This window comes from Coriobacteriia bacterium, assembly GCA_031292615.1.
Lineage (GTDB): Bacteria > Actinomycetota > Coriobacteriia > Anaerosomatales > JAAXUF01 > JARLGT01.
In genome coordinates, this window is the sequence record JARLGT010000021.1 from 1 (window position 1) to 57671 (window position 57671).

The window sequence follows — 57671 nt, forward strand, 5'->3', positions numbered from 1 at the left end:
ACGCCGAGGCGTTTGAACTCGTCGCGCTGCACGTCAACGAAGCCCATGGCCCAGTCTCGGCACAACTCGCGAAGCTTGGCCTGAGAGATCTTGGCCATCTTCTCGGGGCCGAGCTTCTTCTCCACCATGTGCTCGATCGGTTGGCCGTGACAGTCCCAACCGGGGACGTAGGGCGCGTAGTAGCCACGCATGGACTTGTACTTGACGATCAGGTCCTTCAGCACCTTGTTGTAGGCGGTGCCCATGTGGATGTGCCCGTTGGCGTATGGGGGCCCGTCGTGTAGCACGAAGGGCTCGGCGCCGGCGCGGTTGGCCAGCGACTCGGCATACACGTCGATCTCGTCCCAGTAGGCCAGCCACTCCGGCTCGCGCGTTGCGAGGTTTGCTCGCATCGGGAACTCGGTCTGCGGTAGGTTCATGGTCTGCTTGAAGTCCTGCGCCACGACGCATCCTTCCCTTCTCTGCCCGCTTTGCGCGGGCACACAAAAAGCGCGCTCGTCCACGGTCTGCCGGGACGAAACGCGCTTCTACATCCAAGCTCGTTCCGCGGTACCACCCAGCTTGCGTCTTCGCTCTCTGCGAAGATGCGCCACTCGGTTCACTCTGTAACGGGAGCTCCCGTCGGAGCCTACTGCGCGCTTTCGCTTGGTTCGGTCCGAGGCTGATGGGGTGATCTTCCGCGTTCGTGCCACCTGCGGGCTCTCACTATCCCCGCTCGCTGATCTAGCGCTAATCGACGCGTACTCGTCCCCGTCTTCGCCACTCGTAATCGCGCCATGCTTACACACGGCGAACTCGAATTATCGCGCAGGCCTACGAGCGCGGTCAAACGGACTCGGGCCTACGTCTCATCCTTGCGCATCGGAGCCAAGAAGCTGATGGCGCTGGTGGAGATCGCCACGAAGTCGCGCTTCTCACCAGGGCGGTGCGTCTGGCCACGATCGTTGACGGCAACGTCCGAGAGGCACAGGAACCGCCGATCGTACTCGTTGAGGTAGTCAGAAAGACGGTGATCCGGCCCGAGAACCGGCCGATAGAGGTAGCCCCGAAACGTGCGCTCGGAGGTCTCCACGATGACTCGTACTCGCTCGTACTCCTGATCGTCGCTCACAGCGCCCCATCTCGGTCGAATGGCGTCATCTAGAACAGCGACTCGTCTGATCGCCCGAACACGGCGGCTACGTCGTGATCGCTTGCGTTGGCGATATCGAGCACTTTGTGTCGGGCCGCCTCGCCGCGCACGACGGAGACAGAAGTCTTGGGCACCGCCATCGCCGAGGCAATCACCTTGACGACCGCGGCGTTGGCCTTGCCGCCTTCAGGAGCGCTCGTCACGCGAACCGACAGCTCGCTTCCGCGCCAGCCGACGACCTCATCGCGGCCCGCGCGGGGCGTGACATGGACGGCCAACCTCGCCATGCCGAGCTAGTCGATCTCCTCGATATCGGTGTCGCGCTCCCGCTCGCCGAGGATGTCGAAGCCCGGGAGTTCGAACTCGCCCGGCTCGACCAGCTCGACCGGGCCATCCGGTAGCTCCGGAGACTCCATCTCGCCGAGCGAGACGCTTGAGACAAAGCCCGACGCCGGCGGCTCGACCAGCGGCAGTACCGTGGTCTCATCGGCGTCGGCGTCGAAGATGCCTCCAGTCGGCTGAGGAGCCGCAGGCTCGGAGGTCGTCACGGGCGGTGCCCACTGGGTCGCGGTCTCGGGCGCAGCGGGCGCAGGCTCTGCGGCAGGCGCAGGTGAGGCATAGTTGGGCGCGGGAGCGTAAGAAGGCGCCGCGTATGCGGGCCCCGGGCGGACGTCGACCGCGCCGACGAGTCCGTCGGAGTCGTCGAGCAGGACGTTGATGTCCTCCGGCAGGCCGATCTCAGTGATGTTGCTGAGGTGGCCCTCGAGCATCGTCTTGTAGCGAGCGCGGAACTCCTCCTCGGCGTGCTTGATACGCACGAGTTCGTTGGCGACCGTCTGCTTCTTCTGAAGCGCGTTGTGCACGATCTCCTTAGACTTCTGCTCGGCATCGCGAAGCATGGCGTCAGCCTCGACGCCGGCCTTGGCCACGATCTCCTCGGCGGAACGCTGGGCGCTGACCAGCGTATTGTTCAGCGTGGCCTCCATCGACTGGTAGCCACGCACGCGCTCGTTGGCCTGCTCGAGCTTCTCGGAGATATCGATGTTCTCCTTGAAGAGTCGATCGAACTCATCTGCCACCTGGTCCAAGAAGCCGTCCACTTCTTCCTCGCTGTAGCCGCGAAGTGAATGGCGGAACTCCTTGTGGTGGATGTCGAGGGCCGTGAGCTTCATCGGTCGATCCTTCCAAATCGGGTCATGCGGGGTCGTGCTAGCGCACTACCGTGATTACTAAATATCTCAGTACTGGCACGATAACAAACTGAACGACGAGAATCGCTGCCCACGGCGAGAAGTCGATGCCACCCATCGGTGGGATGAATCGGCGAAACAGCGCGATGTAGGGTTCGCATAGGCTTCCAATGACGCGATAGACGTCGTAGAACGCCCCGTTCATCGGGAACCATGACATCAGCACGTATACCACGAGCAACACCACGTAGAACTGTCCGACGACCCCGATGACGTTCAGCAGTTGAATCGTCAGGCTACTCACGAGCCAAGCTCCTTGGAGCGATGCACTGCTGCGGCCACTGCTTCGGCAAACGCCGAACGAACCGCTCGCGCCTCAAGCGCCTCAACGGCGGCGATGGTCGTGCCACCCGGGCTCGTGACGCCGTCCACGAGCGCCTCGGGGTGCATCCCGGTGGTGTCGAGCAGCTTTGCCGTACCCAGCATGGTCTGGATCGCGAGCGCCTGAGCTACGTCGCGCGCGAGTCCCTGGCGTACTCCCCCGCGCGCGAGGGCATCGACGACAAGCGCGAAGTACGCCGGCCCCGAGCCCGAGATGGCCGCGGCGGCATCCTGATAGCGCTCCTCGAGCACGATCGACCTGCCGAGCGACGCGAAGAGCGCGCGCACGATTTCAGTCTGCGCGGCGGTTGCTTCCGTGCCACCGCTGACGACCGACATTCCCTCGCCCACGAGCGCAGGCGTGTTGGGCATGACGCGCACGACGGGGGTCCCACTCGGCAGCGCGGCCTCGAGGCGGGCACACGTGATGCCCACGGCGATGGACACAATGAGCGAGCCGGCGAGCTTGCTCGACAGCGCGGCCGCGACGGCGTCGATGACCTGCGGCTTGACGGCAAGAATGACTGTGTCGGAAGGGAGTGCTTCGGCACCGTCGGCCACGCAGTGAACGCCGAAAGCAGCGCTCAGCGCGTCTCGGCGTTCGAGAGATGGCTCGGCAACCGTGATTGAAGCGGCGGGAACGGCGCCGGATCGCACGAGCCCGCCGACGATCGCCTCGCCCATACGGCCGCCACCGATGACGGCGAGTGTGCCGTCGTAGTGTAGCGAGTCCTCAGTCATGTCAGTCCTCTTAAGAGACGGGCGGGCTAGTCGACCGAGAACAGGCCGGTATCGCGAAGGCGACGGCGATCGGCGTCTGTGACGTCGACGTTGTGCGGCGTGAGCATGAACACGCGGTCCGAGACCTTCTGCAGACCACCATCGAGCCCGTACGTCAGGCCGGATGCAAAGTCGAGAAGGCGCTTAGCGAGTTCAGGCGTGGTCGACGCCATGTTCATGATGACCGGAGTCCCCTGCTTGAACTTGTCGGCGATGCTCTGCGCCTCTGTGAAGCTCTTGGGCTCGACGATGTGCATCTTCATGTTCGCCGAGACAGGCGTCACGGATGAAGGACCCGACGGCACGCTGCGAAGCGACGAGCCGCTCGAGTAGCCGCCGCGGTCGGTACTTGGCACGCGCACGCCGGCACGGTCGAGGTCCGGTCCGCGATCGAGGCGCTTGACCGCACCGGGACCCGCGCCGGAGCCGTACGGGGACTGGTAAGGCGGTGTCGTGTCGCGTCGAGAGGAAGCCGGAGCGGCAAAGGCCTCTTCGTCATCGTCGTCGGGCTCGTGATAGCCGCCGGACTCCTCTTCGTAGTACTCGTCGTCCCAGTCGTCCTCGAGGCCAAGTCTGACCTTCAGGTCACGCCAAAGACTCACAGTCGTCTCCTTGTTTTCGGGCTATCGGCCGAAGATGGCGCCACCAACGCGAACGATGGTTGCCCCCTCTTCGACGGCCACACGAAAGTCATTACTCATGCCCATCGAAAGCTCGTCTAACTCTACACCATTCAGCGGCATCTCCCGCAGCGAGTCGCGCAGCTCTCGTAGCTCGCGGAACACCCAGCGTGCATCCTCCGGTCGGCCAAACGGCGCCATCGTCATCAGGCCCTTCACGGCAACTCCCGGCAGATGCGAGGCCTCGATCAGGGTCTCTCGAACGTCGGCGGGCGCCAGACCATGCTTCGACTCCTCGCCCGAGATGTTCACCTCGAGCAGGACTGGCTGCACGACCCCGATCGCCTCGGCCCGCTTCGAGATCTCGGCGAGCAGCTTGCCCGAGTCGACCGAGTGGATGAGGCAGGCCTTCCCGACGACGTCTTTGGCTTTGTTCGTCTGCAACGTGCCGATGAAGTGCCAGTTGGCCGTCGGAAACAAGCCGCACTTGCCCAAGAACTCCTGGACCCGGTTCTCGCCGAACTCCGATATTCCGGCCTCGCAGGCCTGCCGGATGACATCGACTCCGTGCGTCTTGGTGACGGCGACGATCAGGATCTCGTCGGGGTTTCTCCCAACGCAGTCGGCGGCGTCGGCGACCTGACGACGGACCGCCTCGTATTTAGAGGCGACCGTGTTCACCGGTCTACTCCGCGGCCGGGGTCTGAACCGGCTCGCTGTGCAACTCGCGCTCGCCGGTGATCAGATACGCAATCCGCTCGCCGATATCCACGGCGTTGTCGGCGATTCGCTCGAGATAGCGGCTGGCGAGCACCATCTGCGATGCCCACTCGATGTCCTCTTCATCCTTGAGGCGTGCAAGCTCGCGGAAGAACTGCTTGTAGAGGTGGTCGATCGGCTCGTCGAGCTCGGGGAGCTTGCGGGCGAGTTCGAGGTCGCGCTTGTCCAGCGCCTCTCGTGTCGCATCGAGCACTCGATAGACGAGGTTGCCCTGGGCCTGAATCAGGTCGTAGAGCGTCTGAGGGCCGCGGCGTCCCGCGGTACGGCGCGCAGCCTTCGCGATGTTGGTCGCAAGATCGGCCATACGCTCGAGCCGAATCGCCATGTACGCCAGCGACTGCAGCAGGCGCAGGTCACGCGCGACGGGTGACTGGGTTGCGATCGTCTCGATGACGCGCTCTTCGACTTGGGCGCACCGGTCGTCGAGGGCCGCGTCGCCGTCGATCACGATGGTCGCCCGGTCCTCGTCGCCGGTGATCAGGGCACTGACGCCCTCACGCGTCGACTCTGTGACGGTGTCGAGAATGCCTACTACCTCGGCATGAATGGCTCTGAGCTCCTGGCGGAATTGTTCGCGCATTGTCAGCTCCTCGCTGGCGTTTTCCTATCCGTTCAGTATAAGCCGAGACACCCGCCCGAACCGGGCGAGTTTGTAACACGTGAACAGAACAGCTTGGTTCTCGTGCGGGTTCTAGCCGAATCGGCCGGTGATGTAGTCCTCGGTGCGCTTGTCGCTCGGGCTCGTGAACAGCTCGTTCGTGCGTCCAAACTCGACCATGACCGCGGGCTCACCCGCCACTTCCTGCAGGAAGAACGCGGTGTAGTCGCTCACGCGAGCTGCCTGCTGCATGTTGTGCGTGACGATGACGATCGTCACCGTGTCCTTGAGCTCGGCCATCAGGTCCTCGATCTTTTGGACGCTGGTGGGGTCGATCGCCGAGCACGGCTCGTCCATCAGTAGCACCTCGGGCTCGACCGCAAGCACACGCGCTATACACAGCCGCTGCTGCTGACCACCCGAAAGCGCCAACCCGTTCTTGCCCAGGATGTCCTTGACCTCTTTCCAGAGGTTGGCTCGCTTCAGCGAGTCCTCGACGATCGCGTCCAGCTCGGACTTCTTGCGCATCCCTTGCAGGCGCGGCCCGTAGGCCACGTTGTCGTAAATCGACTGCGGGAATGGGTTGGGCTGCTGAAAGATCATCCCGACTCGGCGGCGAAGATCGACCGGATCGACGCCGGGGCCGTATATGTCGGCGCCATCAAGCGCCATGAGCCCTTCAACACGCGTGCCGGGAATCAGGTCGTTCATGCGGTTGATACAGCGCAGAAACGTCGACTTGCCGCAGCCTGACGGTCCGATAAACGCGGTAGTAGCGTGACTCGCGATGTCGACAGTGATGCTCGTCAGCGCGTTGAAGTCGCCGTACCAGAAGTTCAGTTCCTTCACCCGGACTTTGGCCGGCGTCGCTGCAATCTGTGGGGCGCCCGTCCTGAGTTGCACTGCCATGTACGTCACACCTTCCGAGAACCGCGCAGGATGAGCCGCGCGCCCAGGTTGAATCCGAGGATCATCACGATGAGAAGAAGGGCCGTGCCGAATGCGGTGGGCAGGTTGATGCCGTCCACGGCGAGCAGGTACAGGTGGACGGTCATCGGCCGCCCCGAGTCGAGCGGTGAGATCGGGAGGTTGACTGCCTGGCCCATCGTGTAGAGCACAACGGCCGTCTCTCCCACGGCCCGGCCCATCGCCAACACGATGCCGGTGATGATGCGCGGCGCGGCCGCCGGCAAGACGATCTTGCTCACCGTCTGCCACTTCGTGGCGCCTAAGCCGTACGAGCCCCAGCGCATGTACTTCGGCACCGACCGAATCGCCTCTTCGGTAGCGCGCATGATGATTGGGAGCATGAGCAGAGACAGCGCCAGCGCCGCCGAGATCATCGACAACCCCAAGTGCATCGTCTCCACGAACAAAGCGAAGCCAAAGAGACCCATGACGATCGAGGGCACGCTCGCGAGAGAGTCGGCTGCAAACCGGATGGTGTCTACGACACGGCCCTGCTTGGCGTACTCGGCCAGGTAGACAGCTGCGAGTACCGCGATGGGCGTGCTGATGACCATCGCCAGCGCTGTGACATAGACCGTCGACACGATGGTCGGCCAGATACCGCCCTCCGAGTTGACGCCGTGAGGCCAGGTGAAGATGAACGCCGGCGAGATCACGCTGATGCCGTTGACAAAGACGTAGAGCAGCAACGCGCCGAGCGTCGCGACGGTGATTCCGGCGGCGGCCCAAAGCATTCCGATGGCCAGCGAGTTCGTGATCCGCTTGTTCATCGGCTAGCCCCTCATCCTGGAGAGCAGTCGCACGGAGGCGACCAGAAGCATCGAGAACAAGAAGAGCATCGCAGCAATGGCGAACAACGCGGTGCGGTGCAGCCCGACGGCGTAGGGCATGTCCATTACGATCTGCGTCGTCATCGTCGAGAGCGGCGCGAAGATGCCGCGAGGAAACACCGGTGCGTTGCCAACGACCATCAGAACAGCCATGGTCTCGCCGATCGCACGACCCATGCCGAGGATGATCGCGTCCACGATTCCGATCTTGGCCGCTGGAACGACCACCTTGTAGATCGTCTGCCACTGCGTCGCGCCCATCGCGTACGAGGCCTCGCGTATCCCCTCAGGCACCGATCGCAGTGCGTCTTCGGACAGCGCCGCAATCGTTGGCACGATCATGATGGCCAAGACTATCCAGGCGGTGAAGGCGCCAAAGCCCAGGGTGCCCGTGAACTTGGCGACGACGGCACGCAACAACACGATGCCGAAGAACCCGTAGACCACCGAGGGGATGCCTGCGAGCAACTCGACCGCTGGGCGAACGAACGAGCGCACGCGGTCGGACGCCACGTCCGAAAGGAATACCGCCGTCCCGACCGCCAGTGGCGTGCCCAGCGCGAGCGCACCGAGCGTCACCAGGAAGGAGCCGGCGATCAGCGGCAGGATGCCGTAGCTGTTGGAAGCCGAGGACCAGACGGTGCCGCCGATGAACTTGAAGATGCCGTAGTCCGTGACGATCGGCCACGCTTTGACGCCGACGAAGATGAAGATGAGCCCGACGGCCAGCACGAAGAAGAATGCGCAGATGAAGAACAGCGCTGCGAGCAGCCACTCGCGAACGTACGTCGCGCGCGAGACAAGTTGGAGAGCGCCGTGCGTGCGCGGCGTGGTGACCTTGTCGGTCATCGCGCACCGCCCTCGGCGATAGGGATGAAGCCAGCGTCGACCACGACGCCCTTCTGGATCTTGCCGGAGAGCACGAAGTCCACGAACTCCTTTGTCAGGCCGGTCGGCTTGCCTTTCGTGAAGAAGTGCAGCACCCGCCCGACGGGATACGTCTTGTCGGCAACGCTCTTTTCGCTTGGGACGATGCCGTCTACGGCAAGCGCCTTGACGCTGACGCTAGAGAAGCGCGGCTTGACGAAGCCCAGCGAGATGTAGCCGATCGCTCCCGGCGCCCGTGCAACGACGTCGCGCACTTGGCCCGTACCGGGCAGAACCGTGGCGGCTGGGTCGAACTTGGCGTCCTTCATGACGAGCTTTTGGAACGCGTCTCTGGTGCCCGATCCATCGTCACGGTTCACGAGATCGATGGTGAGGTTGCCGCCGCCCACCTGAGACCAGTTCTTGATCTTGCCCGAGAAGATGTCGCGCAGCTGCTGGAGTGAGAGCCCGCTGACGGGATTGTCGGGGTTCACGATGACCGCGATGCCGTCGTAGGCGATTGGAAAGTCCACGAGTCCGTTGCTCTTCTCTTCCGGCGCCAGTTCACGCGAGGAGGTCCCGATCTCGGCGGTTCCTGCCGAGACAGCCTCGATACCCGCCGAGGAACCCAGGCCCGAGACCAGCACCGTCACATCCGGATGGATTGCCTTGAAAGCGTCGGCCGACTCCTCCGCAATCGGGAGAATCGTGGTCGACCCGCTGACGTTGAGCTTCTTGGACTGTGCCGAGGATCTGGAGCAGCCGCCGAGCCCCAGCGCGAGGAGCGCCACCAAGAGAAGCGACGCGACCAGTCTCAGAGAATGCAAACGAGGGCCGCGTGACGCCCCGTCAGGCCGCCTTCGGCACGGTGAGAGAAGAAACGATCGGTGGTCTCGGCGGTACACATCCCGAGACGTGCGATGTTGCACCTTGTGACTCCTGCGCGTTCAAGGCTCGCGGACACGACGGCATCGAGGTCAAGTCCCCCCGATTCGGCCCGCGCAAATGTACCAAAGGTGTTAACGAATTGCGACATCAACTGGCCGTCAATCTCGTAGTGGCAGTCACGGATGTGTGCGCCCACATAGGCGTGAATCTCAGCAACGTCACAGGAGGCGACCTGGGCGATTCGCGCCACGGCCTTCCCCGGCAGCGAGGCAAGCGCGCCACGCCATCCCGCGTGGACAAACGCAACGACCGGCCCGGGAGCAACAACCACGATGGGGACGCAGTCGGCGTAGGACTGCAGCAACGGGATGCGCGGCAGCGACGTGATCAGGCAGTCGACCCCGTTGACAGCGGGCTTGCCGCTGGACACAAACGCGCCCGCCCCGACCTCGTCGTGTCCAACGATCGCGATACCATCGGCCTGAGCCGAGCGACCCATCGTCAGGCTCCCGCGCAGCTCAGCGATGTCCAACGCCCGAAGGAACAGCGAGCGGTTCTCATCGACGGCGGCCGGATCGTCGCCCACATGGCCGGCGAAGTTAAGCGATGCGAAAGGCGGCTTGCTCACACCCCCGCTCCGTTCGCTGAAGGCGACCAAGACGCCCGCCTGCCGAAGCACGGTGTCGGTCCAGAACGCGACAGATCCCCGCTCAACGCGAACCAGATTCGGGATGTGGTCCTCGCTCAACTCAACTCCTCGCGGCGGAATCTCCTGAGGTTTCACCTCAAGTTGACGGTTCGTCTTGATGACGATTGGCTGAGAATACAGGAGGACCCGGTGGCGACGAGGTCCCGCCGTCGTCGCCACCGGGTCCAAACCGGAGAACACGAATCGTGCCGTTCATCCCGCGTCTAAAACGTCCGCTTCTTCAGGAACGCTGGGATATCGAGCTCGTCTTCGCCGATGGGCTCGAAGGTGGGCATGAACTGCGTCCCGCCGCCCTCCTCTTCCTCGGCCGCCGCAAACGACATGGTCTCTTGCTTGCGGCGCGTTCCATCAAAGCCAGTCGCGATCACTGTGACTCGAATCTGGTCCATCATCGAGTCGTCGATGACGGCGCCGAAGATGATGTTGGCCTCCGGGGCCGCGGCCGTCGCGACGACCTCGGCCGCCTCGTTGACCTCGAAGAGACCCAAGTCGCTTCCGCCGCAGATGGACAGCAGGACGCCGTTGGCCCCCTGAATCGAGGACTCAAGCAGCGGACTCGAGATAGCAGCCTTGGCTGCGTCGTGGGCGCGGTTGTCGCCAGTGGCGAGACCGATCCCCATGAGCGCCGAGCCGGCATCTTGCATGATCGTGCGGACGTCTGCGAAGTCCAAGTTGATCAGTCCTGGCACGGTGATGAGGTCGGTGATGCCCTGCGTGCCCTGACGCAGGATGTCGTCGGCGATCCGGAAGGCGTCCAGAATCGACGTCTTCTTGTCGGCAACCTGCAAGAGGCGGTCGTTCGGAATGATGATGAGCGTGTCGACCACGTCGCTCAGACGCTTGATGCCGTCCTCAGCCTGCAGAGCGCGCTTGCGGCCCTCGAACGCGAACGGACGCGTGACAACACCCACCGTCAGCGCGCCGATCTCCTCCTTGGCGATTTGGGCGATCACGGGGGCAGCGCCCGTTCCCGTACCGCCACCCTCGCCCGCGGTTACGAAGACCATGTCGGCGCCCTGAAGTGCCTCTTTGATCTCGCCGCGGTTCTCCTCGGCGGCCTGGAAGCCGACGTCAGGGTCTGCGCCCGCGCCAAGCCCCTTAGTGAGATTCACGCCGACATGAACCTTGTAGTCCGCATCGGACATGAGAAGCGCCTGCGCGTCGGTGTTCACAGCGATGAACTCCACGCCCTTGACGCCAGCCTCGACCATACGGTTGATGGCGTTGGTACCGCCGCCGCCGACTCCGACGACTTTGATCACTGCCAAGTAGTTGGCACCTGTATCGAGCATTTCTTAGACCCTCCCCGAGAAGCCGGCCAGAGCTACGACTCTAAACCTCAAGTTGACCGTTACCGTGCGGGCGGAACACTCAATCTTCGCATAAACGTTACACAGTGTGCAAGGGGTTTTGTAGACACGCCTCTCGGGGCGTGCGCCTGCCGCGACGTATCGAGTGCATTTCCCCAGCTAGTTGCCGGAGTTTAGCCCTCGCCAAGTGGGCCTGTCTGTGACTCGAACGTTGACGTAGACGACGTTCTTCTCCTTGCCGAGAATCGTTCGGGCAATGAGATCCTTCTTGGTAATCTCGTCTGCAGAACCGACGAAGACTTGAATCTGATTCTTGAGAACGAGCACCGTAGCCTGCACGCTGGGCGCTGAAACGAATGCCAGTTGGGCTTTCAGTTGGGGGCTCAGCCCGCCGATTACGGCCAGCGCGTTGTTCAGCTCGCCCGAAGCGTTTTTTGCCCCTGCAACCGGCACCAACCCAGGAACGTCTTTGATCGGGACTAGCGCGCCAGTTGGCTCCTTGCTCCGCCGGGCCACCCAGTGCCCATCCCCCGACACAAACCACTGACCTCGAGCGCCCGCATCCGCCAGCGCAATCGGCACGCGCTCGACCACGTCGACTACGAGGGTATGCGGAAATGACCGACTCACCTTCGCCGATGAGACCCACGGTGACGCCTCGACCCGCTGCTCGATCTCCGATGGAGCCAGATGCAAGAGCGTGGCATCCTTGGGGACTGCGGCTAGCGCGAGCACGTCCGCGCTCGTGAGATGGCTTACGCCGGTGACCTTGATCGTATCGACCGTAAACAGGGGCGCTCGCCACAGGGCGCTCAGCGCCCACGCGACCGCCACCACGGCGAGCACGGCTGCCGCGACGAGCAACACGCGACGGCGGCCGATCTCTTTGCGTCGGCGGTCACGATCGTCGCGCTTCTGACCCGCGACCTTGCGTCCAGCCGAACTTGGCTTGGGTACGCGACTACCAGCGCGCTCCGATGCTGAGCGCTGCTCTTGTCGAGGGGTCCGCTTGCGCTCGGACTCAACCTCGGGGTTGCCCTGCTTGTAACGTACTCGGACGGTCTCCTCGGCGCCTACAACGACGCGCTTACGATTCGAGGAACTGCCCGAGGAACCGGATCTCCGGCCTGAGCTCGATGCCATTCGCTTCCTTCACGGTCTCACGGATCAACCTGACTAGCGCCACCACATCGGCGGCAGTGGCGCCGCCTGAGTTGACGATGAAGTTCGCATGCACGTCGGAAACCATCGCGCCGCCCACTTTGGTGCCCTTCAAGCCGGCCTTCTCGATGAGCCGACCCGCCGAGTCACCCTCGGGGTTGACGAAGACACTGCCCGCAGAGGGCATGTTGAGCGGCTGGGAGCGCTTGCGCCGACGCAGGCTCGCCTCCATGGATCGGCGGATGCCCACTGCGTCGCTCTCAGTCACGCGCAGCACCGCCTCGACGATGATACCGCGTGCTGGCAGGTCGCTCCGCCGATACGCCCACGCAATCTCGGGGCCTCGAATGCCGACCAGCCCTGCACCGGGGCTGAACACGGTGACCGACTCGACAATCGAGCCGATCCACTCATCTCGGCTGCCCGCGTTCATGGCAAGCGCGCCGCCGAGAGTTCCCGGCACGCCGACGGCGAACTCCAGACCCGACAGGCCGAGCTTGAACGCATCTTGAACGACTGCAGCCAGAATGACGCCAGCGCCAGCGCGCAGGTGGTCGTCGTCGACCGAGTGGCGCTTGAAGTCGCGACCGAGGGTGATGATGGCGCCGCCGTAACCCTCATCGGAAGCCAGCACGTTGCTGCCCTTGCCGAGCACGGTCCACTCGATGTTGTTGGCGCCAAGAATGGTCGTGGCGGCCGCGAGGTCGGCCACCGTCGCACACTCGACGAAGAGTGCGGCAGGTCCACCGATTCGATACGTGGTGTGTCGTGCGAGTGGCTCGGCTCGGCGAACGGAACCGGTCAGCTCGGCGGCAAGGCGCTCAAAGGCGACGTCTAGTGACACGTGGGAGCTTCCTCCTCGCCGGACAAGACGCGCACAATCTCCGCGCCGAGCCCCGACACGTCACCTCCCGCACCCATCGTGATCAAGAGATCGCCCGGGCGCACACTGCGGGTGACGTATGGGACGACATCCGCGCGATGCGGAAGGAAGGCAATCTGAGCCCGCGGCCGCGCGTTGAGAACGGCCTTGAGTAGCAGCCGGCCGTTAACACCTGGAATCGGCGCCTCGAACGGGCTGTCGAGTTCGAGTAGCACCACCAGATCAGCGATGCTCAGTGCCTCGCCGAACTCCTTGCTGAAGAGCTCGGTGCGATAGTAGCGATGCGCTTGGAAGACCACCACAACGCGCTCGAAGTCGAGCTCTTGGGCGGCGAGCAGGGTCGCCTTCACTTCGGTTGGATGGTGTGCGTAGTCATCGACAACCGTCACACCAGCGGCCTCGCCCAAGCGCGTGAAACGACGGCGCACCCCCGGGAACTCCGCGAGCGCCGCTGCGGCCTTCTCGAGGTCGAGCCCGAGAGCCCATGCGGTCGCTAGACACGAAGTCGCGTTTGACGCCATGTGGATCCCCGGAATCGTGCTGACCGACGTTGCGGTCTGCCCGTCGCTCGTCGTGACCTCGAACCGAGTCCCGAGGCCTTCTCGGCCAAGGACGGTTGCGCGAACGTCACAGCCCTCGGAGAATCCGTAGGTCACGACTCGGCGACCCGTGGAGTGCGCCATCTCAACGAGCGTGGGCTGATCGCCGCAAACAACCAGGGCACCCTCGGGGGAGACGCTCGCCATAAACTCTCGGAACGTCTCCTCCATGCGCTCGACCGTGCCGTAGTAGTCGAGGTGGTCGGCCTCCATGTTGGTGACGATGGCGACGTAGGGATCGAGGAAGAGGAACGAGCCGTCTGACTCGTCGGCCTCCACGACGTAGTACTCGCCGGTTCCGCTATGAGCGTTCGAATCGAAGCCATCGACAACACCGCCGATGAGGAACGTCGGGTCCAGGCCCATCTTCGCAAGCATCGTTGCCGCCATGGAGCTCGTCGAGGTCTTACCGTGCGTGCCGGCCACCGCGATGGTCTTGCGGTCTCCTGCCAGGTGTCCGAGCATGCGCGCCCGCGGCCACACCTCGATGCCGCGCGCTCGCGCAGCGGTCAACTCCGGGTTCTTCTCGGGAATGTCCGTAGAGATGACGACGACCTCAGGATCGCCGAGGTTCTCGACGGCATGCCCGATTGTGACGTGGATTCCCGCAGCCTCGAGCGCGCGGGTGTAGCGCGACTCCTTGAGATCGCTGCCGGTCACCTTCATGCCGCGGTCGGCCAGGACCAGCGCAATCGCACTCATGCCCGCGCCGCCGGCACCGATGAAGTGAGCGTACGTCTTCTCGGACAAGAGAGTCTCCCTAAGAGTCGATGGCGCGCGCGACAGGGGGCTTTCCGGCGGCCTGGCGGGCCAAGCTGGCGACCCGGTCAGCAGCGTCCGGCCGTCCCAGCGAGCGAGATGCGGCCGCCATACTAGCACGGCGTCCGGCGTCCGACAGAAGGCCGCAGACGATGTCACCGAAGCGTTCATCGTCCAGCTCGCTGTCGGGCACTAGTTCGGCCGCGCCGCGCGCAACCATCGCGGCGGCGTTCTTGGTTTGATGGTCCTCAGTGGCGAACGGGAACGGCACCAGCACTGCAGGAAGCCCGAGCGCTGTGATCTCGGCAATCGAGGTCGCGCCGGCCCGAGCGACTACTAGATCGCTCGCCATTAGCGCCGAGCCCATGTCGTTGAGGTAGTCCAGCACCTGCCAACGCCCGTTGCAGTCGCCGCCGGCGGCCTTGAGCGCGGCGCGTACGCTCTGCACCTCGGCTGCGCCGGCCACGTGCACAACGCGCAGCTCGGGGATGGCCATCAATCTGTCGCGCAGCCCAACGACTGCCGAGTTCAGATGCCGAGCACCGCGGCTGCCGCCGAACACCAGCATCACGAGGGCGTCAGCCGGGAGGTCGAGTGCGTCTCGGCCCCTCTCGCGGCTGGCGTTCAGCACCGCAGGACGCACAGGGTTGCCAGTCACCACCGCGCGCTCGGAGTGCGCAAGGCCCGCGGCCGACTCCTCGTAGGTGACTCCTACGGCCCGTGCCCAGCGCGACAGGATCTTGTTCGCGAGTCCGGGAACCGAGTTCTGCTCGTGCAGCACGAGCGGGATGCCCCTCATCACGGCCGCGAGCCCTACGGGAATCGACACGTAGCCGCCGAAGCCAATCACGACGTCGGGCCTGCTGCGCCCGAACCAACGCCACGCCGTAATAGTTGAGAGCCCGATGCGCGGTATCGATGTGAGCAGCGTGAGTGGGCGCCCACGGTCGTAGCCTGACGCCTTGAGCGGGAGGAACTCCACTCCCGCCTCAGGAACAAGCCGGGCTTCAAGGCCGTTAGGCGTGCCGACGAACAGAACCTCGTCAGGCGCGTCGGCGAACCGGTCGGCGACTGTCAGTGCGGGGTACACGTGCCCCGCGGTCCCGCCGCCGCTCATCAGAACTCGCACGAACCGGCTCCTTCTTCTTGGACGGCGTTCGAATGGCCTTCGGCGCGCACGCTCCGTACTCAGACACTGAGAGGATGAGCCCCACGCTGATCATGGTGACCACGATGGACGACCCGCCGTAGCTCATGAATGGAAGTGGCTTGCCGGTCACCGGGAACAATCCCGTGACCGCCGCCATGTTCAATATGGCCTGAAACCCGAGCATGCCCGTCAGGGCCGCCGCGAGCAATCGACCGTATTGGTCCCGCGAACCCATCGCGATGCGGATGCCCGAGAACACCACGACGACAAAGGCGCCGATGACGGACAGCGTTCCCACGAGCCCAATCTCCTCGCCGACCATCGCGAAGATGAAGTCGGTGTGAGCCTCGGGAAGGTAGAACCACTTCTGCCGAGACAACCCAAGACCGAGGCCCTTGATGCCGCCGGTGCCGAACGCTAGTAGCGCCTGAACGGCCTGATAGCCCTTGCCTTGGGCTTCAGACCACGGGTCGAGCGACGCCGTTACTCTAGCCATTCGGTAGGGCTCGATTGCGATGGCGAACACAGCGAAGACTACGAGAACTGCCAGGGCAACATAGACCCAGCGCAACTCGATGCCGCCGAGGAACAGCACGATGGCCACTCCGGCAGCCATCAGCATGGTGGTGCCGAGATCAGGCTGGAAGACGATCAGAACCGCCGGAATCCCGACGAAGATGCCCAGCCGGCGCAGGTACGTGGGCGTGTCGGTGCGATGTCGCTGCCATTCGACCGCAAGCATCGCCGCAACGAGCACGCATGCGATCTTGGCAAACTCGGAGGGCTGCAGGTTGAAAAAGCCCAGCGGAATCCAGCGACGCGCACCTCCGCGGACGACGCCCAAGGCCCACGTCGTGACCAGCAGGAAGATCGCCACTCCCCAGACTTGGTAGCCCAGAGGGCCGCGGAACCTGCGGTAGTCGAAGCGGGAAACGCCCCAGGCCAGCACGATACCGAAGAGCACGAACACCGCTTGGCGCTCGGCGAAGAAGTATGGCGAGCCCTGCTTGACGAGTGCAGAGATCGACGACGCAGAGTAGACCATGACCAGTCCGAAGACCGTCAGGAACAGCGCTGCGCCAAGGAGCAGATATCGCGCAGCAGGTCCTCCCGCATACTCCTTCTGAGGAGCCACTACCTGGCCTCCCCTGCCAGCTCGGCGACGTAGCGCTTGAACTCGTCTCCTCGATGCTCGAAGCACGTGAACTCATCGAAGGAAGCACACGCCGGGGAAAGCACAACCACATCGCCTGCTACAGCAAGCGATGCCGCCGCCTCGACGGCATCGCGAAGCGTGACTGCGTCCACCGTGCGAAGGTCGACGCCCGCGAAAGCCGCGGCAAACTCATGACGTGACTCGCCGAAGAGAACGGCCGCCTTCGCGCTCTTGGCGACCTGCTCGGCGAGGGAGCGAAAGTCGTTGTCCTTGTTGCGTCCGCCGAGAAGCACGATCAAATCGCGTCCCTCGAACGCGCGCAGCGCTTGGAAGACCGCGTCGGGATTGGTGGCCTTGCTGTCGTTGTACCAGTCGACGCCGCCCACGGCGCCAGCCGGCTCGAGGCGATGCTCGATGGGCGCAAACGTCTTGAGGCCCTCTCGCAGATCGACCGGATCGACTCCGAGCGCATGTGCCGCCACGGCCGCCGCAAGGGCGTTGCTCACATTATGCTGGCCGCGAATCAGAAGCTCGTCCGGGCGAACGAGTCTGACCGGGCCGCCCTGTGTCTCCAGCGTCAGGTAGCCGTCGACGACCGTGGCACCGCCAGGGTGGCCCACCGTGCGGCTCACACGCGCGACGGGTACGCCGCGCGCCTCGAGCGCCTCGGCGTAGGGAGCCGAACCTGGATCGTCTACGTCGATAACGGCGAGATCACCGTCGTCCATGTTCTCGAAGACGCGCGTCTTGTCCGCCGCATAGGCTTCCAGCGAGCCGTGATAGTTGATGTGGTCGGGTGTGATGTTGAGCAGCACTGCCACCTGGGGGTGGAACTGCTCGATGAGCGACATCTGGAACGACGAGACCTCGGCGACCATGATCTCGAGGTCCTCACGCTGCATCGCCTCGGTAGCAACGAAGCCGATGTTGCCGACCGCCTCTGCGGCGATGCCACCCGCACGCAGCAGATGCGCTACCAGCGAGGTGGTCGTGGTCTTGCCGTTGGTGCCCGTGATGGCCACCCACGGCTTGCCTGTGCACTCGTAGGCGAACTCGATCTCGGACATGATTCTGTCACTGTTCTCGGCGGCCGAGACGCGCAGCGGCGAGTAAGGCGGAATACCCGGGCTCGTGACGCACAGCTCGTAGTGGCCGTCGACTGACTCAGCGCCCAGCAGCACGCGCACGCCGAGGTGCTCCAACTGCGTTGCTGTGGCACGCATCACCTCGTTGTCGCCGGACTCGGCGAGCGTCACCGAGGCCACGTCGCCGGTGCCGATGCGCTCAGCCAGATACCTGGCCACCGCGATGCCGCTCTTCCCGATGCCCAGGACCAGGGAGTCTGCGACTCCGTTGTTGCTTTCGTTCACTTTGCCCTCGCTACGACGCTGCCGACGAAGAACATCGCGAAGCCAAGCCCCGCGAGAATGCCCGTGACGATCCAGAACCGCACCATGACCTTGGTCTCCGACCACCCGAGCATCTCGAAGTGGTGATGGAGCGGCGCCATGCGGAAGATGCGCTTGCCGGTCAGTTTGAACGAACCGACCTGCAAGATGACCGAGAGTGTCTCGGCGACATAGATGCCACCGATGATGACGAGGTACAGCTCGGCCTTCGTGATGATAGCCAGCGCCGCAATGACTGCGCCCAGCCCCAGCGAACCGGTGTCGCCCATGAAGATGTCGGCTGGATAGCTGTTGTACCAGAGGAAGCCGATGCAAGCGCCAGCGACGGCCGCGCCGAGTAGTGCCGTGGGTAGCGCGTTTTGGCGAAACGCGATGGCGGCGTAGGCGAGCGTGACGATCGTGACGGTGCCGGCGGCCAGTCCGTCGAGTCCATCGGTGAGGTTCACCGCGTTGCTCATGCCGGTGACCATGATGTAGACGAGGAGCAGGTAGAACCACGGTATGACGATGGTCATGCCGCCGATGGGAATCGTCGTGGCGAGCTCGCCAAGGTCTATCCGGTAGGTCGTGAGCGGAATCTGCACCCAGGTCGAGAGCTGTGCCCAGTTCACGACGAACAGCCCGAACGCGACCGAGATCACTCCCTGCCAGAAGAGTTTGGCGCGGGGGCGCAGCCCGAGCGAGCGCTCGTGACTGACCTTCGACCAGTCGTCAATGAAGCCCAGCGTCCCGCAGCCCAGCATCGTTGCAAGTGCCAGAATCGACAGCGGGGTTGCCTTCGCCAAGAGCAGGTAAGCAGCGGTGACGACCAGCAGGATGAGCACGCCACCCATTGTCGGCGTACCTTGCTTGACCAGATGCCCTTGCGGACCATCGGCGCGAACCTGCTGCCCGATGTTGCGCACGCGCAGCAGTCGGATCCAGAAGGGGAACAACGCCGCAGTTCCCAACATCGCGACTACTACTGCGAGAAAGACCGTGTATGTCGGATACCTCGAGATGTCGATCATCGCAGTGCCACCATCCTATCCACTACGACCTCGAGACCCATAACCCGTGAAGCCTTGACCAACACGATGTCGCCGGTTTCGGCCAGCGAACCGAGCGCCTCGGCAGCAGACTCGGCGTCCTCGGTCACGCGTACGTGCTGCGTGCTCATGCCGTGGGCCAAGGCGCCTTCGGCGATCCGATGTGCACGAACACCAACCGTCACCAGCTCGTCGATTCCGAGCCGCGCCACAGCCTCGCCGATGCGGAAGTGAGCCAGCTCGGTAAGCGACCCAAGCTCTGCCATGTCGCCGAGGACCGCGATCCGCCGGCCGCCCGCGACCATCGCCGCGAGCGTATCGACCGCAGCACGCATCGACGCGGGATTCGCATTGTACGCGTCGTTGACAAGAGTCAGACCGCTGGCCGTGTTGATGACCTGCATTCGCATGGCCGACATGTCGGCTGTTGCGAGTTTCTCGGCTATTAGCTCGGGGGCGATCCCGAGCTGGAGCGCAACCGCCGCGGCGGCCAGCGCGTTGTAGACGTTGTGACGGCCGGGGACGGGCAGGCTTACCTGCGCTGCACCCGCCGGGCTAAGCAGGGTGAAGGCGGCCCGGCTCTCGGCATCCAGCTCGATGTCGGTGGCGCGCACTACGCACGCCTCGCTCAGGCCGTAGAGCGTAACAGTCGCGGCCGTGGTGCCTGCGATGCGCGCGGAGTACTCGTCGTCGCCGTTGAGGAACGCCACGCCGGTTGCTGGCAGGCAGCGAACCAACTCGCCCTTGGCCTCGGCGACAGCGTCTTGGCTGCCAAGCAGCTCGATGTGGCTCGTCCCCACATTGGTAAGCAGGCCCAACGTCGGGCGCGCGATCTGGCACAGAGAGGCGATCTGCCCCATTCCGCGCATGCCCATCTCGACCACGAGCACCTCGGTATCGGCGTTGGCCGCCAGTACCGTTAGCGGAACTCCGAGTTCGTTGTTGCGGTTGCCCTGCGTCCCGACCGTGCGCTTGCCGGCGGAAAGCACGGCCATCACGAAGTCCTTGGTGCTCGTCTTGCCCGTGGAACCGGTGATTCCGAGCACCTCGCAGTGCAGGCGCGACCGGTGATAGCTCGCAAGTGCCTGAATCGCGAGCAGCGTATCGTCGACGCGCAGGACCGCGACATCGCGGCGCTTCGCAACGTCGACCAGCTCAACAACCTGTTCGGCGGTTCTTGACACGATGATGAGCTTGGCACCTGCGTCGATGGCCGACAGCACGAAGTCGTGGCCGTCGGTCCGCTCGCCCGGGAGTGCGACGAAGATGCAGCCTGGACGTATGCATCGCGAGTCGATACAGACGTCGCTGACCACCTTTGACAGGGAGCCTGAGAGCAACTCGCCGCCGGTCGCCGAGACAACGATGTCGACAGAGGCCGTCAGCATCCGCCGAGCTCCTCGCGAGCGACTTCGCGGTCGTCGAAGTGAACAGTGCGGTCCGCGAAGATCTGGTAGTCCTCGTGGCCCTTCCCGGCGATCAGGACGCAGTCTCCGGGTTTGGCTAGCTCGATGGCGCGGGCAATCGCGGTTCGCCGGTCAACCTCCACCTCGTAGACAGCTGCACTCTGCTTCACGCCATCTTCCACCTGCAAGATGATGCCGACAGGATCCTCCGAACGCGGGTTGTCGCTCGTCACAATGACGATGTCGGCGTTGTCCCCTGCCGCGCGTCCCATGATGGGACGCTTCTCCGGATCGCGATCGCCTCCGCAGCCGAACACGACGATCACCCGGCCCGGAGTTACCGCGGCAACCGCGCGCGTCGCCTTCTCCAGCGAGTCTGGCGTGTGTGCGTAGTCGACCACGACCGCGAACTCCTGACCGCAGTCGATCCGCTCGAGCCGACCGGGCACCTGCGGAGCATGCTCCAGGCCATCGACAAGAGAGTCCAGGTCGATGCCAACGGCAAGCGCACAACCGGCAGCGACCAAGGCGTTGCTGACGTTGAAGGCGCCCGCAAGCGGGAGATGCACGACCCGTGCGCCCTGAGGCGTTACGAGCGTGAAGACCGAGCCGGTCGAGCCGAGCTCAACGTTGTCCGCGCGCACCGCAGCTGCCTGCGAGCGGCCCACGCTCAGCACGCCCTCGATCTCGCGCGCCATGTCCTCGCCGAGCGGATCGTCTACGTTGACGACACGTGCGGCCACCTCAAAGTCGGTGAACAGCCTGCGCTTCACCGAGAAGTACTCTTCCAGCGTGTGATGGTAGTCGAGATGATCCTGCGTGAGATTGGTAAACGCCGCGACGGCGAATCGCACACCGTCGATGCGGTGCAGGTCGATGGCGTGACTTGAGACCTCCATCGCCACTGCCGAGACGCCCTCGTCGCGCATCTGCGCGAGCAACGCTTGTAGGTCGCTGGACTCTGGCGTGGTGCGCGATGCGGGCATGCGCTCGTCACCCAGACGCGTCTCCACGGTGCCGATCACACCTGTCTTGTGTCCGGCTCGGCGAAGGATCGCGTCGATCAGGTACGTGGTGGTGGTCTTGCCGTTGGTGCCGGTCAGCCCGATAACCTGCATCGATGCGCTCGGGTCGCCGTAGAACCTCGCGCCGCCCAGCGCGAGTGCTACTCGAGCGTTCGCGACCAGGAACTGCGCGACATCGATGCCCGGCAGCTCCCGCTCGACCACAAGCGCGACTGCGCCACGGGCCACAGCGTCCGCAGCGAAGTCGTGCCCGTCGTGGGCGAATCCTGGTATGCAGAAGAAGGCATCGCCGGGGGTCGCCAGGTTGGAGCGGTACGTGACTCCGGAAACGACAACGTCGGCCGGGCCCAGTGGCCTCGCGCCGACGCCTTCAAGCAGGCGTGTCATTGCTATCTCAGTCACGCTCTGTCCACCACATCAGCCGCCGATTCTACCATGGTTGTCACTGATTCTTGCCCGCATCGTCTGCGGAGCTGGCGCCGCCGCCGGTCGAGGAGTCGTCGGACTTTGGCTTGCTGGATCCGCTCTTCGCGGCCGCCGCCTTCTTGGTCGTCGTCGCCAACTTCGCCGGGACGCTCGGTGCGTCCACCCCCAGAATCGGCGTGCCACTGGTAACCACGCTCTGCGCGCTTGTCGGCGGGATCTTGAGGTGGTCGCAGCAGAACGCCGCCAGCGAAGAGAACGACGGCGCCGCAACCGTTCCACCAAAGATCGCGTTGCTCGGCTCGTCGAGTTTGACCTCAATGAGAAGCTGCGGGTTGTCGGCGGGCAGGTAGCCGATGAACGACGAGATGTACTTGTCCTTGGCGTAGCCAAGGCCATTGGGCAGCGCCACCTGCGCCGTGCCGGTCTTACCGGCGACAACGTAGCCGGGAACTGCAGCAGCCTTGCCGGTTCCTTCGGTGACGACATGCTTGAGTATGTTGGTCGTCGTCACCGCCGTCTGATGCGAGCACGCCACTCGAGTCGGCCAGACCGGCTTCAGCGCAGGATCCTGCGGCACGTCGAGTAGGAAGTGCGGAGTGATCAGCGTTCCGCCGTTCGCGATCGCCGAGACCGCCCGAGCAAGCTGCAGTGGTGTCACGGACAGACCTTGGCCAAATGAGATGCTGGCGACCGACCCGTTCTGCCACCTCGCGGGCGCGGGCAACCAGCCCTTGGCCTCGCCGGGGAAGTCGACGCCCGTCGCCTCAGTCAGACCGAATCGCTGAAACGAGTCGTACAGGCCCTGCTTGCCCAGCTTCATGCCCATCTTCGCCGCACCGATGTTGGATGAGTTGGTCACGATCTGCGTGAGCGACCAGTCCACCGTGCCGCGGCCCTCGGCGTCGTGGATGGTGAAGCCGGCAACCTTGAGACTGGTCGGCAGGTGGAACATCGAGTTCGGCGTGAAGATCCCGGCGCCAATGACCGATGCGGCCGTAATGGACTTGATCGTCGAGCCAGGCTCGTACGCGTCCTGGATCGGCCGACTCCGAAAGCCCTTGGGGTCGGCCTTCTGGTAGTTGTTGGGGTCGAATCCAGGCGTCGAAGTCATGGCGTAGATCTCGCCGTCCTGGGGGTTCATGATCGTGACCGAGCCGCCCGACGCGCCCCATTTCTTGATGGCGGCCGCAAGCTCGACCTGGGCGTGGTCCTGGATGTCCTTGTCGATCGTCAGTACGATATCGTGCCCATCGACCGGGTCGACGTTCTTCTGAACGCCTCCTGGAATCGGCCTGCCATAAGGATCCCGTTCGCCCAGAAGGACGCCCGGCTTTCCGGCGAGCACCGAGTCGTAACGCTTTTCGATGCCAGCCAGACCCGTACCATCGATGCCCATGAAGCCGAGGGTCTGCGCGGCGAGATCACCCGAGGGGTAGACACGCTTGGAGTCCTCCAACAGGCCAATGCCTTCGAGTTTGAGCGCCTCGAGTTTGTCCGCCTTGTCCATGTCGATCTGTCGGGCGATGTAGACAAAGCCCGTGTTCTTGGACAGCTTGTCCTCGTAGTACGCCGGGGTGCCACCCAGCACCGAGGCCAGTGAATGGGCCGTAGCCGACTTGTCCTTGACGGTGTTGGGAGCGGCGTAGACCGTGCGAGCGGCGACGCTTCGTGCGAGCGCCTCACCTTCGCGGTCGTAGATCGTCCCGCGAAGTGCCGGCAACTGGATGTCGCGCATCCGCTGCGCCGTCGCCTTCGCGGCGTAGGTCGGCGCGGCGATGACCTGCACGAAGATGAGCCGAGCCACCAGGACCAAGAACAGTGAACTGAGGACGACGAGAAGGAATGCGAAGCGACCGCTTCCTGACGACCGCATGCGGCGCTGCGCCACGCTACCTCCTATCCGTTCCTCACTTCGATGACGTTAGCCCGGCATCGCCGACGAGAAGCATGCGAGCCTCCACCGCGACCATGCCGACGAGATTGTGAAGTACAGCCTGCTGAGCAGGCGATGCGCTCGGCGCTGGAGCCTCGGCGATCTGGGCCGTACCTGCGGGACCGGGCTCCAGCCTCATGTAGGTGACCGATGTGGCCGGCGCCATGCCCATGGTACCGACAGCTTCGGCCTGGATGCGCGAGGGTGTTGCCAAAGCGCTTTCTTGGATCTCGAGCATGTCGCCTTCGTAGCGGGCGGTCTTGATCGCGGTCTGTAGCTTGCCGCAGTCAATCGAGGCCTGCGCCGCCTGGACCGACAGCCAAACTCGGCCGGCGCCAAGGACGGCCGCGACTGCAACGATGACGGCAAAGAACACGAAAGCTTGGCGCGCCGCGGCATGCGAGGTCGCCGCATGGCGCTTGGGCTTGGCCTTCTGGCTACGAGCGGGTGCATCTTGGACGACACGGAGGTGAGGCCGACGGGCAGCCGGGCCCGGCTCTTGCTTGAGCGCTGGCAGTCCCATCCTCGCCCACCTCCCCCTTCGTACGGCCCCTTGGGGCTCCTACAGTTTCTCGGCGACTCGCAGCTTGGCGCTGCGCGCGCGTGGATTCTCTTCTATCTCCTGAGGCGTGGGCAGGATGGCCCGGCGCGTCAGGTTGCGGAGTACCGGCTCGTGCCCGCACGTGCAGACCGGAAGGCCTGGCGGACAGGTGCACCCCTGCGAGAACTCGACAAACGTCTGCTTGGTAATGCGATCCTCAAGCGAGTGATAGCTGATGACCGCGATGCGTCCGCTCGGAGCAAGCCACCGAATGGCGGCATCCAGACCGGTCTTCAGAACGTCGAGTTCGTCGTTTATCTCGATGCGAAGCGCTTGGAACGTACGCTTGGCTGGGTGTCCGCCTTCTCGGCGGGCTGCAGCGGGAACGGCTGCCTTGATGACTTCGACGAGTTGCCTCGTGGTCTCAATCGGCTGGCGTGCTCGCTTCTCGCCGATGAAGGTGGCGATTCGTGCCGCCCACTTCTCTTCGCCAAAGTCACGGATGATCCGGGTGAGGTCGGCTACGTCATAGGTTGCGATGACCTCTGCTGCGGTTAGGGTCTGATGACCCGGATCCATCCGCATGTCCAGTGGAGCATCTTCGCGGTAGGAGAAACCGCGCTCCGGGAAGTCGAGTTGCGGTGAGCTGACGCCCAGGTCGAAGAGGAATCCATCGACGTAGGGCACGCCTGCTTCCATAAGCAGGCTGTCCAGTTCCCCGAAGTTCCCTTTGAGCAACTTGATGCTCTCTGGAGGTATTTGCTGGCCGAGGCGGAGTGTGATTTCTGCTGCGGTGAGTGCTGCGTCATCTTGGTCGATCCCGACGAGTAGTCCGCCGGGTACCACGAGTTGTAGAAGCCGTTTCGCGTGTCCTGCCCCGCCTAAGGTACAGTCGACGATTATCGAACCGGGGTGCGGCGATAGTTGCTGCGTGACCTCGGCCAGCAAAACTGGGGTGTGCCGGTATTCCATTTTCAAGCCCTAGAGCAGGCCGGCTGCGGCCAGCTCTTTCGCGAGGTCCTCGATCGACCCCTCTTCGTCACCGCTGTTGTACGCAGCCCAACGCTCCCCGTCCCAAAGCTCGAGACGGTTACCGTTGCCCGTGACGGCGACATCCTTCTTCAGTCCTGCGTACTCGCGCAGGACGGGCGGAAGCGAGATTCTCCCTGCCGAGTCGAGCTCGGCTTCGACCGCACCGGAGGTGAAGAACCGGCGGATGCGGCGACTTCTGGGATCGAAGTCTTCGCTGGCGAGCAGGCTCTCGACGAAGCGGTTGTACTCGTCGGCTGAGTAGACGTAGAGGCATCCCTCAAAACCTTTGGCGATGACCAACTTGCCAGTCATCTCGGCGCGGAACTTCGCGGGCAGGGAGATACGCCCCTTGGCGTCCAGCGTGTGCTGGTAGTCGCCGAGAAACATCCCTGACCCCCTCATCCCTCTCGCACCTCGGGACACCCCTCGTGAGGTCCCCGCTCTCGCAAGACGAACTCTATGACACTTCATCCCACATTGCAACACTCTCATGGGATTCCATACCACCGAAGCCCACCCGATGCCACGGTCGCCCACGGGCACATGCGACCCTTGTGCTGCCAAGCGGTCGGAAGGTTTCCGGCGGGCGCGCGAACCAACGCATCCGCACTCGCGTCTTACTGCTCGAACGGCGTTCGTGGCGCCTCACCTTGACAGCGGAATCAGATGGGAGCGGCGCAGACAGAGGAGTCGTTTGCCGTGACGCGAATTCAACAGGTAGAATCGAAGCGATTCTTCTGGCGACACGGAGGTTACGGGTCACATGACATCCAACTGGGCTGCAGCCGTTGTAAACGTCCTAATCCTTGCGTTCTTCGTTGTTTGCGCCATCGGCGTAGGCCTCGGAGCCTACGCAGCCTCCGTCCTGAAGAAGGCGGAGGACGCCAAGCGGGAGGCGTAAGCGAGCAAGTCGCTTGATCCACCCACACGCTCTGCTGTGACCGGACGCCCCATTGCCGCTGTAGTGGGGCGTCCGTCGTTTTCTCGAAACGTCCGCCGATTCGCGGAGGAGCGCGACCATGAGAACACGACTCTCTTTGCTGAGCGTTTGCGCACTACTAGCCCTCGCGCTCCTGACGTCCACCGGTTGCTCCGGCGGTACGAGCAGTAGCTCAGAACAGACGTCCTCGTCTGGAGCGGCACTGAGCGCCGTCGCTCCTAGCGGCCAACCGGCAGCAGATACCGCCGGCCCGACGGGCGGAGCCAATGCGGGCAAGGGCACCTCGGCGTCGCCGGATCGCCTTGTCATCACTACCGCCGCCATGAACGTCGGCGTTGACGACCTCTCGGCAGCGGTCGCCTCGATTCGAGCCCTCACTCAGCAAGCCGGTGGCTCGATCTCCCAGCTGACCATCAGTGACAACTCAGAGTCGCCGGCGCCCGAGGCGTCCGCGGCGAACTCGTCGGGAACGCGCCTGACCGGACCGGCCAACGCGTCGCTCACTCTCAGGATTCCGGCCGCTAGTCTCCCCGCCGTGGAGACGAAGGTCGCTGCGCTCGGCAAGCTGGTCTCGCAGACCTCCAGCGAGTCCGACGTCACGCAGCAGCACATCGACATGACGGCTCGGCTTGCGAACCTCCGTGCCGAGGAGACTCGGCTGCGGGCGCTACTCACGCGAGCGGGCACGGTGAGCGACCTGCTCTCGGTCGAGCGAGAGCTCTCGCGCGTTCGGGGTGACATCGAATCAATGCAGGCGCAGCTCGCCTATCTGGAGGGCCAAGCTGCGATGGCCACTCTGACTGTTACACTCGACCAGCCCGGTCCGGTAGTCAGACCTTCTGCGGGCGGCTGGGGACTCGTGGACGCAGTCACCACGGGCGTGCAGGGCGCCGCTGTGCTCGTGCGCGAAATCATCACGGCAATCATCGCCCTCTCCCCACTCATCGTCATCGGCGCTATCGTGTGGTGGCTGCTTGCACGCCGGGCGCGGAAGCATCGCACTCAGCGAGAAGCGCTCGCACAGCCCGCAGCCGCAGCGGGTACTCCGCTCGCCACCGATGTCCCACCGCGAAACCTAGAATCGCCCGACGTTCGCTCTGCCGACAACGCTCCCCCGACGTAGAGGACCGCCCGTGCTCCCTCGACCACGCTTCCGACTTCCACTGTGGGCCGCCGCGGCGATCGTAGCGGGTGCCTATCTGGTTCGCGCTGTGATGCGCGGGATGGACTTCCGTCTCGACTGGCCGGCCGATGCGGTCGCCCTCGGGATGTTCGCGCTCGTGGTCGTCATGGTCGCCTACGTGCGCAACGTGCTCGGGGGCGACACCGCCGAGAAGGGCGATGCCGCGACTTCGCCGCACCCCGAGCACAGCGAAGGCCCGCCGGCGCCCTGAGACGACCTGCGAGCCTTCGAGAGCCGCACGCTGACACCGAGCTAGCCCTTCGACTTGTACGGCTTGCCGTCGGCTGCGGGCGCAACCGCCTTGCCCACGACACCGGCAAGCACAACGACCGTCAAGACGTAGGGCAGCATCAAGAAGAACTGCGGCGGGATCTTGATCACGTTGCTGAAGATCTGCAGCTTGATCTGGAGCGCATCGGCAAAGCCGAAGAGCAGCGACGCGAGAAATCCGAAGCCGGGAATCCAACGTCCGAAGATCATCGCCGCAAGCGCAATGAAGCCTCGGCCGTTTGTCATGTTCTCGGTAAAGCCACCCACCTGCTCCAGGGCGAGGTTCGCTCCGGCCAATCCCGCCATCGCACCCGAGATCAGCACGGCGATCCAGCGGCCGCGTAGCACGTTGATGCCCACGGTGTCGGCCGCGCGCGGGTGCTCGCCCAGCGCGCGAAGCCGCAGCCCCCAGCGCGTGCGGAACATCGCCCACGTCATGAAGACAGCGAAGAACATGCTGAAGTAGACGATGGGCGTGTAGCTGAACACGATCGTGTTGATCCACGTCCACGTCGTGCCCAGAACTCCCGGGCCACCCATAGGGAAGTTGAAGACCGGCGGAATCGTCGGCACCGGGTCGGTCGTCCCTGGGTGGCCGAAGATCGCCTCCATCAGGAAGCCGGTCACGCCCAGCGCCAGCAGATTGATCGCCGTACCTGAGACGATCTGATCGGCCCGCAGGTTGATCGACGCCCAAGCATGAAGCGCCGAGAACGCCATCGCGGCAAAGACTCCGCCAAAGACGCCAAGCCAGGTGTTGTGCGTGAAGATCGCGACAACTGTACCGAAGAAGGCTGAGACCAACATCAGCCCCTCGAGCGCGATGTTGACCACTCCTGAGCGCTCGCACACTGCGGCGCCCATCGCCGCTAGCGCGATTGGGGTAGAGAGCCTCACCGCAGCTGCAAAGAGATCGGGTGTGAGGATCTGCCACAACATGCTCACGCTCCCACCCCCTTCCGCGCGCTGAACTTCTCGATCGACCATGTCACGATCGTCTCGGCGGCAATGGTGAAGATGATCACTGCCTGAATGATGTTGATGACCTTCTGCGAGACGCCCGCCTCGAGCTGCATGGTTCCGGCACCGGCGTCGAGCGCCCCAAAGAGCAGCGCCGCCGCGATCACGCCGAGCGGGTTGTTCTTGGCTAGTAGCGCGACGGCGATGCCTGTGAAGCCGAAGTTGTTCGAGAAGTTGTCGAAAAGACGTCCGTAGACTCCCATCACCTCGACGGCTCCGGCGACTCCCGCCAGCGCACCCGAGATGCACAGCGACTTGATGATCGTCGAGCCCACGGAGATGCCTCCGGCTTGCGACGCGAACGGGTTGTAGCCAACTGCGCGGGCTTCGTAGCCCAGCGTGGTGTACTTCAGAACGGCCCAGATCACGACTGCGAATAGCACCGCGACCACGATTCCCAGATGTGCACGGCCCGTCCCCAAGAACGGGATGATCGCCGAGAGCCTCGGCATCGAACTGCTGGGCGGCAGCTGCGCACTCTGCGGGATGCCGCTATTGTCGGCCAGCGGGCCTGTGACCAGCCACGAGACCACGTACTTGCCGATGTAGGTGAACATCATGGTGGTGATGACTTCGTTGGCGCCGATGCGGACCTTCATGAGCGCCGGGATAAATGCCCAAGCGGCACCTGCCGCGGCGGCGGCGATGATGATCAACGGGATCGCGATAAACGTGGAGAGCCCGCCGAATGTGATGCCAAAGTAGGCGGCGGCCAGCCCGCCCATGTACAGCTGGCCCTCAGCGCCAATGTTGAAGACGCCCGAGCGAAAGCCGTACGCCAGCGCCAGACCGGTAAAGATCAGCGGTGTGGTGCGCAGCAGCGTCTCGCCGATCGCTCGCGGCGTGCCAAAGGCTCCATAGAGCAGCGCCTGGAAGGCGGCAATCGGGTTTCCCCCTGTGGCCACGATGAACACAGAGCTGACCAGCACCGCAATCACGATCGAGATGAACGGCGTGATGGCCTTGATGACGCGCTGCATGCGCTCGCGCTGCATCGCGAAGTCCTTGTCGGCCGAGTCACCGGCCGGCGGTGGCACATCTCGCCCCTGACCCGGGGCTCGCAGCGCCGGCACGTTGTTGAGCGGGTTGGGCGACAGAGGCGTGTCGAAGCCGTCAGACATCCTGCTCACCCCCAACGTGGGCAGGCGTCGGCTCTTGAGCCGTCCCGATCGAACCGGCACGCTCTCCCTTGCCGCCGCCAGTCATGAAGTAGCCAAGCCGCTCCTCGGTGACGGTTCCGGACTCGAACTCGGCGACGATCTGGCCCTCGTACATGACCAAGATGCGGTCGGATAGCGACATGACCTCTTCGAGTTCCATGCTCACGAGCAGGATCGCCTTGCCCCGCTCCCGCTCGCCAAGGATCTGCCGATGGACGAACTCGATCGCGCCGACGTCCAAGCCGCGCGTTGGCTGCGCTGCGACCAGCACCTCCGGGTCGCGGCCGATCTCGCGCGCAACTACGAGCTTTTGCTGGTTGCCTCCCGAGAGGTTCTCGGCTGCGACACGTGGGCTGGGCGTGCGGATGTCGTAGTCCCCTATTCGCCGCTCGGCCAGATCTGCCATGGCTTGACGGTTCAAGATCCCGAAATGCGACACCGGCTGCCGGCTTTGGTCACCGAGGACAAGGTTCTCGGTGATGTCGAACTGCAGGATCAGCCCGCGCCGCTGACGATCTTCTGGGATGAAGGAGACGCCGGCGGCGATGCTGGCAGCGGGGTCGGAGTGTGTTATGTCTTTGCTCTTCAGCCGAATCGACCCGGAGTTGGCTCGCCTCAGGCCCACGATGCTCTCAACGAGCTCACGCTGCCCGTTACCGTCGACGCCGGCGATGCCGACGATCTCGCCCGCACGTACGTCGATCGAGACTCCGCGCACCGCCTCAAGCTTGCGGTCGTCAAAGACGTGCAAATCCGAGATCTGCAGGATCTTGTCGCCGGGGTTGGCTGGTGACTTGTCGATACGCAGCACGACGTCGCGTCCCACCATCATCTTGGCAAGCCCAGCCTCATCCGTGTCGGCCGGGCGCGTCTCACCTACGAGGCGACCCTGTCGCATGACCACGATGCGATCCGCAAATGCCATGACCTCGTCCAGCTTGTGCGTGATGATGACGACTGCAAGTCCCTCGTCAACCAGCTGGCGCACGATCGAGAAGAGCTCGACTACCTCCTGCGGCGTGAGGACGGCCGTGGGCTCGTCGAGAATCAGGAGACGGGCTTTGCGGTACAGCGCCTTTAAGATCTCGACGCGCTGCTGCATTCCTACCGAGAGGTCCATGACTCTGGCGTCGGGATCGACCGCCAGCCCGTAGCGTTCGGAGATCTCTACGACCTTGCTGCGAGCCAGTTTGCGATCGACGATCCCGTACCGCGTGGGCTCAAGCCCAAGCACGATGTTCTCGGTCACCGTCAGCGGCTCGACCAGCATGAAGTGCTGGTGGACCATGCCGATCCCGAGGTCGATCGCTTGCTTGGGGCCCTTGATGCGAACCGCCTCGCCGGCCACGGCAATCGAGCCTTCCTCGGCATCGAGCAAGCCGTAGACGACGTTCATGAGCGTCGTCTTGCCGGCTCCGTTCTCGCCGAGCAACGCAACAACCTGCCCGCAGTAGACCGACAGCGAAACATCGTCGTCGGCCAGAACTCCCGGGAAGCGCTTCGTGATGTGCTCGAGCTGCAGGATTGGCGTGGTGGTCGAGGCGGCTGCGCCGACGCTCGCCGGCGCCCGGTCGTCTGACATCTGGTCTCCTCACGCGTCGGGGGCGGCCGGCTCTGCCGACCGCCCCCGTTGTGTCACCTAGTCATGCGGCAGCGCAAAGTGAACTACTGCGCAGGAGCCGTTGTGGGAACGGTGATCGTGCCAGCTGCGATGTCGGTCTTTGCCTTCTCGACAGCGGCCTTCACATCAGCGGGGATCTTGGCGTCCCAATCGTGGTAGGGGGCAAGGCCAACGCCGTCTTCCTTCAAGCCGTACAGGACGTCAGCGCCGCCCTGAAGCGTGCCCTCGGAAGCCTTCCGAACGGTGTCGAACACCGCGACGTCGACCTTCTTGACCGCAGAGGTCAGAATCGTGTCGCCGATGCCCGGAATCGTCAGGAACTGGTCGGCATCAACGCCAATGAAGATGGCCTTGTTGTCCTGACAGGCCTTTGCGGTGCCCAGGCCAGTCTGACCAGCGGCAGCAAAAACAATGTCCGCGCCCTGGTCGATGAGCGCCTTGCCGTCCTCGATACCCTTCTGCTGATCTGTGAACGAGCCGGCGTAGACGCTCTTGACTACGACAGCCGGGTTGGCAGCCTTGGCACCAGCGATGAATCCGGCCTGGTAGCGCTGCACGGGCGGAATATCCATGCCGCCGACGAAGCCCAAGATCGGCTTGTCGTTGATGCGAGAATCAACGTTGGGCATGGTGGTCAGCTTCGCGGCGAGGTAGCCGGCGAGGTACGCGCCTTCCTGCTCCTTGAAGTTGATACCGACGACGTTCTTGATCGGCGGGCTGAACGACTCATCGATGCCGCCGAAGGTAACGTCCGGATAAGCGGTCGAAAGCTTGGAGACGGTGTCTGTCATCAGGAAGCCGACGGCGAAGATCGGGCTGTATCCGGCGTTTGCGAGGTTGGTGATGTTACTCTCGTAGTCGGTCGGTGCCTTGGACTCGAGAACCTTGATGTCGACGCCCAACTTGGCCTTTGCCTCCTGCAGACCCGCGTAACTCAGGTCGTTGAAGGACTTGTCGCCCAAGCCACCGATGTCGGTGACCATTGCGGTCTTGAGAGTTGCCTTTGCTGGTGTGCTCGTGCTACCCGACGATGCGGGCGTGCTACTCGAACAACCGGCCACGACCGCGACCATGAGCATCGCAACGAGCGCTGCCCCGCCGTACTTGAGCCACTTGGATCTCACGTAAGCTCCTCCTCCTCCAGACAGTGTGATTCCTCCCGCCATTCATTCTAGACCTTTGGCCCTGAGTATTGTCAGCCGCTCTGGGCCTCCCCGGGCACCTGCTAGGACTGCTAGCGAAGTCGCGCCCGTGGGTGTGTTGTCAGGTATTCCTCCCGAACATGGCGCCGGTCAACGTGGGTGTAGACCTGCGTCGTCGAGATGTCGGCGTGCCCCAGCATCTCCTGCAGCGCGCGCAGGTCGGCACCCCCTTCGAGCAGGTGTGTGGCGAACGAATGCCGAAGCGTATGGGGATGCAGTTCGAGCCCGACTCGGCGCCCGTACTTGCGCACCATCGAGAAGACGGCCTGCCGAGACAGCCGCCCTCCCCTCGCGTTGAGGTACACCGCCGAAGAGTCAACTCCGCGAAGCGACGACTTGGGTCGCAGGTAGCGCCTGCCGTCGCGCAAGTATGCGTCCAGCGCGTGCGTCGCCATGCCGGCAATCGGCACGAGTCGCTCCTTGCCGCCCTTGCCAAAGACGCGGATGTAGCCCTGTTTCAGGTCCAGATCGGTGAGGTCCAAGCCGGTCAGCTCGCTGACACGCATGCCCGTGCCGTAGAGGGTCTCGAGGATGGCGCGGTCCCGGAGCCCCGCTGGGCCGTCGGGGAACGGCTGACTGAGCAGCGCGTCGACCTGCTCGATCGACACTACTTCAGGCAGGCGCTCGGGGACTTTGGGCAGCGGCAGGCGGGCCGTCGGGTGGTTCTCGGTGATGCCCTCTCGGACTAGGAACTTGTGTAGCCCTTTGACGGCCGAGACATGCCGCTCGACTGTCGATGGCGCCAGACCGCGCATGCGCAGGTCGGCCACGTAGCCGGTCACGTCGTCGCGTGTCACATCCACGAGTTGGCCCACGCCTCGCGCCTCGAGGTACGCCACGTAGTCGCTCAGATCGCGCCCGTAGGCGTCGATCGTGTGCTGCGAGGCGCCCCGCTCGACGGCGAGGTGTCCAAGGTACTCTGCGACAAGACTGTTCACACGTCCGAGTATAGGTCGTCGGGACCCCGCGCTCCGCGCCGATGCGGCATCGAAACGAGCGAGACCCCCGAGGCTACGTACCTCGGGGGTCTCGGCGGATCGCTTGCAGAGCTAGATCGCGCTGTCGGTGCTGGGTGGAGCTGTCGGCGGCTCGGCCGGTGGCGGCGTCACTTTGGGCGCAGGTGCTGCCGCCGGGGTGGGCGCCGGGGTCGCCGGGGTCGCAGGCTTGGCAGCACTCGGGTTCCTGACCGCGGTCCCTGTCGAGGTCATTTGATCGCGAATGGAAGCCTTGATCGCCCTGACGGCACCGGCCTGCTCGGGGTCGGACTCGGTGAGAGGTCCGGTGGCCTGGAGCTTCTCGGTGGACAGGAGCGTCATGAGCAGGTTGAAGGCGTTGGCGCCACCGCCCCCCTCTCCCTCGCCGCCCGATCCGCCACCCATCTCGACGTATGTGCTCGGCACGATCGGGATCCCGGCGGCCTGGATCGCCGCGGAGAGCTTGGTCATGACGTCTTGGATGAGCTGGAGCTGCGGCCCGCCATAGGCGCGTACCTGCTCCTCGATGGCGATTGCTCGGCCAATGCCGACGCGGGCCTCACGGTCTGCATCCGCCTCGGCGGTCAGCTTGATGCGGGTTGCCTCGCCCGAGGCGAGCAGCTTCACGCGCTCGGCGTCTGCGCCAGCCAGCGTCTTGACGCGCTCGGCGTCTTGCTGTGCGCGCTGGAGTTCGGCTCGGCCGGAGTTCTCCTGGACCTGGATGTTGATCTCTGACTGCGTGAGCATCGTCTGCTGCTCGGCGATGGCCATGGCCTGCTTGAGCTCGCGTTCCTTGTCGGCAGCGATGCGCTGCTTCTCAAACGTCTCGAGCTTCTCGAACGCAACCTGACGGTCGCGGAGCTGCGTCAGGATCTGCTCGATGCGGGTGTCGCCTTCAGGCGAGCGCGGCGTGCCGATCAGCACCTCTTCGAGCTCGAGGTTGTAGTGCGCGAACTTCTCCTTCATGTCGACGCTGGACTGCGTCTGGATGTCGCTACGCTGCTGGATCAGCTCGATGAGCGTCTTGGTCTGTCCGATGTTCTTGAAGTACGCCGAGACCATCGGGTCGAGTGTCTGGTTCACGAGCATCTTGATGTCGCCGAAACGCTGGATGACGAGAGGCGCCTTCTTGTAGTCGATGTGAATGACCACCGAGAGCGGAAGCCGCGGCTCAAAGGCGTCCTTGGTGATCAGTTCGATCTCGGAGAGGTTCTCGTCGTAGCTGTGCGAGCCAACCTCGGACTGGATCCACTTCAGGATGATGTTGGTAGTCGGCACCATGCTGACCGAACCGGCGTAGGTGTTGAACGCGTACTTGCCAGGCATGAGCGGCTCGCTCCACACGCCGCGGTTGCCGTTAGCCACGAGTTCGCCGTGGCGATACTCCTCGCCCGACATATCCTCGCCCTTGGGGCCGTAGTAGCTCACGACCACCCCCGCGTAGCCCACCGGAACGATGATCTTGTTGATCAGCTCGACGGTCGCGAACAGGCGGTTGATGAAGTACGTACCTTCGGTCAGCACCATGTACTGGCGACCACGGTAACCGCCCGCGGCAAGGAACGCCTCTGGGTCTTGGAAGTTGTTGTGGTAGTTGGGGTCGCCCTGCTTGTCGCCGACAGCCGGAGCGATGATGTCGCCCATTGGCAGTGACGGACCGTCGTTGACCGTGATGATGCCGGTCTTGTCGTCGGCGCCCTTGATCACGATCGGGCTGAAGCCATCGACCGAGTTGAGGTGCTGCGCCATCGCCTGGATGGTGCCCTGCTCGGCAGCGGCGCCCATCGGCAGGTAGTAGATGCGCGAGTCGGTGATGATGATGAACTGCGCGAGGTTGAAGGCGTACGTACCTTCACGCAGGATCTGGCGTTGCGGACCGCGCTGGCCGCCCGCGTCCATGAACGCGCGCACGTCTTGGAACGTGTTGCCCTTCACGACCTTGCCCAGTGTCTGGCCCGGAGTGAGCGGAACGCCGTCACGCGCGAACACGTAGCCGATCTTGCCCTGCGAGATCGTAACGAGCGGCATGACGTGGACCTTGTACATGAGCGGCGAGCGGAAGTGGATTCCGCCTCGCAACACGTAGGGCTGGTAGCCGGCCTCGCCGTGCAAGGAGATGATCGCGTCCTTCAGCGAGCCCCTTGGGCTCCACCACTTCTCGACCACGCCCACCTTGTCGCTCGGGATAACACGCAGTCCGAGGATCCACAGCGCGACGATGAAAACAACGAGCAGCACCACTACGAGCGTGAATCCCCCGAATAGAACAGGCACGTTCCTCCCCCTTACGGAGCTCGACAATCGCTGGAGTTTTCTTCCACCGCCAGCATCGCTGCTAACAGCTTCGCCGCGTGTATCGCCAAACGCAAGCGGCCACCCGAGTGGGTGGCCGCCGTAGGTGCGATTGCCGTGCGAGGTGAGTGCTAGGCGATGAGCGACGCCAGATCGACGTAGTCCATTCCGTGAGCGTCGGCGACGCCCTTGTAGGTGATCTTGCCGTCGAGCACGTTGACGCCCTTGGCCAGTGCGGCATCGTCGGCGACAGCCTGCTTCCAGCCCTTGTCGGCGATGGCCAGACCGTAGCGCAGCGTGGCGTTGGTCAGTGCAAGCGTGGACGTATTGGGCACCGCACCCGGCATGTTGGCCACGCCGTAGTGCAGGACGCCGTCGACGAAGTAGGTCGGCTCGGCGTGCGTGGTCGCATGCGTGGTCTCGATGCAACCACCCTGGTCAACCGAGACGTCGACGATGACGGAGCCCGGCTTCATGTGCGGCAGATCTTCCTTGGTGACAAGCCACGGAGTCTTGGCGCCTGGCAGCAGGACGGAGCCGATGACGAGATCGGCAGCGTAGACCTGCTCCTTGATGTTGTGCTTGTTGCTGTACACCGTGCGAACGCTGTTTCCCCAGATGTCGTCGAGGTAGCGAAGACGATCGATGTTGACGTCCATGACGGTGACGTCCGCGCCCATGCCCTTGGCAACGTAGGCAGCGTTCGTGCCGACAACGCCGGCGCCGAGGACGACGACCTTGGCCGGCCAGACGCCGGGGACGCCGCCCATGAGAACGCCACGGCCGCCGAACGGCTTCTGCAGATAGGTCGCGCCCACCTGAGCCGCCATGCGGCCGGCAACCTCAGACATCGGGGCGAGCAGCGGAAGCGTGTGGTTCGGAAGCTCAACGGTCTCATACGCGATGCAGACAGCGCCAGAGCCGATCAGACCAACGGTCTGCTCGTAGTCGGGAGCAAGGTGCAGGTACGTGTAGAGAATCTGGCCCGGACGCAGCTTCGCGATCTCGACCGGCTGCGGCTCCTTGACCTTGATGACCATGTCGGCCTGGGCAAACACCTCGTCCGCCGTGTCGACCAGCTGGGCGCCGGCGGCGGAGTACTCGGCGTCGGTGAATGAAGAGCCGACGCCGGCACTCTTCTGAATCAGGACCGTATGGCCGTGGACGACGAACTCGTGGGCGCCCGCGGGGGTCATGCCGACTCGGAACTCATTGTTCTTGATCTCTGAGGGAACTCCGACGATCACGTGCGCACTCCCTTTCGTGGTTGGCGATCCTGCTGCCGAGGATTGATCGGCGATGTTTAGACTCGGGCCGTCGTGGCCCCAAAACGTGACTCAGTGTACGCTTTCCACGCATAGGTTCAAGGTCGTTTTGCATATCGAGCAAGCTTGGCGCGGGAGTCGTACAATCGATATGGCATATTGTTGGCGATAGGCCGAGGGGGCCAGATGATCGAGTACCTTCGAATCCCCAAGAACAAGTTCTGGGGTTGGGTTTTCTCTTCTCTAGCGATTGGGCTTCTCTTGGGTGCCGTGGGCGCGTACGCCATCGCGCGAGCATCCTCGTCTAAGCAGATCGACGACCTCAAGAAGCAGGTTGCGACTCAGACGTCGCAGGCCGCTTCATCGGCATCCGCGTTGCAGGCTCAGATCGACAGCCGCGACGCCTCGTTGACCGCGCTCGCCGCCAAGAACACGGCACTGCAGCAGCAGGTCGACTCGGCCAAGAAGCCGTCGAGTGGCTCCTCTTCCTCCTCGTCATCCACATCGTCGACGGTCACGCTTGAGGTGCTCTCGCGTTCGGTCAGCCCCTCCACCGTGGCGACCGGCGACAACATCACGCTCACCGCGAAGGTCCAGGGGCACCCCGACAAGGTCACGATGCGCATCTACAACAACACTATCGGCTACGACCAGTCGTTCACTCTCTCTCGCTACTCGCACACCTCGACAACGGAGACGTGGCGTCGGACGACCAGCGCGCCCAAGAAGAAGGGCACGTACCGCTATTACGCGACCGCGTATCTCGGCGGGAAGAGCGCCACGATGCCCAACGGCAGCGCCGTAAGCTTCAAGGTCGAGTAGTCGCGGGCACGCATTCGCTCAGTTCAGGCGCTAGAACGACTCCCCGCATGCGGCGCGTGCCGCAATCTCCCCAGCGGCGTACGCCGCCGCGAAGAATGCCGGGTCCTCGGCTGGGCCGCGTCTCATCGTCGTGACGGCGATACCGCGGAGATCCGGCGCCTCGTCGTACGGCGTGTACGCGTGGGCAGGACGGTGGAGACCCCAGACTCCCGCACCAGCGAGACGAGCGGCGATCTGCTCGGCGAGTTCGGCGGGCAGCGCGGGTACGGCTACAAGCGCTGGTGCCAGAGCAATGCCGGTGAGCGCGGCTAGCGTGTGATGACTCACGACACGATGGCGCTGTCGCGCGTCGGCGAATGACACCCTCAACGCGGCGATCGGAGTGCCCCCAAGCGCCGCCACCGCGTTGATAGCCTCGCCCTGCGCCACTCCACCGTGCCCGAATGGCGTGGCCGTGCCCACAACCCCAGGTCCGATCGCGACGATCGCTACGTCGGCGCTCGCGACGTATTTGGCGGCCAGGAGTCCCGAGTGCAGGTTGACCGACTCGAACTCGCCCCCAAACGCCTGACCGCACGAGATCGTCGAGTCCAGCAAACCTGCTGAAACGCACGCCCGCACGACATCGGAGAGCGGGAGTGAGAGCGATGCAGAGTCGGTCATGCAATATGCGATACGAAGCGACGGGTCGAACGTCTTGATCGCGGCCGCCGCCAGCGGCACCTGGCTGTGCAAGCCGCAACACACCACGGGTAGGCCATCGAGGCCCGTGGCCTGCGACATTACCGAGTGGTGGGGGCTCTCGGGCGACTCCACCGATAGCACGTCACGCTGCATTGGCGTGTAGCGCAACTTCATGATGTGGCCGCCGCTGGGTTCGTCGAACGCGACGCCTTCTATGCCATCGGCTCGAACGAGAACAAAATGGCGCCCGCCCGTCCCTAGACCGAGCCCGACGGCCGTCGTGTTGAGCAAGATGCGGTCGCCTTCGACGCACGCGCCACAGAGCGCCGGGTAGCAGATCGCCGAGCCAGGCTCCCCCACGTCGAGCGCAACGACCAGCAGCTGGAACCCGGTGGCTTCTTGCTCGACGGCCGTGACGGTACCCCAGACGAGGCGCATGTCAGGCTAGCGCTCCTCGGCCATGCGTTCGGCAACGGCCACGCAGATGTGCGTCAGAGCGACAAGGTCGGCGACGGCGATCTGCTCGTGGACGCCGTGCACGCCCCTCATGCCGCACGCGAGCGCCAGCACGGGGATTCCCTTGCCCGCGAAGACGTTGGCGTCCGAGCCACCACCCGTGCGAAACGTTCGCGGCTCGATGCCCGCTGCGTGACAGCCGTCGGCGACCAGGGCAACAAGCGGCGAGTCGTCGGGATAGACGAAGCCTTCGTACTCGCGAGTCCATACGACATCGACGCTGCCACCAGCCTCGTCCGCGGCAGCGCGAAGGGCCGAGTCCATCTCGGCTTTGAGCGCCTCAACCACTGCGCGGTCCAGCGAGCGGCATTCGCCGGTGACGTCGCAGCGAGCGGCGATGACGTTGGTCGCCGTGCCGCCCCGAATCGTGCCGACGTTGGCCGTGGTCGCGTCGTCCAGCCTGCCGAGCCGCATGCGGCTGATAGCGTCGGTCACCATGAGGATGGCGCTTACGCCGCGCTCCGGCGCCACCCCCGCATGCGAGGCGCGCCCGAAGAACTCTGCGGCGAACGTGTAGTGCGTGGGCGCTGCGGTGACGATACCCCCCGGCGAGCCCTCCGCGTCGAGCACGAGACACAGGTCGCAGGCGGCATCGACCGCCGTGTAGTATTTGGCGCCGATAAGCCCGACCTCTTCTTGCACGCTGAACAGCGCCTTGAGCTTGGGGCGCGGACCACCGCTCTCAACCAGGCGTTCGATTGCTTCTAGCGCCGCGGCGAGTCCGGCCTTGTCGTCGGCGCCCAGCACCGTCTCGCTCTCGGCGACGACGATCCCGTCCTCCACGCGCGGCACGACGCCTCGGCATGGCTCGACGCAGTCGAGATGCGCCGAGAGGGCCAGGACGCCCGGGCCGGTACCGGGAAGCTCGGCGATCAGGTTGCCGGTGTCCGAGCCGGTCGCACTCGCGCTGTCGTCGAAGCGCACGGTGAATCCCAGCGAGCGCAACTTCTCGGCGCAGTAGGCGCCACACGCCGCCTCGAAACCCGTCGGGCTGTCGATCCGGACGAGGTCGAGGAAGGTCGACAGCAGGCGGTCGTCGCTCAAAGGCACTCCCCTAGCGAGCGTTCTTGAACGCTACGGCAGCGCCGATGAAGTCGCGGAACAGCGGCGCCGGGCGAGTTGGGCGACTCTTGAACTCTGGATGCCCCTGATTGCCGACGAACCACGGGTGCTCCGGCAGTTCGATCATCTCAACGAGCTTGCCGTCGGGAGACAAGCCGCTGATGACCATGCCAGCGTCCACCAGCTGCTCGCGGTACGCGTTGTTGACCTCGAAGCGGTGGCGGTGGCGCTCGTAGATCAGATCCTCGCCGTAAGCCGCGCGCCCCTTGGTGTCCGGGACGACCTTGCACGGATATGTGCCGAGCCGCATGCTACCGCCCATGTCCTCGACGTCCTGCTGGTCGAGCATCAGGTCGATGACGGGATGCTCGGTGACCGGGTCGAACTCGGCAGAGTTGGCGCCGGGAAGACCAGCAACGTGGCGAGCGAACTCGGCCACGGCCACCTGCATGCCGAGGCAGATCCCGAAATACGGCACGAGGTTCTCGCGGGCATAGCACGCCGCGCGGATCTTGCCCTCGATGCCGCGGATGCCAAAGCCACCTGGGACCAGAATGCCGTCCATCTCGGCGAGGATCTGGTCGACCTCCTCGGGAGTGAGCGACTCGGCGTCGATCCAGTGAGTGTTGACCTTGTGGTCGTGGAAGATACCAGCGTGGTCGAGCGCCTCGTTCACGGACAGGTAGGCGTCGGGGAGTTGCACGTACTTGCCTACCAGCGCGATGTTCAGCTCGTCGTGAAGCGACTCCGAGTGCGCCACAAACGCATCCCACTCGGTCATGTCAGGCTTGCCGCACTTCAGGCCCAAGCGGTCGATGACCATCTCGTCGAGGCCTTGCGCGGCCAAGTTGCGCGGCACCTCGTAGATGCTGCGCGCGTCGAGTGCCGAGATAACGGCGCCGGGATCGACGTCGCAGAACAGCCCGATCTTGCGGCGTATGCCCACGTCGATGGGGCGATCGGAGCGACAGACGATGAAGTCGGGCTGAATACCGATGCTGCGCAGCTCCTTGACAGAGTGCTGCGTCGGCTTGGTCTTCAGCTCGCTGGAAGCGGCGATGTAGGGCACCAATGTGACGGGGATGTAGCACACGTTCTCGCGACCCTTGTCCTTTCTCATCTGGCGAATGGCCTCGAGGAACGGCAGCGACTCGATGTCGCCGACCGTGCCACCTACCTCGGTGAGGATCACGTCGGGCTGCGTCTGCTCGGCGAGGCGGTTCATGCGGTCTTTGATCTCGTTGGTGACGTGAGGGATGACCTGCACGGTACCGCCGAGGAAGTCGCCGCGGCGCTCGCGGCCGATCAGTGTCTGGTATACGGAGCCGGCGGTGACGTTGCAGTCGCGCGTGAGCGACTCGTCGATGAAGCGCTCGTAGTGGCCCAGATCGAGGTCGGTCTCGGCGCCGTCGTCGGTCACGAAAACCTCGCCGTGCTGGAACGGGCTCATGGTGCCGGGGTCGACGTTGAGATACGGGTCGAGCTTCTGGATCGTTACCTTCAGTCCGCGCGCCTTGAGCAGTCGGCCGAGAGACGCAGCCGTGATGCCCTTGCCGAGTGAAGATACGACGCCACCGGTCACGAAGATGTGCTTGGTCGCCATGGGTCTGGTTCCAGCTCCTAACTTTGGCCGACTTAAGTTCCTCCCCGACTGTTCGATTCTAGCCGTCGGAGGATTGGGATTGGGGACTTGTTTTCACGGAGTTGTGGGAGGCGGGGTCATCGGCGGGCAGGCGGCCGAGTCCGTCAAGGTACGAGAGCAGCGGGTTTGCCGAGATGACGCGCGAAAAGCTCCACTTTTCAGACGCGAGATTGAGAGCAAGAACGAGCGCCGCGAACGCGGCCAGACCCCAGACGGGCAGCGCCGCGACGACGAACAGCCCTGCGACGGCGCCCGCAGGGTTGGCTCCAGCGTCGCCGAGCATCGCGCGCTCACCCACGTCCTCGCGCCAGACGGCGACGACGGGCCCGAGCGCGAACAGCGCCAACATCGCAGCGCCGGCGGCGAGGCTGGTCGCAGGCAAAGGGCCGACTCCGGGAACGTTGGGCCACGCCGTCACCGCCCCGAGCACGCCGAAGATGGCGAGCACCGAGTAACTTTTGAGCGCGCGGCCGGGGCGAAGGTCGAGCAGGTTGAGCAGGTTCGACGTCAGCGCGATCGCCGCGCCCGCGAGCACGGTCAAACCCACTCGGGCCAGCAGCGAACCGCCCGCCGCGCGTCCCCACGGAGCGAAGCCAGAGACGATGCCCGCCACCACAAGCGAGGCGGCCGAGATGCCGAGCAGCTTGAGCATCCCGGTCGTGAGCCGCCCTTTGGCCAGCGCGCGCGTGTGGCCGCCGAAACCGCGATCGTCGGGCGAGCCCAAAGCGTCGTCGATCAGTCCGAGTGCAAAGACCGCGAGCGCGAGCGGGCCGGCGAGGATCAGTAGGCCGACCGGAGACGGCCCTGCCTGCGCTGAAGCCAGCAGCAGTGAGGCTGCCATGGCCCCTCCTGCCCACAGCACCCACACCACTCCGAGCCCGAGGTGCACCTCTCGGCCGCGGAAGTTGGTGCGCGGGGGTGAGGCGTCCAGCGAAGGGGCGAGCATGCGCATTCCGAGCCAGGGAACGCCGACTCCGAGCACCAGTCCAGTGGCTATCCAGGTCGCGGCGGTCACTGGGTGGGTTTCTCGGCGAGGATGGGGCGAAGCACGACTGCGATCAGCGCCGATCCGAGTGGCAGGATGAGGAACGCCGGCACGATGATGCCGCTGTCTTCAGTGAGATACGAGAGCACACACGCCACCGAGCACGCCCAGATCGCAGCGCGCAGGGCGGGGTTGTCCTCGAGCGCCGAGGCAAGCTCGGAGGGTCGGCGAAGCAGCATGATGGCGGCGAACGCAATCAGCGCGTAGAGCGCCCACGCCCACTCGGTCTCGCCTAGGACGCGCGCATTGGTCGAGGCCTTGCGGGCGACGAGCTGCCACAACTGCCCCACGCCCCCCTGCTGGGCGCTCGTGACCGAGCGGGCTAGGTGCGTCTTGGGGCCGTGCCCGAACACGTCGATCGCCGCAAATGCCGCGATGAGCAGCACGATGACTATCAGTGCGACGAGCACCATCTTCCAGGTGATCCGCCGCCCGTTCATCAGCGCCCATGCCACCACGAAGCCTGCCGAACCCCAGACGGCAACACCCACGTTCGCGCCCAGGAACGGCGCCGCCGCCGAGACCACCACGAGAGCTCCAAGAAGTGGGAGCCCGATGCGACGAAGGGCGCCCGCCCAGCGGGCTTCATGCCAGCGATCGAGCAGTAGGGCAACTCCCACGATGGACGCGCCGACGATGTAAGCGGCGGGCTGATTGCCCATGCCGTAGTAGCGCGCCGACTGTAGTGGCGAGTAGCCGGTGAAGTTAATGAAGGATAGCGGCGCGCCAAAGAACTGGTCGGCCACGAGCAAGACGACCGCGAACAGCGACAGTGCCGCGGCGGCCGTGCGCAGACCGGCGAATCTCCAGACAGCCAGCCCCGCGGCGAGTAGCACGAGCGACGCAGCGAGGAGCATCGCGATCGCCGCAATCGGCGAGCCAACGTTGGGGCTCACCACGAACATCAGCCAACCCGCCGGCTCCACGGCGAGAAGCGCCAAGGCAACCACGCCGAGCGCAATCGCACAGACGCGCTGGGCGCGCGGCACGACGCGATCGCGAAGCGCGATGAAGAGCGCGGCGAACGCAAGTGCCGCGGCGAACAGCTTGATGTAGGTGTCAGCGACCTGTGATCTGACGCCGTCGATCGAGACCGCCGTTGTATTGAGCGCGACAAGATGCGCGATCCGCTCCTCGGCCGCCGCAGGCCCTTCGGCGCTGGTGAGCGAACTTCCAACAACTTGGACCGGGCGCGTGACGCCGGCGGCCTGCAGCGCACCCGCCGTGATGTCGAGGTTGGTGAGAATGCCCGCACGGTGGGTCGATGGCGAGTCCAAGTAGCCGTGCAGACCCATACCCGACACAAGCAGCGGGCCGAAGCCCTGAATGTTGCTCACCGGATCGCTTGCAGGCGACTGTGCCGCGACCATCAACGTGTCGCCGGAGCGCGTGTGCGCCTGCGCGAGCGCGACCACTCGGTCGAGCTCAGTGACGGCTGCGGCGTGTTGCGCTGCGGCTACGTTGGGCGCGACCTGCCCGGCGTTTCGGCGAGCGCGATACGCATCCCCGGGATCGAGGGTGAGCAGCGCAGGCCCGCCGTGTGCCGTCGCGCTGGCGTCAAACGCGGCCAAAGCTCGTGCGAACGCCGAGACATCGGTCTTGACGCCGTAGGGTGCGGCGCTGGCTTGCTGCAGCAGGTCGGGAGAGACGTCGCCCGCGTCGACCAAGCCACGTTCGTCGATCGAGGCGACAGCGGCCGGTCGCTGCAGCCGAGGGCCGCCGCCAATCTGCTCGCCCGCGTCGGAGTTGCCAATCGCCCCGGTCACGCCGCCAGCGTCATGGATCGCCTGCCCGAGCGTACCGATCACCACGTCGGACTCCGGATCGGCGTTGGCCGCAAGCGTCATGGGCATACCCGGGAAGCAGATGATCGAGCCGCCAACGGCGTGGCCTGTAGTTCGTCTGAACACCTCGGCGGCCGACAGACCACCCACGCTCTCGGTGACGTTGTAGGCAGGAGGCGCTAAGAAGTTGGGCGTGGCCCAGTTACCTGCCGAGATGTCCAACGCACCCTCGAGCGCCGTGGGCGGCTCGCCGTTCTCGCGATTGCGCATGCGAGCGTTGACGTTGCCGATCGCGCCCGTCTCGGCGAGGTGCCAGAGTGTGGGTGTCGCCGTGGGAGTGATATCGGCCCAGGTGAGGCCGGTAGCTATGACAATCGTCACTCGCGGGGATGCTGGAGCGGCGGCGGCAACGGCAGCTCCGGACGTCGCCAGGCACAGCGCGACGAGCGCAGCGACTGCGATAGCGATGGTCCACGCACGCTTCATTCACTGTCTCCACGAACGGCTCTTGGACACGGCTGTGCCACGTCTCGCCGAGCGGTCTCGGCCCTGCTTCGGGGGGATTGGCAGTGCGGGTGCGTGAAGTCGCGACCCGGGCACCGTGCCCGTTCGAAGTATAACAGTCTTACAGTTGGGTTCCGCGGTGCCGCGGTGTCTAAGCCATTCGCTACACTGGTGCGAGCTAGGGTCGACATCCACGGCCCTTCGACACCGACCACGCCGAGGAAAGGCACATCCATCAGCAAACCCTCCATCGCGCGCTCGACTGCCCTGATGTCAACGCTGACACTGGTATCGCGCATCACCGGCTTGCTTCGCGCCTGGGCGATGGCGGTCGTGCTGGGCACCTACGTTCTGGGCGCCGCGTACTCGGTGTGCAACAACATCCCCAACATGATCTTCGAGTTCGTCGCGGGCGGAATCATCGCCTCGTTGTTCATCCCCACGTTCATGGAACTGCGCGAGCAGAAGAGCGACGAGGAGGCGTGGCTGTTCACCAGCCACATCTTCAATCTCGCGGTGGTCAGCCTCGCCACGGTCGGCATCATCGGGACCGTGTTCCCGGCACCATTCGTCTGGACGCAGACGTTCTCTCTTTCACCCGCACAGGCAGCTGTCGTTGTACCGGTTGCGACCTATCTGTTCCGTTTCTTCGCGCTACAGGTCGTGCTCTACGGCGCCGGCTCCATTATCTCGGCGCTACTGAATTCGCAGCGCGAGTACTTCTGGCCAGCGGTCGGTCCGATCTTCAACAACCTCGTGGCCATCGCCACGATGATCGCGTTCGCAGCAATGCACGGGCAGCTCACCGGTCCCGGTATGACGCAAGGCTGGGCACCGGCGGTCTTGGCAGGTGGAACCACGTTGGCGGTCGTCGTCATGTTCGCGGTGCAAATACCCGCGGTGCTCAAGACGGGCTGGCGTTGGTCTTGGGGGTTCGGGCTGAAGGACCCTGCGATCCGACGCCTGTTGCGTCTCGCGGTTCCCACCGTTCTCTACGTCGCCACGAACATGATCGCCGTGTCGGTTCGTAACTCCTCGGCGTTCGGCGCCAATACCAACTTGGGTGGACCGGCAATTCTTACCTACGCGTGGATGTTCTACCAGCTCCCCTACGGCATCCTCGCCGTCGCGCTAGCCACAGCGGTGTTCACCGAACTCGCCGATGCGGCTGGCCGCCACGACGCCGGCGATTTCCGCTCGATCTTCTCGCGCGGCATGCGCGCCACCGGAGTTTTGATCCTTCCGACGTCGGCGATTCTCGTCGCGCTGGCAATTCCCTTGATGAGGCTGTTCCGCTTCGGCGCTTTTCGAACAAGCGATATCCCCGTGGTCGCAGGTGCCTTGCGCTGGTGGGCCGCCGGCCTGGTCTTTTACGCAGCGACGATGTTCCTGCTGCGCACGTACTACTCGCTCAAAGACACCTACACCCCGATGTGGGTCAACCTGATTCTCACGTTCGCTGTGCAGATCCTGCTCTACCGAGTGCTCACAACGGGCATCGGCGCTTGGCATGGTCTGGGAATCGACGGCATCCCCATCGCCGACTCGGTCTTCTACCTCTGCATCTCGGTAGTGCTGGCCCTCATGCTGCGCAAGAAGATCGGCGGCTACGATGCTCGCGGCGTCGCCGTGACCTACCTCCGCATGGCGATCGCCTCGATCGTGGGAGCCATCGTCGCGTGGGGCATAGCACAGCTGCTTACGACTTCCATGGGCGGCGGCGTCGGCTCGGCGCTGACTCAGATCGCCACCGGAGGCATCGTCGGCCTGCTGGTAGCGTTTGGGGTGGCACGGCTGCTCGGCGTCGCCGAGATCTCCATCGCCACCGACCTCGTGGCGCGAGTCGTCTCCCGCCGCACCGGCCGCTCATGACCGACATCGCGGTCCTGATTCCGGCGCACGACGAGGCGACTCGCATCGCCGCGACCGTCGCCGCCGCGGCCGCGATTCGCGGCGTGACACGCGTAGTGGTGGTCGACGACGGCAGCGAGGACGACACCGACCAGGTCGCCGAGAGGGCCGGCGCCAAGGTGGTGCGGCTCTACGGCAACCGCGGCAAGGGCACCGCGCTGGAGGCCGGCGCATCGCGGGTGGAGAACGCCGACATCATCCTGCTGCTCGACGGCGACCTTGGCTCGACCGCCGCTCAGGGAGAGGCGCTGCTCGCTCCCCTACTTGCCGGCGAGGCTGACATGTCCATCGCATGCTTCCCACGGGTCGAGAACGGCAGGGCGGGGTTCGGCATGGTAAAGAACCTTGCACGCTGGGGCATCCGTAAGCTCGGCGGGCCCTTCGAGGCAACGTCTCCCCTCTCAGGACAGCGCGCCCTGACTCGCGCGTGCTTCGCGACCGTGCGGCCGTTCTCGGCGGGCTATGGGGTCGAAGTTGGACTCACAATCCGTGCGCTGCGCGCCGGCTTCAAGTTGACCGAGGTCGAGACTACGATGGCTCACGCAGCCACAGGCCGAGACCTCAAAGGGTTCGTCCATCGCGGACAGCAGTTCGTGCACGTCGCCATCGCGCTCGCGAAACTCGCGGGCGAAAAGACGCCGGTCAGGCGCACCGGCGGCGAGATCTAGGGCATCTGGGCGCGGCGCCTCACGCGGCACGCATACCGTTCGCGCGCGTACGTTGCCTCCCTACGGCTTCGGCACCGCCGGGAACGGGCTCGCACCTCTGACGCTGTTGCTGTAGTAGCCCTGCTGCCCACCGGTCAGAAGCGCTACCAGCGTGAAGCGGCCCGCGCTGGTACCCAGCGTGTCGAACGCCGAGAGCTTGCGCGCGGCGGCAGCCGCTGCCACGCCTGAGTTCGAGTCGATCGTCTCGGCACCCATCGCATACATACCGGCGGCCCCATACGCCTGAGACACGTCGAGGCCCGCCACGTCCGGCTGGCCGTCGAACGCGGCCAGGTCGACCGCCATCGTCGCCACGGTCGACGCCGAGAACCCCGAGAGCTTCATCGCGCCCGACGAAACGAGCGCATCGCTGAGCGTGTGCGCCGTAGCCGCTCCACTCCACTCGGCGGCCAACTGCTTAGCGACCTGCTCGCGCGTAGGTGTCACGGTCGCACTGCCCATGGCCGAAGCCGCTGCGCTCGCGATGGTCGACTGCGACAGGCCGAAGCCGGGCTTGGACAGTGTCACGACAGCCGCAGTACCCCCGGCGCCCTTGACTGCCTTGACGGCCTCATCGGCACCCTCTCCCGACGCACCGCTGGTCAGGATCATGACGGTTCGCCCAGCGAGGCGTCCGGCGGTCCACTCGTCGGTCATCTGCGAAGCGTAGGCGTCTTCCAGACTCAGGGAAGACCTCAGCGCGGTGTTCTGCTTCTTGATGGTGTTGAACTCGGACTGCAGGCTTGAGACGAGCGCGCGTTGCTGCGAGTCGAAGACGCCTTGGCGAACGACCAAGCCGCCCAGCACGATGCCGATTGCGAGCGCCAAGAAGACGGCGACGAGCGAGGCGATGTGATAGCGCAGGTTGTACATGGTCACCCTTCGATGTGCCGAGTCGAGATGTTACGCACCGAACATGATACGCATGCGCAACACAATCAGCTCGATGAAGGCGCGCGCGGAAGGCGAGATGAGGATGACCGTGCCCACGACGACGATGCCGGCGACCAGTATCAGGAACAGGTAGCTCGGGCTGACCGAGGCGCGATAGAGCTTGTTGACGCCCTTGGCGTCGACGAGCTTGGGGCCGACCTTGAGACGCACGAGGAACGTCGAGGCCATCCCTTTGCGGCCCTTGTCGAGGTACTCGACCAGGTTAGCGTGCGTGCCGACCGCAACGATAAGGTCGGCTCCAGACTCCCACGCCAGCAGGAGCGCGAGGTCCTCGCTGGTGGCCGCCAGCGGCCACGCGACCCCGTCGAGCCCGAGCTCCTTCAGGCGCGCCATTCCGGGCGCTCGGCCGTCAGGGTAGGCGTGCACGATCAGCTCGGCGCCGGACTTCAGCGCCACGTCGGTCACCGAGTCCATGTCCCCCACGATCACGTCGGGCTCGAAGCCCGCCTCCATGATCGCGTCGGCGCCACCGTCGACTCCGATCAGCACCGGTCGCATCTCGTTGATGTAGGGCTTAAGCGTGTCGAGGTCTTCCTTGAAGTCGTAGCCGCGGACCACTACAAGTACCTGCCGGCCCTCGATGTGTACGTCGGTCGGCGGCACCCACATCTCATCGATGAGGATGCCTTTTTCCTTCTCGAGGTACTCGATCGTGTTGCGCGCGAACCGGTCGAGCTGCTCGCCGAGACCAACCTTCGCGGCCTCCATGCGCTCCTCGACATCCTTGACCGAGAGCCTCGTCCCCGTCGCGATGACTTTCTTGCCAGACAGGATCTCGTCGCCGATCACCTGTATGATGTCGCCCTCATGGATCTGCTCGAAGATCTCGCATCCAGCCGCGTCGATGAGCGTGACTCCACCGCGCGTAAGCAGCAGCGGGCCGAGGTTGGGGTAGGCGCCGGAGATCGAAGGAGCCGCGTTAACGACAACCTCGACGCCAGTCTCGAGCAGCGACTCAGCGCTCACGCGATCCATGTCAACATGGTCGATGATCGCGATGTCGTCCGGCCCCAGTCGTTTGACCAGGTCTTTTGTTCGCTTGTCGAGTTTCGCGACGCCCTCGTGGCGCATGTGTCTCCCACGGATTGAATTCGCACGCCCATGCAGCGTTCATCGCACCACGCCAGCACCGTGCCGACTGCGAATGCTACCACTCGGCATGCGCCGTCGTGTGACGTCCGAGTGGAGATGCTCGGTCAAATCGGCTGCTTGGCCGCTCGCAACAGTTCGCGTGCGTGGGCGATGGCCGTCGTAGAGTCGTTACCCGCAAGCATGCGAGCAATCTCGGCGACTCGAGACTCCGCCTCGACCAGCTGAACACTCGTGGCCGCCGAGAGTTCTCCTAGCGACTTGCTCACCACCAGCTGGGCATCGGCATACGCGGCCACCTGCGCAAGGTGCGTGACGACGATGACCTGATGGCTCTCGGCGAGCTTGGCAAGCCTGCGCCCGACGGCATGTGCGGTCGCCCCGCCGATACCCGCATCAATCTCGTCGAAGACGAGCGTCTCGACGGTGTCCGCCTCGCCCAGCACACCCTTGAGCGCCAGCATGACGCGCGAGATCTCGCCTCCCGACGCGATCTTCGCGAGCGGCCGCGGGGGCTGACCGGGTGCGGGAGCGAAGAGGAATTCGATGCGGTGCGAGCCCTCGGCTGTCCAATGGTCGAAGGCCAGATCGCTGATCGCGACCTCGAAACGCGCACCTTGCATGGCCAGGTCGCTGACAGCAGCACCCAGAGCGTCGATGAAACTCGGCACCGCACCTGCTCGGGCCGCCGCAAGCCGATCCGCTGCAACCCGCAGGTCGCCTTCTGCCGCCTCAACGGCCTCGTCGGCAGCACGCATGCCCTCTTCGCCCGCGTCGAATGCGGTGAGCGATGCCACGGCATCATCTCGGGTGGCAATCACGTCGTCTAGGCGCGGGCCGTACTTGCGAATCAAGCCATGGAGTTCGGCGGTGCGCGCGAGCAACGCATCGAGTGACGCGGGATCGTGCTGGATCGCGTCGCGGTACGCGCGAAGCTCGGCGCCGGCGTCGTCGGCGAGCGCGCCAGCCTCGACTAGCCGCTCCGCCAGCGCATCGAGCGCGGGGTCGATGCCGGCGCTCTTCGCGAGTTCGGCGATGGCGAGCGCGAGGCAGTCGGTGGCTCCTCCATCGCCGCGAACGAGCTGCACGGCTTCGCTGGCCGCATCGGCGAGTCGCTCGGCATGCTGCAGCGCTGGCAGGCGAGCTTCGATCTCGGCATCCTCACCGGGAAGCGGTGCGGCAGCGCCGATTTCGTCGGCGACAAACCGCAGGTAGTCGGCGTTGCGGGCGCCCTCGGCGAGCTGTGCGGCCAGATGGTCGCGGGTCGCCACGGCGTCGCGGTGCGCGGTGCGCGCGGCTCGATACTCGTCGCGTGCGTCGGCGGCCGCGCTTCCCGCCCACCGGTCGAGATAGCCGACGTGGCTCGCAGGCTGCAGTAGCGCCTGGTGATCGTGTTGTCCGTGCAAGTCGACGAGCGGCCCGAGCTTCTCGGCGAGCAAGCCGACGGTCGCCATCTCGCCGTCGAGCGTGCAGCGGCTCCGGCCGTCGGCACTCACGCGACGGCGTGCGACGATCTCCTCCCCCGCCGCACCGAACCGGCCCTCGACCATCGCCTCGGAAGCGCCCGCCCGCACGGACCCAGAGTCGGCTCGATCGCCGAGCAGCAGCTTGAGCGCGCCCAGGAGCGCCGTCTTGCCGGTGCCGGTCTCGCCGGTGAGCGCCGTCATGCCCGGGCCGAACTCGAGCCATGCCTCCTCGATGAGAGCCAGGTCGCGAACGTGCAGCTCGTCGAGCATGTCTAGCCCCCGAAGAACTCGGACGAGAGCGTCTCGTAGAAGTGGCGCCCGTCGAGTTTGACCAGCAACACGTCGACCGATCCGCGGGACACTGTGACGCGCTCCAGGAGCTGCCGGCACGGCGTTGGGTCGCCGTCGACCACGAGACAGGCGTCTGCGCGCGTCGGGTCCGGAAGGGTGATTTCGACCGTGTCGTTGACGTCTGTGACGATGGCGCGGGATCGCAACGTGTGCGGCGCCACCGGTACCACGACCATGCCGCCGAATCCCGGCGCGACAGCAGGGCCGCCCGCCGAAAGCGCGTATGCGGTGGATCCGGTCGCGGTAGCGACCACGATTCCGTCGGCGCGGGCTTTGAGGATGGAGTGGCCGTCGATCGTCAGGTCGAACGCGACCACGCGCCCCGAAGGACCGCGCGATACGACGATCTCGTTGAGCGCGAGATAGCTGCCAACCGGTCGGCCGTCCATGATGACCTCCGCGCGCAACGTGGCGCGCCGCTCCACGCGAGCCTCCCCCGACAACGTCGTCTCGATTGCCTCGCGCATGTGCTCGGGGCTCGCTCCAGATAGGAAGCCGAGTCTCCCGAACTTCACCCCGAGCATTGGGATCTCAGCGCCGCCGAGCAGATGCACGGCCTTCAGAATCGTGCCGTCGCCGCCCAGTGCAACCGTGAGCGCCAGATCGCCGAAATCGGTCGACGCCACGCCAAAGTCCGCGAGTCCGGACTCCTCGGCGTCAGACTGCGCCAGCACGGGCTCGAGCCCCTGTCCGAGCAGCCACGTCGATAGCTCGGCAGCCGCGGCCACCGCGCCAGGATGCCGCGTGTTGGGTACGAGCAGAACCCGCATGCTCACAAGCCTCCCAGCTTCTCGTGTGCTAGGGCGACGACCTCTTCGGCCGTCGCCGCAGTTGACTCTCCATCGCGCCCCGCCCACAACCAGAACTCGATGTTACCCTCCGGGCCCTTGATGGGCGAGAACGTCAGGCCCCTGATCGCCAGTCCGGCCTCGTCTGCGGCGGCGGCGGCCCCACGCAAGACCTCGATGTGGACGGCAGGGTCTGTTACGACGCCCTTTTTTCCCACGTGCCCCTTACTCGCCTCGAACTGCGGCTTTACCAGCGCGACGAGCATACCCGCCTCACCGAGCAATGCCACAACGTGCGGCATCACAGCCCGCAGCGAGATAAACGACACGTCGACCACCGCAAGGTCGAAAGGCGCTCCAAGCTCCGTGGGATCGGTGGCGCGGATGTTGGTGCGCTCTACGACAGTGACGCGGTCGTCCGTGCGAAGTGACCAAGCGAGCTGTCCATAGCCGACGTCGATCGCGACGACATCCGACACACCACGCTGGAGTAGGCAGTCGGTGAATCCGCCGGTGGATACACCCACGTCGACCGCGTGGGCGCCCGAAACGTCGATGCCGAAGACCTCCAGGGCACCGTCCAGCTTCTCCCCACCGCGCGAGACGAAGCGTCGGTGCGCTGTGATTTCGATGACGGCGTCCTCAGTGACGGGCTGCCCAGCCTTGGTGACGATCTCGCCATCGACGCGCACGTCCCCGGCGAGCACGGCCGCCCGCGCTCTTTCGAGCGACGGCAACAGCCCGCGCTCAGCGAGCTCCGCGTCGATGCGGCGCCGTGTCACGATCGTCCGCCTCTCCTGCTGAGTCCAGCGAGCCAGAGCTCGACGCCACGTCCTCGAGGCGACCGACGACCGCGGCCGTCACGCCTTCAGGGGTAAGCCCCATGTCCGAGAGCAGGCGCGAAGTCGCACCGTGCGTAACGAAGCAGTCCGGAATGGCGAGCCGCAGCACGGGTACGGTCAGCCGAAGATCGGCCAGCGCCTCGCAAACGCCGCTGCCGAAGCCACCCATGCTGGTGTTCTCCTCGACGGTAACCACCAAGCGGTGGGAGTTGGCCGCCCACGAGATCGTCTCAAGGTCGAGCGGCTTGACCCACCGAGCGTTGACCACACTTGCCGAGACCCCCGCGGCCTCGAGCAGGTCAGCAGCAGCTAGGCATGTCTGCGTCATGCGCCCTGCAGCCAGCATCGCGACGTCGCTGCCTTCTCGGCGGATGTCGGCCTTGGCGGCCTCCCAGGCCCGGGCCTCGGCGGGCAGCTCGAGACCGATGCCGGCACCACGCGGGTAGCGGATGGCCACGGGCCCGTCTGCGACGATTGCCGTGTGCAGCGCCTCGGCGAGTTCGATCTCGTCGGAGGGCGCGAGAATCGTCATGTTGGGGATCGAGCGAAGGTACGTCAGGTCGAAGACGCCGTGGTGAGTGGGGCCATCCTCGCCCACAAGGCCCGCGCGGTCCAAGCAGAACACCACGTGCAGGTTCTGCAGCGCGACATCCATGATCAGCTGGTCGTAGGCGCGCTGCAGGAACGTCGAGTAGATTGCGACCACCGGGATGCGGCCGCCCACGGCCATGCCGGCGGCCATGCCGACAGCGTGCTCCTCGGCGATACCGACATCGTAGAAGCGGTCGGGATAGGCCTTTGCGAAGCGGTCCAGCCCGGTTCCCGACGGCATTGCGGCGGTGATAGCCACGATGCGGTCGTCGCGGGCCGCCTCGGCTACGAGAGAGCGCGAGAACGCCTCGGTGAAGCTCATCGGACCGCCACTCCCGTTGACCTTGCCGGTCGCGATGGAGAACGGGCCGATTCCGTGGAACGCGTCGGGGTGATTCTGGGCGTGCTCGTAGCCTTGGCCCTTGCGTGTCACGGCGTGAATGATCACCGGGCCATCGATGCTCTTGGCGCGCTCGACCGAAGCCTGCACCTGCGCGATGTCGTGGCCGTCGATGGGGCCGACGTACTTCAGCCCCAGCTCCTCGAAGAGCATCCCAGGCACGAGGAGCTGCTTGAACGACTCCTTGACCGCCTCGCCAGCGCCGACCATGACGCGGCCGATGGGGTGGATCGCGAGTGCCGACTCCACACCGTCGCGAAGGCGCGTGTAGCGCGGATCCAGACGCACGCGAGCCAGGTAACTCGCCAGCGCGCCCACGTTCTGCGAGATCGACATCTCGTTATCGTTGAGTACGATCACCAGCCGCGTACCGAGATGCCCGATGTGGTTGAGTGCCTCAAACGCCATCCCGCCGGTGAGCGAACCGTCCCCGATGACCGCCAAGATCGTCTCGTCACCGCCGCGTGCGTCACGCGCCAGCGCCATGCCGAGCGCGACCGAGAGCGAGTCGGAGGCGTGACCGGTGTCGAAAGCGTCGTACGGGCTCTCGCTGCGCTTGGGGAAGCCGCACACGCCGCCGTACTGTCGAAGCGTGTCGAAACGGGCGAGCCGTCCGGTGATGAGCTTGTGCACGTACGACTGGTGGCCGACGTCGAAGATGATGCGGTCGGCCGGGCAGTCCAGTGCGCGGTGGATGCCGAGGGTCAGCTCCACCGCTCCCAGATTGGGAGCGAGATGCCCGCCGGTCGCCGAGACGGTGTGCACAAGCTCGTCGCGGATCTCCTTGGACAGACGCGTCAGCTGGACGTCAGAGAGTGCTTTGACGTCGCAGGGCGCGCTTATCGAGTCAAGGATGCGTTCGGGCACCGAGCGAGATCATCTCCATTGCGTTGCTTCTGGCTTGGCTACGGGCCGTCAGATGAGGATACTTCCCCCGCTGCCTGCGGGACAACGAGCGTAGACGCCGTGTTACCGCTCGGCAGCCGACGGGTCGTCGGCGTCTTGAAGGCTCTCGGCGGGCGATTCTTCGGCCCAAGCGTCGTCGGCGTCCTCGAAGTCGTCGGAAACCGAGTACTCGCTGACCTCAATCACCTCGGCGACGAAGTTGCCGTCGTCGTCGGAGATAACGACGTCCTCGATGACCGCGACACCTTCGACCACAACGGTCTCGTCTTCCCCCGACGTCTCGACAGCAGCCTCCGGCTGCGCTGCCTCGGGCACTGCGACAGCATCCTCCACCGCACCAGAGACCTCCTCACCACCAAGCTCGGGTGGCGTGGTGCCGACCCAGTCCTGGTGGTCGATCAGCTCGGTACAGGCGTTGGCGAGACGAACGCCCTCCTCGAGCAGATCGAGGCTCTTCTCCAGTGACGTGTCCTTCTTGCGCACCTGCGACACGATCTCCTCGAGTCTCGTGCGCGCCGTGCTGAAGCTGTACGATTCGTCGGCCATGCTACTCAGGCTCCTGATCTGCATGCTCTTCGCGCCTCAAAGCGATCTTACCGAGCACTCCGTTGACGAACTTCGACGAGTCCTCGCCGCCGTATACCTTGGCCAGCTCGACTGCCTCGTTGATCGCCACGCTGGGCGGGACCTCGGCGTCGTAGAGGATCTCGTAGGTGGCAATGCGCAAGATGTTGCGGTCGACCAGCGGCATGCGCGTCACGGCCCAGTTCTCCGAGACCTCGCCGATCATCTCGTCCAGGCCGTCGATGTACTTCTCAACACCGCCGACAAGCTCTCGGCAGTACTCATCGGGCTCGCCGTCTTCCAGCGAGTACATCTTCAGGCCGAGAATGCGGCTGATGGTGTCCCCGGTTATGTCGCGTTGATAGAGGATCTGCAACGCCTGGCGGCGCGCGCGGGTACGCTCAAGCATCCGCTACTCGGCGAACACGATGCCGTCGACATATACGTCGACGCCGGCGATCTCGACGCCCACCTGGCTCGAGACTGCGTCCGCTACGGCAACCTGCACCGCGGTGGCGACGTCCTTGAGCTTGTGGCCATAGAGCACCTGGATGTGGATCGTTGCGGTGATGCCTCCGTCTTCGGCAACACACACGTCGACGGCGCGAGCGCCCTTGCGGGCACCTTTCTGGACCAGTCCGGCGATGCCGGGGGCGCCGACGGCTGCAACGCCTTCGACGGTCTCGGTGGCCATGGTCACGATTGTGTCGAGGACTCCGGGCGCGATACCCAGGCCTTCGAGGCGAATCTCATCAGACATCGTCGTCTCCCTTGCTGGCGCCTAGACCGACATCTCGGTCTCGACGAAGTCAGTATAGACGTCGCCTCTCTGGAAGGCCTCGTTCTCCACGACCGCCTGATGGAACGGGATCGTGGTAGGAATGCCCACGACGATGAACTCGTCCAGGGCGCGACGGGCGCGCGCGACAGCTTCGTCGCGCGTCTCGCCCCACACGACCAGCTTGCCCAACAGCGAGTCGTAGGTGGGCGGTACACGGTAACCGGAGTAGACGTGGCTGTCGATGCGCACTCCGAAGCCGCCAGGAGGGTTGAACACTTCGATCAGGCCGGGGTGCGGCCGGAAGTTGTGCGCGGGGTCTTCGGCATTGATGCGGAACTCGATGGCGTGTCCACGCTTGACGATCTCGGCCTGCGTCTTGTGGCGCATCTCCTCGCCTGCGGCGATACGAATCTGCTCCTTGATCACGTCGACGCCCGTAATCTGCTCGGTGATGGGATGCTCGACTTGGACGCGCGTGTTCATCTCCATGAAGTAGAACTTGCCGTCGGTGTCGAGCAGGAACTCGATCGTGCCGGCGTTTTCGTAGTCGACGGCGCGCACGGCCTTCATCGCGGCCTCGCCCATCGCGGCACGCAGCTCGGGGGTCAGTGCCGGGCTCGGCGCTTCTTCGACGAGCTTCTGGTGACGACGCTGGATGGAACAGTCGCGCTCGTAAAGGTGCACGGCATTGCCGTGTGAGTCGGCCAAGATCTGCATCTCGACGTGACGCGGGCGCAGTAGGTACTTCTCGATGTAGACCTCGTCGTTGCCGA

56 protein-coding genes (1 of these 56 running past the window's edge) are annotated in these 57671 nt (G+C 64.7%); 6 read left to right on the forward strand and 50 right to left on the reverse strand.

Annotated elements, in window-relative coordinates; genetic code table 11:
* From P4L93_01825 to mraZ, 28 genes are all read right to left on the reverse strand, one after another.
* A partial coding sequence (locus tag P4L93_01825; GenBank protein ID MDR3685683.1) for a class I tRNA ligase family protein occupies window positions 1-443 on the reverse strand: 443 nt, incomplete at its 3' end.
* Window positions 444-841: 398 nt separating this feature from the next.
* Window positions 842-1111 carry a hypothetical protein gene (locus tag P4L93_01830; GenBank protein MDR3685684.1) on the reverse strand — a complete coding sequence of 90 codons (270 nt, stop codon included), beginning with the start codon at window positions 1109-1111 and terminating at the stop codon, window positions 842-844.
* Window positions 1112-1140: 29 nt separating this feature from the next.
* Entirely contained in the window at window positions 1141-1419 is a 279-nt protein-coding gene (locus P4L93_01835) for a DUF167 domain-containing protein (GenBank protein MDR3685685.1), read from the reverse strand.
* A 6-nt stretch (window positions 1420-1425) separates the two neighbouring features.
* Complete coding sequence (locus P4L93_01840) at window positions 1426-2304, reverse strand: DivIVA domain-containing protein (GenBank protein ID MDR3685686.1); 879 nt, start codon at window positions 2302-2304, stop codon at window positions 1426-1428.
* A gap of 37 nt (window positions 2305-2341) precedes the next feature.
* Window positions 2342-2626: a YggT family protein gene (locus P4L93_01845; GenBank protein ID MDR3685687.1), complete on the reverse strand. Its 285-nt coding sequence runs from the start codon at window positions 2624-2626 to the stop codon at window positions 2342-2344.
* Window positions 2623-3444 (reverse strand): pyrroline-5-carboxylate reductase, encoded by an 822-nt coding sequence (proC, locus tag P4L93_01850; GenBank protein MDR3685688.1) that lies wholly within the window; start codon window positions 3442-3444, stop codon window positions 2623-2625. The genes P4L93_01845 and proC overlap by 4 nt, the downstream gene beginning before the upstream one ends.
* 26 nt (window positions 3445-3470) lie before the next feature.
* Window positions 3471-4085 (reverse strand): cell division protein SepF, encoded by a 615-nt coding sequence (locus P4L93_01855; GenBank protein MDR3685689.1) that lies wholly within the window; start codon window positions 4083-4085, stop codon window positions 3471-3473.
* A 21-nt stretch (window positions 4086-4106) separates the two neighbouring features.
* On the reverse strand, window positions 4107-4784 hold the full coding sequence (locus P4L93_01860; protein ID MDR3685690.1) for a YggS family pyridoxal phosphate-dependent enzyme: 678 nt from the start codon (window positions 4782-4784) through the stop codon (window positions 4107-4109).
* Between the two features lie 4 nt (window positions 4785-4788).
* The gene (phoU, locus tag P4L93_01865) at window positions 4789-5463 is read right to left on the reverse strand and encodes a phosphate signaling complex protein PhoU (GenBank protein MDR3685691.1); all 675 of its coding nucleotides are present in this window, start codon (window positions 5461-5463) and stop codon (window positions 4789-4791) included.
* 111 nt (window positions 5464-5574) lie between these two features.
* Window positions 5575-6390, reverse strand: a complete 816-nt coding sequence (gene pstB, locus P4L93_01870) for a phosphate ABC transporter ATP-binding protein PstB (protein ID MDR3685692.1) — start codon at window positions 6388-6390, stop codon at window positions 5575-5577.
* Window positions 6391-6395: 5 nt separating this feature from the next.
* Window positions 6396-7220 (reverse strand): phosphate ABC transporter permease PstA, encoded by an 825-nt coding sequence (gene pstA, locus P4L93_01875; GenBank protein ID MDR3685693.1) that lies wholly within the window; start codon window positions 7218-7220, stop codon window positions 6396-6398.
* Window positions 7221-7223: 3 nt separating this feature from the next.
* Window positions 7224-8129, reverse strand: a complete 906-nt coding sequence (pstC, locus tag P4L93_01880) for a phosphate ABC transporter permease subunit PstC (protein ID MDR3685694.1) — start codon at window positions 8127-8129, stop codon at window positions 7224-7226.
* Window positions 8126-8974 carry a phosphate ABC transporter substrate-binding protein gene (locus P4L93_01885; GenBank protein ID MDR3685695.1) on the reverse strand — a complete coding sequence of 283 codons (849 nt, stop codon included), beginning with the start codon at window positions 8972-8974 and terminating at the stop codon, window positions 8126-8128. Before P4L93_01885 ends, pstC begins: the two co-directional genes overlap by 4 nt.
* Complete coding sequence (locus tag P4L93_01890; protein MDR3685696.1) at window positions 8962-9783, reverse strand: polyphenol oxidase family protein; 822 nt, start codon at window positions 9781-9783, stop codon at window positions 8962-8964. The genes P4L93_01885 and P4L93_01890 overlap by 13 nt, the downstream gene beginning before the upstream one ends.
* A 164-nt stretch (window positions 9784-9947) precedes the next feature.
* On the reverse strand, window positions 9948-11036 hold the full coding sequence (ftsZ, locus tag P4L93_01895; GenBank protein MDR3685697.1) for a cell division protein FtsZ: 1089 nt from the start codon (window positions 11034-11036) through the stop codon (window positions 9948-9950).
* Between the two features lie 177 nt (window positions 11037-11213).
* On the reverse strand, window positions 11214-12197 hold the full coding sequence (locus tag P4L93_01900) for an FtsQ-type POTRA domain-containing protein (protein ID MDR3685698.1): 984 nt from the start codon (window positions 12195-12197) through the stop codon (window positions 11214-11216).
* Window positions 12142-13059, reverse strand: a complete 918-nt coding sequence (gene murB / locus P4L93_01905; GenBank protein MDR3685699.1) for a UDP-N-acetylmuramate dehydrogenase — start codon at window positions 13057-13059, stop codon at window positions 12142-12144. Before murB ends, P4L93_01900 begins: the two co-directional genes overlap by 56 nt.
* Window positions 13050-14447 (reverse strand): UDP-N-acetylmuramate--L-alanine ligase, encoded by a 1398-nt coding sequence (murC, locus tag P4L93_01910; GenBank protein MDR3685700.1) that lies wholly within the window; start codon window positions 14445-14447, stop codon window positions 13050-13052. The genes murB and murC overlap by 10 nt, the downstream gene beginning before the upstream one ends.
* A 10-nt stretch (window positions 14448-14457) precedes the next feature.
* Window positions 14458-15585: an undecaprenyldiphospho-muramoylpentapeptide beta-N-acetylglucosaminyltransferase gene (gene murG, locus P4L93_01915; protein MDR3685701.1), complete on the reverse strand. Its 1128-nt coding sequence runs from the start codon at window positions 15583-15585 to the stop codon at window positions 14458-14460.
* Window positions 15500-16741, reverse strand: coding sequence for a putative lipid II flippase FtsW (ftsW, locus tag P4L93_01920; protein ID MDR3685702.1), 1242 nt, complete (start codon window positions 16739-16741; stop codon window positions 15500-15502). The genes murG and ftsW overlap by 86 nt, the downstream gene beginning before the upstream one ends.
* Window positions 16741-18132: a UDP-N-acetylmuramoyl-L-alanine--D-glutamate ligase gene (gene murD / locus P4L93_01925; protein ID MDR3685703.1), complete on the reverse strand. Its 1392-nt coding sequence runs from the start codon at window positions 18130-18132 to the stop codon at window positions 16741-16743. Before murD ends, ftsW begins: the two co-directional genes overlap by 1 nt.
* Window positions 18129-19181, reverse strand: a complete 1053-nt coding sequence (gene mraY / locus P4L93_01930; protein MDR3685704.1) for a phospho-N-acetylmuramoyl-pentapeptide-transferase — start codon at window positions 19179-19181, stop codon at window positions 18129-18131. Before mraY ends, murD begins: the two co-directional genes overlap by 4 nt.
* Window positions 19178-20587 (reverse strand): UDP-N-acetylmuramoyl-tripeptide--D-alanyl-D-alanine ligase, encoded by a 1410-nt coding sequence (locus P4L93_01935; GenBank protein MDR3685705.1) that lies wholly within the window; start codon window positions 20585-20587, stop codon window positions 19178-19180. The genes mraY and P4L93_01935 overlap by 4 nt, the downstream gene beginning before the upstream one ends.
* On the reverse strand, window positions 20581-22023 hold the full coding sequence (locus tag P4L93_01940) for a UDP-N-acetylmuramoyl-L-alanyl-D-glutamate--2,6-diaminopimelate ligase (protein ID MDR3685706.1): 1443 nt from the start codon (window positions 22021-22023) through the stop codon (window positions 20581-20583). The genes P4L93_01935 and P4L93_01940 overlap by 7 nt, the downstream gene beginning before the upstream one ends.
* Before the next feature lie 49 nt (window positions 22024-22072).
* Window positions 22073-23944, reverse strand: a complete 1872-nt coding sequence (locus tag P4L93_01945) for a penicillin-binding protein 2 (GenBank protein MDR3685707.1) — start codon at window positions 23942-23944, stop codon at window positions 22073-22075.
* Between the two features lie 19 nt (window positions 23945-23963).
* Window positions 23964-24512, reverse strand: coding sequence for a hypothetical protein (locus tag P4L93_01950; protein MDR3685708.1), 549 nt, complete (start codon window positions 24510-24512; stop codon window positions 23964-23966).
* 39 nt (window positions 24513-24551) lie between these two features.
* Entirely contained in the window at window positions 24552-25502 is a 951-nt protein-coding gene (gene rsmH / locus P4L93_01955; GenBank protein ID MDR3685709.1) for a 16S rRNA (cytosine(1402)-N(4))-methyltransferase RsmH, read from the reverse strand.
* Window positions 25503-25511: 9 nt separating this feature from the next.
* The gene (gene mraZ / locus P4L93_01960; GenBank protein MDR3685710.1) at window positions 25512-25964 is read right to left on the reverse strand and encodes a division/cell wall cluster transcriptional repressor MraZ; all 453 of its coding nucleotides are present in this window, start codon (window positions 25962-25964) and stop codon (window positions 25512-25514) included.
* A 361-nt stretch (window positions 25965-26325) separates the two neighbouring features.
* On the opposite strand from mraZ, the gene P4L93_01965 reads away from it, so the two are divergent.
* The 3 genes from P4L93_01965 to P4L93_01975 all read left to right on the forward strand — a co-directional run bounded on the left by P4L93_01965 (window position 26326) and on the right by P4L93_01975 (window position 27896).
* Window positions 26326-26463 (forward strand): hypothetical protein, encoded by a 138-nt coding sequence (locus tag P4L93_01965; protein ID MDR3685711.1) that lies wholly within the window; start codon window positions 26326-26328, stop codon window positions 26461-26463.
* A gap of 118 nt (window positions 26464-26581) precedes the next feature.
* The gene (locus P4L93_01970; GenBank protein ID MDR3685712.1) at window positions 26582-27625 is read left to right on the forward strand and encodes a DUF4349 domain-containing protein; all 1044 of its coding nucleotides are present in this window, start codon (window positions 26582-26584) and stop codon (window positions 27623-27625) included.
* Window positions 27626-27635: 10 nt separating this feature from the next.
* A complete protein-coding gene (locus tag P4L93_01975; GenBank protein ID MDR3685713.1) occupies window positions 27636-27896 on the forward strand; it encodes a hypothetical protein in 261 nt (86 codons plus the stop codon).
* Window positions 27897-27937: 41 nt separating this feature from the next.
* On the opposite strand, the gene P4L93_01980 is transcribed toward P4L93_01975, so the two are convergent.
* The 7 genes from P4L93_01980 to ald all read right to left on the reverse strand — a co-directional run bounded on the left by P4L93_01980 (window position 27938) and on the right by ald (window position 37471).
* Entirely contained in the window at window positions 27938-28894 is a 957-nt protein-coding gene (locus P4L93_01980) for an ABC transporter permease (GenBank protein ID MDR3685714.1), read from the reverse strand.
* Between the two features lie 2 nt (window positions 28895-28896).
* Window positions 28897-30096 (reverse strand): ABC transporter permease, encoded by a 1200-nt coding sequence (locus P4L93_01985; GenBank protein ID MDR3685715.1) that lies wholly within the window; start codon window positions 30094-30096, stop codon window positions 28897-28899.
* A complete protein-coding gene (locus tag P4L93_01990; protein ID MDR3685716.1) occupies window positions 30089-31717 on the reverse strand; it encodes an ABC transporter ATP-binding protein in 1629 nt (542 codons plus the stop codon). The genes P4L93_01985 and P4L93_01990 overlap by 8 nt, the downstream gene beginning before the upstream one ends.
* A gap of 83 nt (window positions 31718-31800) precedes the next feature.
* Complete coding sequence (locus P4L93_01995; GenBank protein ID MDR3685717.1) at window positions 31801-32880, reverse strand: BMP family ABC transporter substrate-binding protein; 1080 nt, start codon at window positions 32878-32880, stop codon at window positions 31801-31803.
* Between the two features lie 110 nt (window positions 32881-32990).
* Window positions 32991-33896: a site-specific tyrosine recombinase XerD gene (xerD, locus tag P4L93_02000; GenBank protein MDR3685718.1), complete on the reverse strand. Its 906-nt coding sequence runs from the start codon at window positions 33894-33896 to the stop codon at window positions 32991-32993.
* A gap of 111 nt (window positions 33897-34007) precedes the next feature.
* A complete protein-coding gene (locus P4L93_02005; GenBank protein MDR3685719.1) occupies window positions 34008-36206 on the reverse strand; it encodes an SPFH domain-containing protein in 2199 nt (732 codons plus the stop codon).
* Between the two features lie 149 nt (window positions 36207-36355).
* Window positions 36356-37471 (reverse strand): alanine dehydrogenase, encoded by a 1116-nt coding sequence (ald, locus tag P4L93_02010; GenBank protein MDR3685720.1) that lies wholly within the window; start codon window positions 37469-37471, stop codon window positions 36356-36358.
* Window positions 37472-37675: 204 nt separating this feature from the next.
* Here ald and P4L93_02015 point away from each other — a divergent pair, with 204 nt between their 5' ends.
* Window positions 37676-38311, forward strand: coding sequence for a hypothetical protein (locus tag P4L93_02015; GenBank protein MDR3685721.1), 636 nt, complete (start codon window positions 37676-37678; stop codon window positions 38309-38311).
* A gap of 30 nt (window positions 38312-38341) precedes the next feature.
* Here the strand turns inward: P4L93_02015 and P4L93_02020 are convergent, their stop codons facing one another.
* From P4L93_02020 to P4L93_02040, 5 genes are read right to left on the reverse strand one after another with little or no spacing between them, the layout of a single operon-like run.
* A complete protein-coding gene (locus tag P4L93_02020) occupies window positions 38342-39433 on the reverse strand; it encodes a DUF3866 family protein (GenBank protein MDR3685722.1) in 1092 nt (363 codons plus the stop codon).
* A 6-nt stretch (window positions 39434-39439) separates the two neighbouring features.
* Window positions 39440-40555 carry a M20/M25/M40 family metallo-hydrolase gene (locus P4L93_02025; GenBank protein ID MDR3685723.1) on the reverse strand — a complete coding sequence of 372 codons (1116 nt, stop codon included), beginning with the start codon at window positions 40553-40555 and terminating at the stop codon, window positions 39440-39442.
* A 10-nt stretch (window positions 40556-40565) separates the two neighbouring features.
* Window positions 40566-42176 (reverse strand): CTP synthase, encoded by a 1611-nt coding sequence (locus tag P4L93_02030; GenBank protein MDR3685724.1) that lies wholly within the window; start codon window positions 42174-42176, stop codon window positions 40566-40568.
* Window positions 42177-42234: 58 nt separating this feature from the next.
* The gene (locus P4L93_02035) at window positions 42235-43230 is read right to left on the reverse strand and encodes a hypothetical protein (GenBank protein MDR3685725.1); all 996 of its coding nucleotides are present in this window, start codon (window positions 43228-43230) and stop codon (window positions 42235-42237) included.
* Window positions 43227-45530, reverse strand: a complete 2304-nt coding sequence (locus tag P4L93_02040) for a hypothetical protein (GenBank protein MDR3685726.1) — start codon at window positions 45528-45530, stop codon at window positions 43227-43229. The genes P4L93_02035 and P4L93_02040 overlap by 4 nt, the downstream gene beginning before the upstream one ends.
* Before the next feature lie 189 nt (window positions 45531-45719).
* Between P4L93_02040 and murJ the strand changes: the two genes are divergently transcribed.
* A complete protein-coding gene (murJ, locus tag P4L93_02045) occupies window positions 45720-47420 on the forward strand; it encodes a murein biosynthesis integral membrane protein MurJ (protein MDR3685727.1) in 1701 nt (566 codons plus the stop codon).
* Window positions 47417-48127 carry a glycosyltransferase gene (locus P4L93_02050; GenBank protein MDR3685728.1) on the forward strand — a complete coding sequence of 237 codons (711 nt, stop codon included), beginning with the start codon at window positions 47417-47419 and terminating at the stop codon, window positions 48125-48127. The genes murJ and P4L93_02050 overlap by 4 nt, the downstream gene beginning before the upstream one ends.
* A gap of 60 nt (window positions 48128-48187) precedes the next feature.
* Here the strand turns inward: P4L93_02050 and P4L93_02055 are convergent, their stop codons facing one another.
* The 10 genes from P4L93_02055 to accC all read right to left on the reverse strand — a co-directional run.
* Window positions 48188-49039, reverse strand: coding sequence for a copper transporter (locus tag P4L93_02055; protein ID MDR3685729.1), 852 nt, complete (start codon window positions 49037-49039; stop codon window positions 48188-48190).
* Between the two features lie 30 nt (window positions 49040-49069).
* Window positions 49070-50191, reverse strand: a complete 1122-nt coding sequence (steA, locus tag P4L93_02060; protein MDR3685730.1) for a putative cytokinetic ring protein SteA — start codon at window positions 50189-50191, stop codon at window positions 49070-49072.
* 125 nt (window positions 50192-50316) lie between these two features.
* Window positions 50317-51945 (reverse strand): DNA repair protein RecN, encoded by a 1629-nt coding sequence (locus P4L93_02065; GenBank protein ID MDR3685731.1) that lies wholly within the window; start codon window positions 51943-51945, stop codon window positions 50317-50319.
* 2 nt (window positions 51946-51947) lie between these two features.
* Window positions 51948-52796 carry an NAD(+)/NADH kinase gene (locus P4L93_02070; protein ID MDR3685732.1) on the reverse strand — a complete coding sequence of 283 codons (849 nt, stop codon included), beginning with the start codon at window positions 52794-52796 and terminating at the stop codon, window positions 51948-51950.
* A gap of 2 nt (window positions 52797-52798) precedes the next feature.
* Entirely contained in the window at window positions 52799-53596 is a 798-nt protein-coding gene (locus tag P4L93_02075; GenBank protein MDR3685733.1) for a TlyA family RNA methyltransferase, read from the reverse strand.
* On the reverse strand, window positions 53562-55514 hold the full coding sequence (dxs, locus tag P4L93_02080) for a 1-deoxy-D-xylulose-5-phosphate synthase (protein MDR3685734.1): 1953 nt from the start codon (window positions 55512-55514) through the stop codon (window positions 53562-53564). The genes P4L93_02075 and dxs overlap by 35 nt, the downstream gene beginning before the upstream one ends.
* A 102-nt stretch (window positions 55515-55616) precedes the next feature.
* The gene (gene xseB, locus P4L93_02085; protein ID MDR3685735.1) at window positions 55617-56099 is read right to left on the reverse strand and encodes an exodeoxyribonuclease VII small subunit; all 483 of its coding nucleotides are present in this window, start codon (window positions 56097-56099) and stop codon (window positions 55617-55619) included.
* Window position 56100: 1 nt separating this feature from the next.
* Window positions 56101-56526: a transcription antitermination factor NusB gene (nusB, locus tag P4L93_02090; GenBank protein ID MDR3685736.1), complete on the reverse strand. Its 426-nt coding sequence runs from the start codon at window positions 56524-56526 to the stop codon at window positions 56101-56103.
* 3 nt (window positions 56527-56529) lie between these two features.
* On the reverse strand, window positions 56530-56877 hold the full coding sequence (locus tag P4L93_02095) for an Asp23/Gls24 family envelope stress response protein (GenBank protein ID MDR3685737.1): 348 nt from the start codon (window positions 56875-56877) through the stop codon (window positions 56530-56532).
* Window positions 56878-56898: 21 nt separating this feature from the next.
* Window positions 56899-57671, reverse strand: the 3' portion of a protein-coding gene (accC, locus tag P4L93_02100; protein ID MDR3685738.1) for an acetyl-CoA carboxylase biotin carboxylase subunit. Its footprint extends 574 nt past the window's final position; only the last 773 of its 1347 coding nucleotides appear in the window; its start codon lies beyond the right edge, outside the window; its stop codon occupies window positions 56899-56901.

Bases quoted from the DNA above. Each gene is read 5' to 3' on its own strand.
- P4L93_01835 (MDR3685685.1), bottom strand. From the start codon at position 1,419: ATGGCGAGGTTGGCCGTCCATGTCACGCCCCGCGCGGGCCGCGATGAG.
- P4L93_01840 (MDR3685686.1), bottom strand. From the start codon at position 2,304: ATGAAGCTCACGGCCCTCGACATCCACCACAAGGAGTTCCGCCATTCA.
- proC (MDR3685688.1), bottom strand. From the start codon at position 3,444: ATGACTGAGGACTCGCTACACTACGACGGCACACTCGCCGTCATCGGT.
- phoU (MDR3685691.1), bottom strand. From the start codon at position 5,463: ATGCGCGAACAATTCCGCCAGGAGCTCAGAGCCATTCATGCCGAGGTA.
- pstB (MDR3685692.1), bottom strand. From the start codon at position 6,390: ATGGCAGTGCAACTCAGGACGGGCGCCCCACAGATTGCAGCGACGCCG.
- pstA (MDR3685693.1), bottom strand. From the start codon at position 7,220: ATGAACAAGCGGATCACGAACTCGCTGGCCATCGGAATGCTTTGGGCC.
- pstC (MDR3685694.1), bottom strand. From the start codon at position 8,129: ATGACCGACAAGGTCACCACGCCGCGCACGCACGGCGCTCTCCAACTT.
- ftsZ (MDR3685697.1), bottom strand. From the start codon at position 11,036: ATGCTCGATACAGGTGCCAACTACTTGGCAGTGATCAAAGTCGTCGGA.
- P4L93_01900 (MDR3685698.1), bottom strand. From the start codon at position 12,197: ATGGCATCGAGCTCAGGCCGGAGATCCGGTTCCTCGGGCAGTTCCTCG.
- mraY (MDR3685704.1), bottom strand. From the start codon at position 19,181: ATGATCGACATCTCGAGGTATCCGACATACACGGTCTTTCTCGCAGTA.
- P4L93_01935 (MDR3685705.1), bottom strand. From the start codon at position 20,587: ATGCTGACGGCCTCTGTCGACATCGTTGTCTCGGCGACCGGCGGCGAG.
- P4L93_01950 (MDR3685708.1), bottom strand. From the start codon at position 24,512: ATGGGACTGCCAGCGCTCAAGCAAGAGCCGGGCCCGGCTGCCCGTCGG.
- rsmH (MDR3685709.1), bottom strand. From the start codon at position 25,502: ATGGAATACCGGCACACCCCAGTTTTGCTGGCCGAGGTCACGCAGCAA.
- mraZ (MDR3685710.1), bottom strand. From the start codon at position 25,964: ATGAGGGGGTCAGGGATGTTTCTCGGCGACTACCAGCACACGCTGGAC.
- P4L93_01965 (MDR3685711.1), top strand. From the start codon at position 26,326: ATGACATCCAACTGGGCTGCAGCCGTTGTAAACGTCCTAATCCTTGCG.
- P4L93_01970 (MDR3685712.1), top strand. From the start codon at position 26,582: ATGAGAACACGACTCTCTTTGCTGAGCGTTTGCGCACTACTAGCCCTC.
- P4L93_01980 (MDR3685714.1), bottom strand. From the start codon at position 28,894: ATGTTGTGGCAGATCCTCACACCCGATCTCTTTGCAGCTGCGGTGAGG.
- P4L93_01985 (MDR3685715.1), bottom strand. From the start codon at position 30,096: ATGTCTGACGGCTTCGACACGCCTCTGTCGCCCAACCCGCTCAACAAC.
- P4L93_01990 (MDR3685716.1), bottom strand. From the start codon at position 31,717: ATGTCAGACGACCGGGCGCCGGCGAGCGTCGGCGCAGCCGCCTCGACC.
- P4L93_02015 (MDR3685721.1), top strand. From the start codon at position 37,676: ATGATCGAGTACCTTCGAATCCCCAAGAACAAGTTCTGGGGTTGGGTT.
- P4L93_02020 (MDR3685722.1), bottom strand. From the start codon at position 39,433: ATGCGCCTCGTCTGGGGTACCGTCACGGCCGTCGAGCAAGAAGCCACC.
- P4L93_02030 (MDR3685724.1), bottom strand. From the start codon at position 42,176: ATGGCGACCAAGCACATCTTCGTGACCGGTGGCGTCGTATCTTCACTC.
- P4L93_02040 (MDR3685726.1), bottom strand. From the start codon at position 45,530: ATGAAGCGTGCGTGGACCATCGCTATCGCAGTCGCTGCGCTCGTCGCG.
- P4L93_02050 (MDR3685728.1), top strand. From the start codon at position 47,417: ATGACCGACATCGCGGTCCTGATTCCGGCGCACGACGAGGCGACTCGC.
- P4L93_02055 (MDR3685729.1), bottom strand. From the start codon at position 49,039: ATGTACAACCTGCGCTATCACATCGCCTCGCTCGTCGCCGTCTTCTTG.
- steA (MDR3685730.1), bottom strand. From the start codon at position 50,191: ATGCGCCACGAGGGCGTCGCGAAACTCGACAAGCGAACAAAAGACCTG.
- P4L93_02065 (MDR3685731.1), bottom strand. From the start codon at position 51,945: ATGCTCGACGAGCTGCACGTTCGCGACCTGGCTCTCATCGAGGAGGCA.
- P4L93_02070 (MDR3685732.1), bottom strand. From the start codon at position 52,796: ATGCGGGTTCTGCTCGTACCCAACACGCGGCATCCTGGCGCGGTGGCC.
- xseB (MDR3685735.1), bottom strand. From the start codon at position 56,099: ATGGCCGACGAATCGTACAGCTTCAGCACGGCGCGCACGAGACTCGAG.
- nusB (MDR3685736.1), bottom strand. From the start codon at position 56,526: ATGCTTGAGCGTACCCGCGCGCGCCGCCAGGCGTTGCAGATCCTCTAT.
- P4L93_02095 (MDR3685737.1), bottom strand. From the start codon at position 56,877: ATGTCTGATGAGATTCGCCTCGAAGGCCTGGGTATCGCGCCCGGAGTC.